We start from the raw sequence: 54,923 nt of genomic DNA on the forward strand, positions 1-54,923 counted from the left end.
CGCGGGCACGTCGGCATCGCCTGCTGCATGAAAAACGCGGGCACGGGCGTCGGTCTGGCCGACTGGGGCCGCTGCCGCCTGACAGTCGAGGACGGCAAAGTCTACATCCGTTCGGGTGCCAGCTGCATCGGGCAGGGACTCGGCACGATTCTGACCATGGTCGCCATCGAGTGCACACAGCTGGACGAAAGTCAGATTGTTTATGTCCCGGCGGAGACCATCAACGCTCCCGACTCCGGTGTGACCTCCGGCTCGCGCCAGACACTCGTCACCGGCGAAGCGCTGCGCCGCGCCTGTGAACTGCTCAATCGTGATCTCAAAAATTACCGCTCGCTGAAAGCACTGAACGGCAAGGAATACCTCGGCACGTATCTCGCCAAGACCGACAAGATGGGGTCAATCAAGAAAAACCCGGTTTCGCATGTCGGTTACGGCTACGCGACCCAGCTCGCTGTCGTCGACCCGGAAACGCGCCGTATTTCCCAGATTTATGCCGCACACGATGTCGGGCGCGCCATCAACCCGCTCAACGTCGAGGGGCAGATTGAAGGCGGTGTTTTGATGGGCATGGGCTACGCCATACAAGAGCGCTTTCCGCTGGAAAACGGCATTCCGAAGGTCAAATACGGTTCGCTGCGCGTACCGCGTGCGCTTGAAGCGCCGGAAATCATTCCGATCATCGTCGAACAGAACAAAGAAAAACTCGCGCTCGGCGCCGTCGGCTGCGGCGAAATCACATCCATTCCGACTGCCCCGGCCATTGCAGGCGCCTATTATGCGCTCGACAAACAGCTGCGCACCGCACTGCCGCTGGAAAACACGCCGTATGCGCCGAAGGAAAAGCTGCCATATACCGCACTTGTCCTGCAGAATGGTGATATCCTATTCGACCCGGAAACCTGTATCTTCTGCGGCATGTGCATGCGCGGCTGCCCGGCAGAAGCAATTTGCGTCAGCCGGTCGGACAAATCGTGGGCAATGGATCCGGATGCCTGCCTGCACTGCGGCATGTGCATCTCTCACTGCCCGAAGCACTCCCTTTCTTTTTTCCACAAATAGCCACGTCCAAAGGAGGCGTATCCATATGAGCATTGAAATGAAGCCAATCCCGTTTCGAGCGCTGCTCGACCAGGCATGGAAGGAATACCGGTTCAAGGGAACAATGTTCGGCGTGCCTGCCACTTCTATCATCGTATTCCGCAATTATGCACCGCTGTTTGGCAAGACGCTGAACAGCCCGGTCGGCCCGGCGGCAGGCCCGCACACCCAGCTCGCACAAAACCTGATTGCGGCCTATGCCGCAGGCGGACGATTTTTCGAGCTCAAGACGGTACAAAAGCTGTGGGGCGACCAGCTCGGCATCCAGCGCCCGTGCATCTATGTACGCGACGAAGCCTACAACACGGAATGGTCGACGGAGCTCAGTCCGGAGCAGGCCGCAGCGGAATACATCAAGGCATGGATTGCCATCAAGATTCTGCTGAAGGAATTCCGGCTCGGTGAACCGGATGCCTTTGTGTTCAACATGTCGGTCGGCTATGACCTCGAGGGCATCAAAAGCCCATCGGTCGATGCATTCATCGAAACCATGAAGGACGCCTCCTCCTCCCCGGTCTGGAAGGCATGCATTGCGGAGGCGAAGGATATGATCTTCGATGTGGTAGATGACGACTATATCGATTCCATCTCGCCGCACATCAGCAACAATGTCACGATTTCCACAATGCACGGCTGTCCGCCGGAGCAGATTCAGGCAATTGCCGAATACATGCTGCGGGAAAAGGGGCTGCACACCTATGTCAAATGCAATCCGACACTGATCGGCTACGACAAGGCGCGCGAACTGCTGGACAATCTGGGTTATACCGACGTGGAATTTGGCCGCGAGCACTTTGAGCACGACATGCAGCTGCCGGACGCAATCACCATGATTGGCCGCCTGCTGGAGGTCGCGGAATCGCTCGACCTGCGCTTCGGTGTCAAGCTGACCAACACCTTCCCTGTCAAAATTACGCACGGTGAACTGCCGGGCACGGACATGTACATGTCCGGCAAGGCGCTGTTCCCGCTGTCCATGCACACGGCGGCGCTGCTGTCTGAGGCGTTTGAAGGCTGTCTGCCGATTTCATATTCCGGCGGCGCAGACATCGACAACATCGACAAAATCTATTCGACCGGTATTTATCCGATTACCGTCGCCACTGTCCTGCTCAAGCCGCACGGCTATCAGAACCTGCGCAAGCTGGTGGAAAAGTGCGCAAACATCAAACCGGATTTTTACGGCATTGACACGGCGCGTGTCCGCGAGCTGGCAGAGCGCAGCACGGCCGACGACCATCTCCGCCGCAAGCCGCGCAAAATTGCCGCCGGACAGACACCGCCGTTCGCCTGCGGGTGCTGTACGACCTGCGTTGATGTCTGCCCGAACCGCGCAAATTATTTCATCGACGGTTTGCAGAAAAAGGTCATCCATCTGGACGGCCCGTGCAACGACTGCGGCAATTGTGCAAGCCTGTGCCCCTTCGGCTTCACGCCGTATGCCGATAAATTCGTGCTGTATCCCGACGTAGAAACACTGAAACAGAGCGAGCGCGATGGCTTTGCCATCACCGACAGCGGCTATTTTGTCCGCTATTCGGGCACGCTGGGCACCGATACCAGCAGCCTGCCTGCCGAGGTGATCGAACTGATGGACGCCGTCCGCACGATGCACCTCGCCACGTAATCCGCGCAAAAAAGCAGACGCCCAAAAGGGCGTTCAACACAGGGATTTTACAGAACAAGTAAAATATGAGTGCTGACAGCCCTCAAGCGGAGCAAAAAGAATGACCACAGCATTGGCAATCGCCTCTGTTGTGGTCATTTTCGTTATTATTGACTTACGAGTATCGTTACTATTGGGCCTGTAATCGCAGCAATCATAGCGACAGCTGCGATAATCATCATGATAGTATTGTATCTTCTACTGCTTTTCAAATCCTCTTGAGCAGCTTTGTATGACTCCGCCTGAGCATCATACATTTCCTTTAATTTATTATAATTATCAGCCAGCAGTTTATTCTGTTCAACAAGTATATTTATCTGCTGAGTTGTAAGATTATTTTGCTCCTCGATTTTCCTTTTAATATCACCCATTATAGTATCTTCCGGATCTATAATTGGAAGTTCAGGCATTTCAATTTTAGGATATATCGGTTCAGGCATAGCAATACGTGATATGTCAATAGGTTTGAAAGATGCTGATAAGTTTTTTAACGCATCAAAATCCATTCTTTAATCCTCCTTTTTTGCACCATACGGAGTTTTTCCATCCGCAACCATAAGCGGTGCCTGTGGAGCAAAATCGTATGTAATAACCTTTTTCTCTTACGGTTCATCGGAGAACTTAACAGAACCACCAATACCGAAGTATTTCTCAAAGAAAGCTTTCAGCTTGCTGATTACACCTTCTTTTTTCTTTGCTCTGTTACCGCCACCGAAACGGCTGACAGGAGGAAGGATTTTTTCGATGTCCGTACCGACAATCTTGATTTCACCTTCTCGGAAAGAGTTATCGAGGAACTTACGGGTTTCAGCCTCTTTCAGCTTTTCTTCCTTGATGATGGCAACCAGATCCTGTTCACGCTGTTCTGCAACGAAATCATGCCATTCGGTCATGACATCTTCAACATCATTGATACCTGCGATGAAGGTTTCAATAAGCGCCTTCTTGCTACGCAGCTCAGGGCTGGCATCGATAGCCTTTTTGATGGTGATAAGGACTTCCTTATCCTCACAATGGGTATCGTGATACTTCTTCACGAGCATGAGGATATAGTCGATGTTGATTTCAATCTGCTTGATGAGTTCAACTTCAAATACAATATCGTCTGTGATGTCGGTGCTATCACCGCCTTCTTCCTCACGTTTGCGTTTCCATTCATCACGAAGATCCTGGTATCTGCCGAGGTAGTCCTGAAGATCACGCTCACTGATGATTTCTTTTCCTGCAAACTCGTCGAAGGATGACAGCAGGTTTCTCATACGGAGAATTGCTCCAAACAAAGAAATGAAATCTTTCTGATTCTGTTCACCAACAATTTGTGGCTCGGTCAGAGGGAACTTGCCCTGCAAGTCTGCTACCAGATCCACGTATCCCGGCATCGGCTTATCATCGACAGATACATAACCATAGTAGTAGTCTTGGAACTTCTGCAAGAGAACGATACCTGATGCATTCTTATCTCCGAACAGGGAGATGGCGGAATCCACACGTTTCTGCAGGTTACGGAAACATACGATATTACCGAAAGTCTTGATGCTGTTTAAGATACGGTTGGTACGGGAGAATGCCTGAATCAGTCCATGCATCTTCAGGTTCTTATCTACCCAGAGCGTATTCAGCGTAGTGGCATCAAATCCGGTCAGGAACATATTTACTACGATAAGCAGATCCAGCTCCTTGTTCTTCATACGGAGAGATACATCCTTGTAGTAGTTCTGGAATTTCTCAGAGGAAGTATCGTAATTCGTATGGAAGGTCATGTTGTAATCCATGATGGCTTCATCAAGGAAGTCTCTGGAGCTTTTATCCAGAGCAGAAGTATCTTCCGGATTCTCTTCATCGATAATACCATCAGATTCTTCTTCGTTTGGTGCGAAGCTGTAAATGACAGCAATACGCAGTTTCTTTGTAGGGTCTGCCTCCATCTGCTTTTTGAACTCTGCATAGTAGAGTTTTGCCATTGGAACAGAGGCAACTGCAAAGATGGAGTTAGGTCATCTGGTGAATTTTAAAACCTATCGTAAATCCTACAAGAACAAGAAGATTCAGAAGAATGACCCGGAAAACTGGCAGATTTTCGAGAACTGCCACGAAGCCATTATCGACCAGGAAACCTTCGATATTGTTCAGAGAATCAGGGATGGTCGCAGAAGGCTCACACCGATGGGTGAGATGCCGATGCTCTCCGGTATGCTCTTTTGTGCCGATTGCGGAGCCAAGCTGTATCAGGTTAGGCACAGAGGCTGGGAACATGACAAGGAGCATTTCGTATGCGCCACTTACCGCAAGGTTAAAGGCGGTTGCAGTTCTCATCAGATCCGCAATGTGGTGGTGGAAGAAATCCTGCTGAGTGAACTTCAGCGAATTACTGCATTTGCAAGGGAACACGAGGATGAGTTCTTAGAAATGGTCACGAAGAAATCACTTGCGGAACTCAACAAGAGTCAGCGTGAAGGAAAGCGAGAACTGGAACAGGCCATGCAGCGTATCTCCAAACTGGATAAGATTATTCAGAGGCTTTACGAGGATAACGTGGAAGGTAAAATTTCCGATGAGCGTTTTGCGAAGATGAGTTCCAACTACGAAGCCGAGCAGGAACAGCTGGAGGCTCGCATCAAGGAACTGAAGCATCTGCTTTCTGCGGAAAAAGAAGAATCCCTGAATGCAAATCACTTCCTCGACTTGGTAAGAAGATACACCGACATTCGAGAATTGGATGCTGAGATCATCAGGGAATTCGTGGAGAAGATTTACGTTTACAAAGCAGAGCGTGTAGATGGGCACAGAGTCCAGCGCATCAAAATCATCTGGAACTGCATCGGGGAGTTCAATACCCCGGCAAATGAAAAATCGGCATAGCCCGGTAAAATACCAAACTATGCCGAATCTTTTTCAAGGAATTAAAATCCCTAAGTTGCACCGCCTAAAAAGCGTCTGCTTTTTATTCTCAGCAGTGGCCGCCGCAGGTTCCCCGGCTGCCGCACGAGCCACAGGAATGACCTTCGCCGTGGTCGTGGTGGTCACAGGTCACATCCGGGTTTGGTGCAAGCATACCCGCCAGCAATGCGCCGACCTGAAGATCTGCCTCGCCGCTGGCGCCTGCGAATACCGCAATGCCCGCATCCATCAGCGCGGTGCGCGCACCGCCGCCGATGCCGCCGCATACCAGGATGCCGACGCCCTGCTTTTTCAGGAACTCCGCCAGCGCGCCGTGGCCGCTGCCGTCCGTGCTGACGACCTCCATGTTGGTGATGTGGTCGTTCTCCACCGTGTAAATCTTAAACTGCTCAGTGTGACCGAAATGCTGGAAAATCTGTCCGTTTTCATAAGTTGCTGCAATCTTCATGCTGTTCTCTCCTTCGTCAGTGCGGAATACCGCCATGTGGTCAACGCGCCCGCGGCACGCGGCATTGTGACCGCAGCAGCCCGGTTCACTGCGGCGGCAGAGGGCATAATTTCCGCCCGCAACCACAAGCTGCCTGCCATTGACCAGAGCATCCGCCGTCTTGCGGCGCGCGCGCGTCCAGATGCCTGCGACCGTCGCGCGGGCAATGCCCATCTGCGCAGCGCATTCCTCCTGCGTCAGCCCTTCGAGGTCGATCAGGCGAATGGTCTCATATTCGTCCACCGTCATCGTGACCGCCGGTGTATGTGCCTGCCCCGCAGGGCCGAACACCGTATGCTCCGGCAGGCCGCACACGCGGCGGCATTTTGTTGGTCGCGGCATGGTTGCGCCTCCGTTTCTGACATATGTCATTTATTTCTCTTTCAGCATACGCCTTTTTGTGGGGGATGTCAATGCATTTTCGCCGCAAAAAGCGCAAAAAAATCCGCCCCACTGCTGGAAGGGCGGATACAGGCTTGTTACGCCGGCTGTGCAATCGGCGCCGATGCTCCAAAGGGAAGGTCTGCAAAGACATTGCAAGTAATACGGATCATCGACATCACTACAGTGGTGAGAATGCGGCAGATGTGGAAGACATCATCGCTGATGCTGTGTTCCGGCTGTGCGACATAGCTCCGATGCTGTTCAGAGATGGAAGCGATCAGGGCTTCCGGTGTCTGCGGGATGTCCGCCAACAGGGGCTTGACCCAGCCGTCAAACTTGGTCTCATCGATTCGTTTGGAAATCGTCAGGCTCGTGCGTTTTTCGTATACATAATGTGCGAACAGTCCATGTTCGTAAATATCGTCGTTGTGCGGAAAGCTAAAGAAATCTGTAATATAATGGCAGATTACACCGAGCTCCTCGCTGAGCTTGGCGTCGTTGGTTTCACTGATGCAAAATTTGGATGCAAAATCGCGGATGCGCTGCATCACTTCTTCAAACATGAGGGACGGATAGTGCCGTTTGGTCAGATATTCGCCCTTCAGGTCGGGTTTCAGGTTGCCAAAAACGAATGCTTTTCTATCGAACGAAATGCCGTCAGTCTTTTCCACGTAGTCCAGCAGGTAATGCGCTACCGTCGTATGGGACATTGAATCCATCGGCATCACTCCTCTCTTTTGTTGTCTTCAGTGTAACACACTCGGCGCACAATGAAAACGGCAAAACAGTGAATTGTTTGTAAAGTTTTTTGCCACGTTCTTCATTTTTTCACCAAAAAAGTCTCAGATCTCCATTTTTATGGATAAAATCTGAGACTTTTGAAAATATTACTGTTCTGTACACAAACCAGGCGTCACAGTGCGCGGTAATATTCGCTCTTGTAGCCGAGCTCACCGTCCAGCGCGCGGCGCAGCGTATTGCACAGCGCATCGCGGTCACGGTTGAGCGTGCCCTTGAGCGAGAGGTAATTGGACGCATGGTTGGAGCGGAAAATACTGCCCTCGCTGTCGATGTGCTCGAGCATCAGCAGCGTTTCCTGCGCTACCTGCGGCGCGGTCAGCAGCTGGAATTTGCCTGCCTCCCACTCCTTCTGCAATGGCGTGCCGCCCTCGAACATGAGCGTCAGCAGGCCGATATAGTCCGGCTTCATGCGGGAAAAGGCATCTGCCGTGCCCAGCGCATGCTCGCGCCACAGCTCCGTGCCGCCGAGTCCATTGATTGCCGTAACCGACAGCTTCATGCCTGCGTCCTTGACCATCTGTCCGGCGCGGACAATTTCATCCACCGTCACACCCTTGTTGACATGCGTCAGCACATCATCACAGCCAGATTCCAGGCCGAGATAAATCATCTTCAGGCCGAGCGAGCGCAGCAGCGCGAGCTGCTCCGGCGTCTTGGTCAGGATACTCTTAGGCGAGCCATAGCTGGTTACGCGCGTGCACTCCGGGATGGTGTCGCGGATATGCTGCAAAATAATTGCAAGATCCTCCGTGCGGCGCATCAGTGCGTCGCCATCGGCGAGGAAAATGCGTTCAATGTGGCTGTACGCGCGGCGCGCCAGAATGAAATCCTCCAGCACATCCTCCAGCTTGCGCAGATGGAACTGCTTTTCCTTGTACATATCACAGAACGTACAGCCGTTGTGGCTGCACCCGATGGTGACCTGTACGATCAGGCTGTAGGCTTCACTCGGCGGACGAAATACGCGGCCTTCATATCTCATAGGTATTCTTGCTCCTCAGGAAAAATATATTTTTGCACAAAAAGCAGGCGGAGCGCCGCGCACGCGTGCCCCGCCCGGATTGGTTTACGGGAATCAGTCCTCGTCAGAATCGGAAGCCTCAATCTCTTCCTCTGCTTCCTCAGCAGCTTCTTCTGCCGGAGCTTCCTCTGCCGTCTCGTCGGCAGCTTCTTCCGGCTCCTCGACAGCCTCCGGCTCTTCCATGGTCATCTGCTCCTCGGCAGCCTCGCAGGTCTCTTCGCTTGCCGCACACGCATCTGCGCACTCACAGGCTTCGCATGCATTCTCGTTCTCTGCGTTCATATCATCCAGCTCGCTCATTGCCTTGAGTTCCGCCTCATGATAAACCTGCTCGCTCTTGCTGTGACGGTATGCTGCAACGCCTGCTACAACGGCACCGGCGACGGCACCGGCAGCGGCAACGCCGATGCCAATCTTTTTCTTGTTATCAGTCTTCTTGGCTTTCATTGCGAAAAACTCCCTCTCGTCGCCGCGGTACTCCGCGGGTAGTCATATGATACTTTCCCCGCCGTCAAAGCACGGCAAGGTTGCGAACATATCTTTGTTCTATAATAGTTATATGTTACCACAGATTCTTTCAATCTGTCAATCTTTCCATGAAATATTCCCAATTCATCTTGCATTTTCTCCTATTTTCACAGCAAATACACCAAGATTTATCCGAATGGTACATTTGCCGATTGACGAACGCCGCGAATGTGCTATAATGAGCCAAGTTTGGAGTATGCTTCATGAGAATAACAGGTGACAAAAGATGATTGCAACCAAGAAAAAACTGCCCTTCCACATCGGCATGCGGACAGTTAAGACCGCACTTGCCGTCGGCCTTTCGCTGCTGACCGGTTATGCCATCAAAAGCGAATATCCGCCGTTTCTCGCCATCGGCGCACTCGGCGCAATGGAATCCTCCATCACCGCGTCGTTCAAAGGCGCGCGCGACCTGACGGTCGGCAACCTCGTCGGCGCACTGCTGGCCATGGGATTTTCCCTTGTCTTTTCCGGACATATGGCAATCGGCTGTGCACTGGGCGTCATCATTATGATTGTCGTGTGCAACATGCTGCATATGCGGGCTTCCACCACCAGTTTGGCCTGTGTCGTATTCTGCTGCTGCCTGACCGACCTGCTTGCGACAGGCAACCTGTTTTACGGCCTGCTGCGCTTCCGCGACACCGTCGTCGGCACCGCCATCGCGCTCGCCGTCAACATGCTCATCCGCCCGTACAGCGGTGCGGCGCACACAAAGGACAGCATTATCAAGGCGCAGAAGGCGATGCTTCCGCTGCTGGAACAACGCGTGCTGCGCGGACGCATCCCTGACCTGCGCGACCTGCGCGCGAGCATCAATGAGCTCGACCGCAATGTCAGTGTGCTGCTCGATGAGCGCATGAACAAATCACTCAAAAAATCCGAGGTTGCCCACCTGCGCGGCTGCCAGCAGCTGCTGTGGAAAATGCGCGACGCGCTCATCGGCATCTGCTGTATCGACACCATGCCGAGCCCGTCGCCGGAAAATCTTGCGCGCATCGAAGCACTCGGGCTGACGCGCGAGAACGTCAAAACCGAATGCATTCTGGACGGCGCCTGCGCGCCGGAGGACACCGTGGTTTTGAATTACTACCTCAAGGTGTTCCTCGATTCCAACGAATATCTGACCATGCTGCTCGAGCTGTGAGCAGTGCAGGCAGGCCGAACGGCCTGCCTGCTTTTTTTAGCTCAGTGCAGATTAAACCATGCATTGCGCCCGGCATACAGGCCCTGCCCGTCCAGTTCCTCCTCGATGCGCAGCAGGCGATTGTATTTTGCTACGCGGTCGGTGCGCGACGGTGCGCCCGTCTTGATCTGTCCGGCATTCAGCGCCACCGCGAGGTCTGCGATTGTCGTGTCCTCGGTTTCGCCCGAACGGTGCGAGATGACCGCCGTATACCCCGCGCGGTTTGCCATGGTCACCGCGTCGATGGTCTCCGTCAGCGTGCCGATCTGATTGACCTTAATCAGGATGGAGTTTGCCACACCGGTTTCAATGCCGTGGTGCAGGCGGCTGGTATTGGTCACAAACAGGTCGTCGCCGACCAGCTGCACGCGGCTGCCGACCAGGTCGGTGAGCTGCTTCCAGCCCTCCCAGTCCTCCTCTGCGAGACCGTCCTCCAGCGAGATAATCGGATACTTTTCCACCAGCTGCGCCCAGTATTCCACAAGCTGTGCACGGCTCATGTGCGTACCCGCCTTGGGCAGCTGATAATACCCGCCGTCCTCCGGATGATACCATTCGGACGATGCGGCATCCATTGCAATCAGGAAATCTGCGCCCGGCGTGTAGCCCGCCTGTTCGATGGCGCGCAGAATCACTTCAAGTGCCTGTTCATCACTCTTCAGATTGGGAGCAAAGCCGCCTTCATCGCCCACGCCCGCCGCAGGCGTTCCATTTTGCTTCAAAACGCCGCGCAGGGCATGAAATACCTCCGCACACTGGCGAAGCGCCTCGCGGAAATCTGACGCCCCCACGGGCATAATCATAAACTCCTGGATGTCCACATTGTTGGACGCATGTGCGCCGCCGTTCAGAATGTTCATCATCGGCACGGGCAGCGTCTTCGCGTTTACACCGCCGAGATATGCATACAGCGGCAGGCCGTATGCCTGTGCGGCCGCGCGCGCGGCCGCAAGGCTGACGCCGAGAATGGCATTCGCGCCGAGTCGCGACTTGTTCTCCGTGCCGTCCAGCTCCCGCATGGCACGGTCAAGCTCGGGCTGGTTTCCCGCATCCATGCCGATGACGGCATCGACAATTTCGCCGTTGACCGCATGCACGGCATGCAGCACGCCTTTGCCGCCATAACGCGTTTCCTCTCCATCGCGCAGCTCACATGCCTCATACTGCCCGGTAGACGCGCCGGACGGCACGGAGGCACGCCCTACAAACATGCCGTTGTCGCCGCATACGCACACCTCGACCTCCACAGTCGGATTGCCGCGCGAATCCAGAATTTCGCGCCCGTTTACATCCACAATTTCAATCGCCTGTTTCATGCTGTTCTCCTTTTCGTGTTTTCGGACAGCCCGGCGCGCAAAAAAAAAAGCGGCAGACCGCGAATTTGCCCGAAGGCAATCGCAATCTGCCGCAAATCGTCAATTCAAACGGGAATCAATCCATCAGAGACTTGCCGTCCATCTCAGCCGGCTGGGGCAGGCCGAGAACCTGAAGCATCGTCGGTGCGATATCCGCCAGACGACCCTCATGCAGGGTGCACGGATGGCCGACAACACAGAACGGAACCGGATTGCACGAATGCGCGGTGAACGGGGAAACACCGTCCTCCTCCAGCATCTGATCCGCATTGCCGTGGTCAGCGGTAATCATTGCAACGCCGCCCATCTCAAGGATAGCGTCTACCGTTCTGCCGACACAGGTATCAACAGCCTCAACTGCCTTGACTGCCGCGTCAAATACACCGGTGTGACCGACCATGTCGCAGTTCGCATAGTTCAGGATGATGACATCGAACTTACCGCTCTTGATCTCCTCAACCACCTTGTCGCATACTTTATATGCGCTCATCTCCGGCTGGAGATCATAGGTGGCAACCTTCGGGGAAGCGATCAGGTCGCGCTCCTCGTTCTTGTACGGTGTCTCGATGCCGCCGTTGAAGAAGAACGTGACATGTGCGTACTTTTCGGTCTCGGCGATGCGCAGCTGGGTCAGGCCATTGTCGGCGATATATTCGCCGAACGTGTTGGTCAGCGACTGCGGCTTGAACGCAACATGGACATTCGGCATCGTCGCGTCATACTGCGTCATGCAGACGTAGTAAACCGGGAAACAGCCGTTGCGGCGCTCAAAGCCGGAGAACTCCGGATCGACAAAGGTGCGGGTGATTTCACGCGCGCGGTCCGGGCGGAAGTTTGCGAAGATAATGGAGTCATTCTCCCTGATCTGTGCATCCTTTGCGGTGACAACCGGAACAACAAACTCATCGGTCACGCCTGCGTCATACGATGCCTGCATTGCAGCAACCGGATCCGGATTGTACTCGCCCTCGCCGTATACCATTGCAGCATATGCCTTGGAAACGCGCTCAAAGCGGTTGTCACGGTCCATCGCATAGTAACGACCCTCGATGGTAGCGATCTTGCCAACACCGACCTCGTCCAGCTTTGCCTTCATCTGGCGGACAAAATCGATGCCGGAGGTCGGCGGTACATCACGGCCGTCCATGAAGCAATGGACAAATACCTTGGTCAGGCCGCTCTTCTTTGCCAGGTCGACCAGGCCACAGATGTGCTCGATGTGAGAGTGTACGCCGCCATCGCTCATCAGGCCATAGATGTGCAGTGCACTGTCGTGCTTCTTGCAGTTCTCAACGGCACCGAGGAATGCCTCGTTCTCGAAGAACGTGCCCTCCTTGATCGCCTTAGAGATGCGGGTCAGCTCCTGATAGACGACACGGCCCGCGCCGATGTTGGTATGGCCGACCTCACTGTTGCCCATCTGGCCGTCCGGCAGACCGACATCCAGGCCGGAGGCTCCGAGCTGCGTGGTCGGATTTTCCGCAAACAGGCGGGTCAGGTTCGGATGATTTGCAGCATGGATTGCGTTGCCCATGTCGCTCGTGCGCAGGCCAAAGCCGTCCATAATAATGAGTATTAACGGTTTTTTCATAATTAACCTCGTTTCTGAAAATTCCGGTGCGCGGCGTGGGAAGGGGGACACTGTGCCGCGCGCAAAAGCACATCGGCGGACCGCTCAAACAGATGAAACAGCCCGCCGATGGAATGTGCAGTTAAATTACTGGTTTGCTGCTTCGATGATTGCGAAGAAATCGTTCGGCTTCAGGGAAGCGCCGCCAATCAGGCCGCCGTCAACGTCCGGCTTGGAAAGCAGCTCCGCTGCGTTCTTAGCGTTCATGGAGCCGCCGTACTGAATGGTGATTGCACGTGCAGCGCGCGCGCCGTACAGCTCTCTCAGGCAGTCGCGGATTGCGCCGCAAACTTCGTTTGCCTGGTCAGCGGTAGCGGTCTTGCCGGTGCCGATCGCCCAGATCGGCTCGTAAGCGATGACAACCTTCTTGACGTCGTCAACGGATACGCCCTGCATTGCGCACTTAACCTGCTTGCGGACGATTTCAGACCAGATGTCCTGCTCGCGCTCGTCCAGGGACTCGCCGACACAGACGATCGGGCGGAAGCCGTTCTCCAGAGCGACCTTGACCTTCTTGTTGACGGTCTCGTCGGTCTCTGCGAAGTACTGACGGCGCTCGGAATGGCCGATGATAACGTACTTGACACCGCATTCCTTCAGCATGTCAGCGGAAACCTCGCCGGTGTAAGCGCCCTTCGGCTCAAAGTGCATGTTCTCAGCGCCGATGGCAATCTTGGAGCCCTTTGCAGCCTTGACAGCGGTCGGGATGTCTACGTACGGTACGCACAGTACCATCTCACACCACTTGACCTTGCTGACCAGCGGCTTGAGCTCTTCGATCAGAGCCTTTGCCTGGCTCGGGGTCATGTTCATCTTCCAGTTACCAGCGATAATAGTCTTGCGATATCTGCGATTCATATTGGTTTTCCCCTTCCTAGAAAAATCCTTTTTTGATCGGCAACAGGTGCCGAAACGTTTTATATCTCAGCGTCCCTGCGGCGCGCAGCTGCAGGGACGGACTGAACGAAAACTTACTTGTCCTCGAGGCATGCGATGCCCGGGAGAACCTTGCCTTCCATGAACTCCAGCGAAGCGCCGCCGCCGGTGGAGATATGGGTCATCTTGTCCGCGTAGCCCAGCTGCTGAACGGCTGCTGCGGAGTCGCCGCCGCCGATGATGGTGATCGCATCGGTCTTGCTCAGAGCCTCTGCAACTGCCTTGGTGCCGACTGCGAACTTCTCGAACTCAAATACGCCCATCGGGCCATTCCAGATGACGGTGCCTGCGTCAGCAACTGCATCGCAGTATGCCTCAACGGTCTTCGGGCCGATGTCCAGGCCCTGCCAGCCGTCCGGGATTTCGCCGGCAGCGACAACCTTGCTGTCTGCGTCTGCTGCGAACTTGTCCGCAATCACGGTGTCAACCGGCAGCAGGAGCTTGACGCCCTTTGCGTTTGCCTTCTCGATCATCTCGAGCGCATAGCCCTTCCAGTCTTCCTCGAGCAGGGAATCGCCGATCTTGCCGCCCTGTGCTGCGGAGAAGGTGTATGCCATGCCGCCGCCGATGATAATGGTATCAGCGATTTCAAGCAGGTTGTTGATGACGCCGATCTTGGACGAAACCTTGGAGCCACCCAGGATTGCGACCAGCGGACGCTTCGGAGCTGCCAGTGCGCCGCCGATGATCTCCAGCTCCTTCTGGATCAGGAAGCCGGAAACTGCCGGCAGGTAAGCGGCAACGCCTGCGGTGGAAGCATGTGCGCGGTGTACGGTGCCGAACGCGTCGGAAACGTAAACGCCGCCCTCACCGGCCAGGTCAGCCAGTGCCTTTGCAAATGCCGGATCGTTCTTGGTCTCGCCGTTGTCATAGCGCAGGTTTTCGAGCAGCAGGATCTGTCCCGGCTGGAGAGCTGCAGCCTTTGCCTTTGCGTCCTCGCCGACGATGTCCTTCGCCAGGATGACTTCCTTGCCCAGCAGCTCGCTCAGGCGTGCTGCGACGGGAGCCATGGACAGCTCAGGCTTCCACTCGCCCTTCGGCTTGCCCATGTGCGAGCATGCGATAACTGCCGCATTGTTATCCAGCAGATACTGGATGGTCGGCAGGGCTGCACGGATGCGCTTGTCATCGGTGATGACGCCGCTTCCGTCCTTTGCCATCGGAACATTAAAGTCACAGCGCAGAAGTACCTTCTTGCCATTTACGTCGATGTCTACGACACTCTTCTTATTGTAGTCCATTGTATAACACTCCTTATTAACTGGAACAACGTACTGTCATACGTGGAAAGCAGCAAATATGCGCGTTTCCACCCAAAAATTATACCGTCTTGCGGCGTAGTTTTCAAGATGCTTTTGTTAAAAAATGCCCAATCCGGCGATTTTTTCAGCTGAGCTGCGGGTCAGTCGCGCGGTTTTCCGCGAAAAATGACTGCAATCGACTGCGGGCCGGCATTTGTCGTAACCGCCATACCAATCGGATAGCGCTCGACAGAGCCGAAGCCTGCCTCCAGCATCAGCTTCTCGGCAAGCGCAATCTGCTCCTCCGGCACAGCCGCATAGACCACATAGGCCGTCTGTCCTGCGGGATCGACCGCCTCCTTCTTCGCCAGCTCGACCAGCTTCGGCACGACATTTTTGTCGCCGCGCACCTTCGTGCACACATCAACCGAGCCTGCGCGCACGAGCGAAATCGGGCGCAGACCGAGCGCTTCGCCGACGAACGCCGTGCCGCCGGAAATGCGTCCGCTCTTCTTGAGGTGGCGCAGGCTGTACACGCCGAGATATGCCTCCATGCACTTGATGCTGTGGCGCATGGTGCGCACAATCTCGTCAAACGATGCGCCCGCCTCGCGCAGCTTTGCGCCCTCGATAACGACATTGCCGTACATATAGGTGTAGCTCTCGGAATCGATCAGCTCGATCACCATATCTTGCCCGCATTCCTCATAAAACATGTCGCGGACAATGTTCGCGGTCTGATAGGAGCCGGAGCCTGCACCGTTGATGATGACGCCGACACAGTGCGTGCAGCCCTCCGCCTTCGCCTTTTTGTACTGCGCCATCAGATCCTCCATTTTGATCTGCGACGTCTGCGGTATCTCGTCGCTCTCCAGCAGGAGCTTCCAATATTCCTCCGGCGTGATGTCATAATACTCGCGGTAGGTCTTCCCGTTCGCCTGAATCTGAATTGGGACGATATCAATATTCCAGCGTTCCGCCTGCTCGTGCGGCAGATCGGACGTCGAATCTGTGAAAATGCAAATTTTTTCCATTTTGTGCTACCTCTCAAATCTCCGGAAACGGTCCTGCGCTGACCAGCCCTTCAAAGTCATTCTGCCGCAACGCCTCATAGACCAACACAGCCGCGCTGTTGGACAGATTGAGGCACCGCGCACCCTCGCGCATCGGAATGCGCACACAGCGCTCCGGGTGCTCCGCCAGCATGGCCTCCGGCAGACCCTTCGTCTCCTTTCCGAACAGCAGATAGGCGTCCGGCGGATACGTGACGTCAGTATAACGCTGGGTTCCCTTGCTGGTGGCATAAAAATACGTGCCGTCGGGGTTTTTCTCCCAGAATTCGTCCAGTGAATCGTAATATCGCACATCGAGCAGATGCCAGTAATCCAGACCGGCGCGTTTGAGCTGTCTGTCCGTAATTTCAAAGCCGAGCGGCCCAACCAGATGCAGTGTGCAGCCGGTGACGGCACAGGTACGCGCAATATTGCCGGTATTCTGTGGGATCTCCGGCTCTACCAAAACAATGCCAAGCATATCCATTCCCCTTCTGTCTGATGCAGCGCACTGGTTGCGCGGCTGCCATATAATAATAATAGGCTATTTTCGCATCTATTTCAAGCAAGTTTTGCGGCAAAACGCGAAAAATCTGCGCATTCGCCCGCCTTTTTTGCGTTTTTTTATCGAAAAACGCAAAATGCCCCGCAGCCATCCGGCCGCAGAGCATACATTGCGATAACATTTGTATCATTTTCTGGCAGTTTCAAACCATGCGCGGGTCTGCGCAACATCGTCCGAAATGGCAGCTTTGAGCTGTTCACTGTCATCAAAGCGGCGCTCCGGGCGCAGGAAATGCAGCAGCTGTACCTGGACAAACGCCCCGTACAGATCACCGTCAAAGTCCAGAATGTGCGGCTCGACGCATGCGGCATCTCCCTCTCCGAAGGTCGGATGCACGCCGATGTTGGTCACGGCGATGTGTGATTGCCCGCCCGCGATGACGCGCGAGACATATACGCCGAACGGCGGCGCCTGCATCTCCTTCGGCAGCGCAAGATTGACTGTGCGGAAGCCAAGCGTGCGCCCGACGCGGCGGCCGTGCTGCACGGCGCCCGCAATGGTATACGGATGGCCGAGGAATTGTGCGGCGCGTTCCAGATTGCCCGCTGCAATCTGCTGGCGGATGTATGTCGAGCTGACAACGATGTTGTCGATCTTCACGCTCTCCACAATGTCGCAGCCGATGCCGAGGCGCACGCACTCCTCACGCAGGCGCTCCGGCGTGCCCTGCCCGCGATAGCCAAACCGATTGTTCTCGCCTGTGATAATCCAGCAGGCGTGGAACTGGCCGACCAGCACATCGTCGACAAAGCGGCGCCAGTCCATGTTGCGCATCTCGTCATTGAAATGCCCGAAGATGACCTCATCTACACCGCCCAGCTCACGGATTTCATCCCTGCGGCGCGCCTCCGACGTGATGAGCGGCACAGGCTGACCGGTAATCACGGTATCGGGATGCACGTCGAACGTGAACACCGAGGAAACCGCGCCGTTTTCCTGTGCGCGCTGCACGGCGAGGCGCATCAATGCCTGATGCCCGCAGTGTACCCCGTCAAAATATCCCAGCGCAATGGCGCGCTTTGCGTCTTTCTCTATCATGATTGGTTGATCCTCTTCCCCCGGCTCTGCTCAGGCATTACCGGAATCTTTTTTCATAAAACAGCGCGAGACCGCCGCGCTCCAGTCTGTCCACCCGGCCGAGCATCCAGAATTCGCCCTGATAATACACGCGGCACAGTGTGCCCGCCTGCATCGGCAGATCGGTGACATGCGGCGGCGCAATAAACGCGCCATTCTGTGCGCGCTCATAGCCGTAATCATCGATCTGCACCGCCGGATAAACGGCAAACAGGCTGTCGGTCGGCAGCAGCAGCGTTTCGATGGCATCCGCATCCGCAGCGCGCTGAATTTCCTCCAGCGTATGGCTCTGCTCCAGCGTATACCGTCCGGAGGTCGTGCGCTGCAAGGCAGTCATGACTGCACAAGTCCCCAGCCCTTCGCCGAGATCGTGGATCAGCGTGCGCACATAGGTGCCCTTGGAGCACACAAAGCGCAGCCGTCCGGCCTGCGCCTGTTCGTCAAATTCCAGCAGCTCCGCCTCGTGCACAGTGATCGGACGCGGCGTGCGCTCGACCTCCACGCCTTTGCGCGCAAGATCATACAGCCGCTTGCCGTCCACCTTGACCGCCGAATACATCGGCGGCAGCTGCATCTGTTCGCCGCGCATGGCGTCTACTGCCGCCTGTACCGCAGGCAGTGATGCGCGCCTGTCCGAACGCGCGGTCTCTGTGCCCGTGCTGTCCTGCGTATCGGTCGCATAGCCCAGCGCGAAGCCCGCAACATATTCCTTTGCCTGCGCCGCCGCCATATCAGCCGCTTTGGTCGCACCGCCGACAAACACCGGCAGTACACCGGTCGCCATCGGGTCGAGCGTGCCGCCGTGCCCGATGCGGCGTTCATGCAGCATGCCGCGCAGCTTGGCGACGACGTCAAACGACGTAAAATCCTGCGGCTTGTTGACAATCAGCACGCCGTTGTAGCGCGATTCACGCCGTTTCACCGGCATACACCCTTTCTGTCACCTCGAGCATGCGCCGGATGGCTTCCTCCGAACCGCAGTGCAGTGTTGCGCCCGCCGCACGGATGTGCCCGCCGCCGCCGACCTGCGTGCAGATGGCAGAGGCATCGACCTCCTTTGTCGTGCGGACAGACACCTTCGTGTCGCCATTGTCCAGCTCGGTCAGCGTCAGTCCGACCTCTACGCCCTCAATCTGGCGCGGGATCCCCGCAATTGCATCCAGGTCATCCCAGTCCGCGCCGGTTTTCTGCTTTGCCTCGCGCGTAATCAGTGCGACGGCAATCTTCCCGTCGTGGTAAAAACGCATGCCGGAAAACAGCATACCTTCGATTTCATAGCGTGCGCGCGATTTGGTCTCAAACAGCGCGCGGTTGATTTCTCCGCCGTCCACACCCGCGTCGAGGCACTTCGCTGCGACCCGATGGGTGTTGGACGTCGTATTAGAAAACTTAAAACAGCCGGTGTCGGTGGATGCACCGACATAAATACCCTCGGCAATGCTGCTGTCGAGCGAGATTCCCATCTCCTCGATGACGGCGCAGACAATCTCTGCGCACGCGGCGCAGTGACCCATGACGAGGTTGTCCGTGCCGAAGCCGTCATTGGAACGGTGGTGATCGATGACCAGATCGACGCGCTGTGCGTACTGTGCCATTTCTGCCGGGATCATGCCCCGGTCAGCGCAGTCGACCGACACGACAAACGCCGGCTCAAAGCCGTCATACGGCGCATACGGCACAATCAGACCGGCATAACGGCGCGTGATCTCACGGTTGGGCGCGACAAATGCCTTTTTGCCCAGCTTACGCAGTGCCAGGCACAGCGCGCCCGCACTGCCCGCTGTATCGCCATCCGGACGGCGGTGGGTCAGGATGATGATGTTATCCGCCGCCTTCAGCACCTCGGCGGCGCGGGATACTGTTCCGATCACAGCTTCCCCTCCTCCTCCAGCTCATGCAGGACGGCGTTGATGTGCGCGCCATGCGTAATCGACTCGTCCAGCGTGAACAGGATTTCCGGCGCATAACGCAGCTGGATCTTTGCCGCCACATTGCGGCGCAGGAAGCCGGATGCCGACTTCAGACCGCGCATAACGTCCTTTTTCTGCTGGTCGGAACCATATACGCTGATATATGCCTTGGCATAGCGCAGATCTCCGGTCACCTCGCAGCGGGTGACAGAAACCATCGCCTCATGGACGCGCGGGTCCTTCAGGGTACGAATGCACTCTGACAGTGCTTTCTGGAACTCTTCGCTGATGCGTTCGCTCCTCTGAGACATAAATTCTTCTCCTTTTTTGAATCGAAAAAACCGCGGGCGGGCGGCGACATGCGGCGCACCCCACCCGCGGTTCGGATTGCTTACTGCTTGATCTGCTCCATGACGAACGACTCGATGATGTCGCCCTCCTTCAGATCGTTGTAATTTTCAATGCCCATGCCGCATTCAAAGCCGTGTGCAACTTCCTTGACATCGTCCTTAAAGCGCTTGAGCGAATTCAAATGGCCCTCGTGGATGACAATACCGTCGCGGACAATGCGCACCTCGCAGGAACGAACAATCTTGCCGTCCAGAACGTATGCGCCCGCGATGGTGCCGACACCGGAGACCTTGAAGGTCTGACGGATCTCGGCATGGCCGACGACGACTTCCTTGAACTTCGGATCGAGCATGCCCTTCATCGCCTGCTCCATCTCCTCGATGCAGTCGTAGATGACGCGGTACAGGCGGATTTCGACATCCTGCTGATGTGCGGAATCGGTCGCAACGCGATCCGGGCGGACATTGAAGCCGACAATAATCGCATTGGATGCCGCTGCCAGCATGACATCCGATTCGTTGATCGCGCCAACTGCGCCATGGATGACATTGACGCGAACCTCTTCGTTGGACAGCTTGAGCAGCGAAGAGCGAACCGCTTCGACAGAACCCTGAACATCCGCCTTGATGATGATGTTGAGCTCCTTCATGTTGCCCTGCTGGATGGTATCGAACAGATTCTCCAGCGTGACCTTCTGCATTGCCTTGTTGCGCTCTTCCTTTTCCTTCTCCTTGCGCTGCTCGACCAGCTCACGCGCCATGCGCTCGTTGTCGACGGCGTAGAAGACATCACCTGCATCCGGTACCTCGCCGAGGCCGATGATCTCAACCGGCACGGACGGACCTGCATTCTCCAGCTTACGTCCGCGCTCGTCGGTCATGACACGGACACGGCCGACTGCCTTGCCCGCGATGACGGTATCACCGGAATGCAGCGTACCGTTCTGTACGAGGACGGTTGCAACCGGGCCGCGGCCGCGATCCAGCTTGGCCTCGATGACGGTGCCCTTTGCCTGACGATTCGGGTTCGCGCGCAGCTCCTGCATATCCGCAGTCAGCAGTACCATTTCCAGCAGGTTGTCGATGCCCTTGCCATACTTTGCAGAAATCTTGCAGACAATGGTATCACCGCCCCAGTCCTCCGGAACCAGTTCGTACTCTGTCAGCTGCTGGAGCACGCGGTCGGGATCTGCGTTTTCCTTATCGATCTTGTTGACAGCGACAATAATCGGAATGCCTGCTGCCTTGGCGTGGTTGATCGCCTCGATGGTCTGCGGCATGATGCCGTCATCGGCCGCGACAACCAGAATCGCAATATCGGTGACCTGTGCGCCGCGGGCACGCATGGACGTAAATGCCGCATGGCCCGGGGTGTCGAGGAAAGTAATCGGACGGCCGTCGACCTTGACGCGGTATGCACCGATGTGCTGCGTAATGCCGCCGGCTTCTCCTGCGGCGACGTCGGTCTTACGGATGGAGTCGAGCAGGGAGGTCTTGCCGTGGTCGACATGACCCATGACAACGACAACCGGGCTTCTCGGCTCGAGGTTCTCTTCCTTGTCCTCACTCTCGTCAAACAGCTTTTCTTCGATGGTGACGAAGACTTCCTTCTCAACCTTCGCGCCCATCTCTTCTGCGACGATGGCAGCGGTGTCGAAGTCGATGGTCTGGGAAATGTTCGCCATAACACCCAGCTTGAGCAGCTCCTTGATGACGTCTGCTGCCGTGCGCTTCAGGCGGGAAGCCAGCTCGCCGACATTGATCTCATCCGGGATCATGACCTTGAGCTGAACCTTCTTGATCTGCTGCTGCTGGCGCTGTAAGCGCTTGAACTTCTCCTGCTCCTCTTGACGGCGTTTGCTGGAGAACTGCTTGCGGGAGTCCGCCTTGCGGGTGATCTTCTGCTTACCCTGCTTCATGCGGTCCGCCTTCTGCGGCACGAGCGCATCGATGCGCTCATCGTAGCGCGCAAGGTTGACATTGCCGCTGCCGCGTGTATCGACGCGGTGAATCTGCTTGCCTTTGCCCTGCTGCTTGTTCTCGTCGGTCGTGACCGTAGAGGTCGCTTCCTCATTGGAGCCCTGCGGGCGCAGGATCTGGCGCTGTTCATGCGGCTTTGCCGGCTGATGGCGCTTCTTGTTGTTGTCGCGCTTCTTCTGCGGCTCGGCAGATGCCTGCTTTGCCTCTTCCTTTGCGGGCTGCGGCGCAGCCTTTTTCTGCGGCTCGGCCTTCTTTGCCTCTGCCTTTTTTCCCTCGCCCTTCGCGGCCTTCTTTGCCGGCTGCTGGCGGACGACCTGCGTCGTCGGTGCCTTGCGCTCAGCTGCCTGCTTGCTCAGGACCTCTTCCATATTGTCCACCGGATGGTGCTTGGTCATATAATCAAATATCAGGTTCAGTTCCTGCGGTTCCAGAACCTGCATATGGTTTTTCGGGGTCTGGGAGTATTCTGTCAGCACATCGGTGATTTCCTTTGTGCTCGCGCCAAAATCCTTGGCTACTTCATGTACACGGTATTTATTGTCAATACTCATGCGCGTTCACCTCCACGTTTCGTATGGGTTGACTGGTTCACACCGCCGGTGGACTGTCCTCCGGCGGACTTTCTGCGCGGCTTTTTCCTGCCGCGCCGCGACTGGATGCGCGTTTTCTTTTCACTCAGCTGCTGTGCGAGTGCGGCATACTGCGCGTCCGCTTCCGCCGCCTTCTGCGCGGCGGAGGCTGCAAAACCGATATCCGTAATGCAGCAGATAGCAGTTGCCCTGCGGCCGATTGCCCAGCCCATCTGCGCCGCGTCCTCCGTGATGCGGAGAACGGGCACGCCTGCCGTTTCGGTATGGCGGGCGGCACGGCGGCTGATGTTCGCGCCCGCATCAGCCGCGAGCACGAGCAACCGGGCATCCCCTGCGGCGACGGTATCCGCCACCGCGTCATCGCCGTACACGAGCTTGCCCGCCCGCAGGCACAATCCCAGCAGGCTCAGCACGTCATTCATCGGCATGCTCCTCCAGCTGCCGGGACAGCTGGTCATACACCTCATCCGGCACAGAGATGCCGAAGGCACGCTCCAGCGCATGGCTTTTCTTTGCGCGCGCAAGGCAGGCCGCGTCCGGGCAGACATACGCGCCGCGCCCGGGGGTCCTGCCGCGGAAATCCAGGGCAATTTCGCCCTCTGGCGAGCGAACCACGCGCAGCAGCTCGCGCTTGGGCTTCATTTCCCGGCAGCCGACGCACTGGCGCATCGGAATTTTCTTTTTCTGCACTGTGCCGGCCTCCTTTTTAGCCCTCGTCTGCGATCAGGTCATCATCTTCCTCGGCTTCCTGCTGCTTTGCAGCGCTCTCAGAGCCGATATCGATCTTACAGCCGGTCAGCTTGGCAGCAAGGCGTGCATTCTGGCCTTCCTTGCCGATGGCGAGCGAAAGCTGGTCATCCGGCACGGTGACACGGCAGCTCTTGCCATCCGGCAGCATAACAGCACTGATGACATCTGCCGGGCTGAGTGCCTCGGAGACAAACGTCGCGGTGTCCTCAGAATACTTGATGATGTCAATCTTCTCGCCGGACAGCTCATTGACAATGCTGCCGACACGCGAGCCGCGCGGGCCGACACAGGCACCAATCGGATCAACCTTTTCGTCATGCGTCATGACAGCAATCTTGGTGCGGTTTCCCGCTTCGCGCGCAATCGATTTGATCTCAACGATGCCGTCGTGGATTTCCGGAACCTCCAGCTCAAACAGGCGCTTGACCAGACCCGGATGGGTGCGGGAAATCAGAACCTGCGGGCCGTGGTTGCCGCGGCGTACCTCTACGACAAAGACCTTGATGCGCTGACCCTCATGCAGCTCCTCGCCCGGAACCTGCTCATTCTGTGCCAGAACAGCCTCCGTCTTCTCGCCGTCGCTGATCATTTCCAGAATGATGTTGCCGTTGCGCGGATCGATGCGGCTGACAACAGCGCTCAGAATCTCGTGCTCACGCGAGCTGTACTCGTTGTATACCATGCCGCGCTCAGATTCGCGGATACCCTGAATGATGACCTGCTTGGCTGCCTGTGCAGCGATACGGCCAAACTTGCGGGTCTGCACATCGACGCGCACGGTGTCGCCCAGCGATACACGCGGGCTGATTTTCTTTGCATCCTCGAGGGAAATCTCAGTCAACGGATCCTCCGCCTCATCGACTACCTCTTTGGCCACATACATATGAATGGTTTTTTCGTCCATATCCGGCTCGACATAGACATTATCGCACTTCAGACCGTCGTTGTCCTTTTTATACGCGGTCAGCAGGGCCTGACATACGCGATCCAGCATGTAATCTACCGGAATCCCCTTTTCCTTTTCCAGCTGCTCCAGAGCTGCAAAAAATTCTGCGTTCATGTTTTTGGTATTCACTCCTTATTGTGTGCGGCATGGCGCGGCGCCATACCCGATTGAGGACAAATTTAAATGGTTACAGACAGGCGCACCGCTGCGATGTCCTTTGGCTCATAGACCGTCACGCGGCCATCCGCCTCGAGCGTAACAAAGCCGTCTTCATAGGTGCGCAGCGTGCCGACGGCAATTTTGCTGCCATCGATTGGGCGATAGAATTTTACCTCCACCTCGCTGCCGAGGAAGGCGGCAAAGTGCTCCGGACGCTTGAGCCTGCGCGTCAGGCCTGCCGAGGATACGCACAGCGTATATGGCGGAAGCGACGCAAATTCCTTTTCGTCGAGCAGCGGATCCACCGCGCGCGACAGCTTTTCGCAGTCATCGATATCGGTATGCCCGTCGCGGTCAATTGTGATGGTCAGCATATACTGTCCGCCCTCTTTTTCAAAGGTGACATCCCACAGCGTCACGCCCATCTCGCGCGCAAACGGCTCGCTGATTTCCCAAACGCGTTTGCAGACTTCTTTTGCCGTCATTTTTACCTCCGTAACAAAAGCAATAAGAAAGAGTGGGTTGCCCCACTCTCCTTGGATCGAAATTCTTACACTATTAAATAGTATAGCACGCCAACGCCGCATATGCAAGCAAAACTTTGCCATTGGCGCATAAATTTGCGAAGTTATCCGCGGCGCAGCAGCTTGTTGACTGACAGCAGAATTTCTCTTGCGTTGATGACAAACAGCAGGACAAACAGTGCCGGAACAATGACAACCCAGAGCGGTGCCTGGAGCGACATATACAGCGCCTGAACGAACAGGATCAGCACACTGGTAACGGTTTTGCCGATATTCCAACGGATTTTCAGATAACGCTGTGTGTTGATGGCGCGGATGAGGAACAGCACAAAATAGCTGATGAACGTCGCAATGCCTGCGCCGAGCGCGCCGTAAAACGGATCGATGCCGCCGAGCAGCGGAATCAGGATGGCATTGAGCGACAGGTTGACGACAGCGCAGATGACAGTTGTAATCATCGAATTCTTGCTCCGCAGCTTGAGCATGTAAACACTGGCGAGGAAGGTGGACAGCAGGCCGAAGGTCGTCGCCAGCGTCAGGATCGGGATGAAGCGCCATGAAATAAAGAAGTCATCGCCGACCATGAAGGTCATGACAAATTTGGATACCATAATCAGGCCGGAGCTGCCGATGAAGGCAATCGATGAATACGCGCCGAGTACCTTGCTGAAGAAATTCACCTGTTCCTTTGGATCGCTCTCCTTGACGGCAGAAATCTGCCAGGCGTCCGCGAACAGGTTCGCAACAATCAGCAAAATGTTCGGGATTTTGTTCGCCGCAGCATACAGACCGTTCGCCTCGGTATTGATGAAGAAAATAATCATATACCGGTCAGACATGTTGATGATCCACTGGCATACGGTCTGCGGCACAAGCGGCAGCGCATACTGGCGCATGCGCTTTGCGAGCGGCCGGTCATATGTTTTGCTCAGCGGCGAACGCAGATAGCGGTACTCCTTTGCCATAAAGAAGCACAGCAGACCCATAACCAAATCAGAGATAATATTCGCCAGGACATAGCCCATGACGCGCAGGCGCGGCAGCAGCAGAATGTTGAGCGTAATATTCAGGAACGTGTTCAAAATACCGTTGGCCGCATACATCTTGCTGTAGCCAAGGCTGAGCGCAAACTGAATACACAGCGTGCGCAGACTGGACGCGAGCACGAACGCGAGCACCGCAATGGTATACCCCGACATGAAGTCCATCAGATGTGGCAAAATCGGCGAGATGACCGCCAACACCGCAAAGCCTGCCAGAATAGTATACAATCCATTGCTGAACACGGTTTTCTTATCCGATTCGTTTTCCAGTCCGAAGCGGATGACAGCGTTGTTAATGCCGACCGATGCGATCGGGATCATCAGCTGTCCGACGTTGATGAGCGCGTCCACCGTGCCGTATTCACCCGTACTGAGGATGTTTGTATAATACGGCAGCATAAGGAACACGAGCACCTTGGAGGAAAATGTGCCGATGGCGAATACCAGTGTATTCGACAGCAGCTTTTTATAACGATTTTGTGCCATGAAGCTACTTCCTTACTGTATAAATTGATGATGTATTGATTATAGCACTGACATTTTGCCGTTTCAATACGCGATATCGCACAAATGAGCCGGTATTCCCCCTGATTTTCTGTTTTTTACATAACGTACACAAAAGCCTGCGCAAACCGACACAGAAAAAAGGGATTGTTCCGATAGCATGCGCTCGAAACAATCCCTTTTGGATGTCAGATCAGTTCAATCAGACAAGCTCAATGATAGCCATTTCAGCTGCGTCGCCGCGGCGCGGGCCGATCTTTACGATACGGGTGTAGCCGCCGTTGCGGTCAGCGTACTTCTCGGACAGCTCGCCGAAGGTCTTTGCAACAACTTCCTTCTTGGTGATGAAAGCAGCTGCCTGACGGCGGGATGCGAGGGTGTTCTTCTTACCGAGCGTGATCATCTTCTCAGCGAGAGGACGAACTTCTCTGGCTCTTGCAACAGTGGTCTCAATGCTGCCGTTTTCCAGCAGGTAGGTTACCATTGCTCTGAGCATTGCCATTCTATGGTCAGTGGTTCTGCCGAGTTTACGGTTTCCGGCCATGAGAAAATACCTCCTTTGGGTTCAGGTCTGTCTATTCCCTGCGGGGCGCCCGGCAAAAAACGCCGGGTTCCGCGGATGTGGTTTAAGTGAAAAATCAGTCTTCGCTCTTGGCAAGGGACAGACCCATTGCCTCCAGCTTGAAGATAACTTCCTCCAGCGACTTCTTGCCGAGGTTGCGCACCTTCATCATGTCGTCTTCGGAAGTGTTGATGAGGTCTTCTACCGTGTTGATGCCGGCGCGCTTGAGGCAGTTGAACGAACGGACGGACAGGTCCAGCTCTTCGATGGTCATCTCAAGCACCTTATCATGCTGTGTCTCCGCCTTCTCAACAACGGTGGAATGGGAACCGATTTCCTCAGAGAGGTCGACAAACAGAGACAGGTGGTCAGTCAGTACCTTTGCGCCGAGCGATACTGCATCCTTTGCGGTGATCGTGCGGTCGGTCCAGACCTCCAGCGTCAGCTTGTCGTAATCGGTCATGTTGCCGACACGAGTATTTTCAACTGTGTAGTTTACCTTATAGACCGGCGTATAGATCGAGTCTACCGGGATCACGCCGATAGCGGTCTGATACTGCTTGTTGCGCTCTGCGGAGACATAGCCGCGGCCATTGGTCAGAGTGATCTCCATGGACAGGCGCGCGTCGCTCATGAGCGTCGCAATGTGCAGGTCCGGGTTGAGGATCTCGACCTCACCATCGGAATGGATGTCGCCAGCGGTGACAGTGCCTTCCCCGCTTGCCTCAATATAGACGGTCTTCGGGCCGTCACAGTAGAGCTTTGCAATAATGCCCTTGACATTCAGCACGATTTCCGTAACGTCTTCCTTTACGCCGGGAATGGTGGAGAACTCATGCTGTACGCCGGCGATCTTGATGCTGCTGGCCGCCGTGCCAGGCAGGGACGACAGCAGGATGCGGCGAAGGGAGTTGCCGAGAGTGGTTCCGTAGCCGCGTTCCAGCGGTTCAACGACAAACTTGCCGTAGGACCCATCTTCTGCAAGGTTTTCGCAGTCTATACGGGGCTTTTCAATTTCGATCATTTAATGATACCCTCCTTATCAGTCGGCGAAATAATGAAACAAACAAATGAGGGCAATTCTTACTTGGAATACAGCTCGACGATGAGGTGTTCAGCAACTTCGTAGTCGATGTCGTCGCGCTGCGGCAGTGCAACAACCTTACCTTCGAAGCTGTCCTTCTCGCGCTCCAGCCACTTCGGGGTGGAAGCAGAGCCCAGCTCCTCGATCAGAGCCTTGAACTTAGCGGAAGAGCGGCTCTTCTCGCAGACAGCGACAACGTCGCCCGGCTTGACGAGGTAAGATGGGATGTTTACCTTCTGGCCGTTTACAGTAAAATGGCCATGGGAGGTCAGCTGACGAGCCTCACGGCGGGTCTTAGCGAAGCCCAGACGGAATACGACGTTGTCCAGGCGGCGCTCCAGCTGCTGGAGCAGCATTTCGCCGGTCTTGCCCTCCATCTTCTCAGCCTTTTCGTAATATCTTCTGAACGGGGTCTCCAGGACGCCGTAAATGAACTTAACCTTCTGCTTCTCATTCAGCTGCAGAGCGTATTCAGACTGCTTTCTTCTCGACTGCTTCGGGTTTCTCTTGGTTTCCTTGGAAACGCCCAGAACGGCCGGAGAAATGCCCAGGGTCTTGCATCTCTTGAGAATCGGCTGTGTGTTCTTTGCCATAGGTCTGTGTCCTCCTTATTAAACTCTTCTTCTCTTCGGCGGGCGGCAGCCATTGTGCGGGATGGGGGTAACATCCTTAATCATGGTTACTTCCAGACCGGTTGCCTGAAGTGCGCGGATTGCAGCCTCACGGCCGGAACCCGGGCCCTTTACGTAGACTTCAACAGTCTTCAGGCCGTGCTCCATTGCAGCCTTTGCAGCGGTCTCCGCAGCGGTCTGAGCCGCAAACGGGGTGGACTTTCTGGAACCGCGGAAGCCCATTTCGCCGGCGGATGCCCACGAAATCGCGTTGCCGTTCAGGTCGCTGATGGTGACAATGGTATTGTTAAAGGAGGAACGGATATGAGCCGCACCCTTTTCGATGTTCTTGCTTACGCGGCGCTTACGAGAAACGGCGCCCTTCTTCTGTGCCTTTGCCATTTTTCAGTACGCCTCCTTACTTCTTCTTGTTCGCAATGGTCTTCTTCGGACCCTTGCGCGTACGAGCGTTGGTCTTGGTGCGCTGACCGCGAACCGGCAGGCCACGTCTGTGGCGAACGCCACGGTACGAGCCGATTTCTACCAGGCGCTTGATGTTCAGCGCAACTTCACGGCGCAGGTCGCCCTCTACAGTATAATCATGAATGATCTCACGCAGCTTGATTTCGTCTGCTTCGGTCAGATCCTTAACACGGGTATCCGGATTGATTCCGGCCTTTGCTAAAATTTCGTTGGACAGCTTCCGTCCGATGCCGTAGACATAGGTCAGGCCAATTTCTACGCGCTTTTCTCTCGGAAGGTCTACACCGGCAATTCTTGCCATATTATTAACGCACCTCCTGTGTGGTTGACTGGGAATTAGCCCTGCTTCTGCTTATGCTTCGGGTTCGTGCAGATTACCATGACACGACCCTTGCGGCGAATGATCTTGCACTTTTCGCAAATCGGTTTTACCGACGGTCTTACTTTCATTAGAATAACCTCCATAGTAAGGTTGTGTCGAAGCCCGGACGCAGGAAAACCCCTTGTCCGGGAGTGAATAATCTGGAATTTATTTGGATCTCCAGGTGATTCTGCCCTTTGTCAGGTCATACGGGGAGACCTGAACGGTTACTTTATCGCCGGGCAGGATGCGGATATAGTTCATTCTAAGCTTACCGGAGATGTGAGCCTGAATGACCGGCTTGGCCGGATTGTTCAGTTCTACCTTAAAGGTAGCGTTTGGCAGCGCCTCTATGACGGTACCTTCCAGTTCAATTAAGTCCTCTTTCGGCATCTCAATTCCTCCCTTTGTCAATGAAGTCTACAGCCCTGCATTATTTGCCTGGGCCCCGCGCAAAAAAGACAGGATTCAGCATCTCCTGTCCGCAGCCGCACGCGGGAATTCTCAAATCATGTGGGTTCGGTGCTCTGTGTCACCATTCTTCTCCGTTTTCCAGGAGAGTCAGAATATACGGCTCCCCTTCGGTGATCGCAACCGAATTTTCGTAGTGCGCAGACAGCTTTCCATCCTTCGTCTTGACGGTCCAGCCGTCAGACAGGCATTTGACTGCATACGTTCCTACATTTACCATAGGCTCAATGGCGAGGGTCATTCCCGGCAGAAGCCGCACGCCGTGTCCGGGCTGCCCGAAGTTCGGTACTTCGGGATCTTCATGCAGCTTTGCACCTACACCATGTCCGACATAATCGCGCACCAGCGAAAAGCCATGCGCCTCAACATATGTCTGAATGGCATGGGAAATGTCTGATATTCGATTGCCCTTGCGGGCAAACTTGATGCCCTCATAGAAACTCTGTCGGGTCACTTCGATGAGCTTTCTTGCCTCTTCCGACACCTCTCCGCAGGGGATGGTGGCGGCACAGTCGCCGTGGAAGCCGTTGATATACGCGCCGACGTCCACCTTGACAATATCACCCTCGTGAATGACACGGGAACGCGAGGGGATGCCATGGATTACTTCATCGTTGATCGAAACACAGGCGCTTCCCGGGAACCCCCCATAACCGAGGAAAGACGGGGTTGCCCCTGCCTGCTCAATGGTTCTCCGTACAATTTTATCGATTTCACCTGTGGTGACCCCTGGCCGGACAGCACGAGCCGCAGCGGCGCGTGCCGCTGCGGTGATTCGTCCTGCCTGACGCATAAATTCCAGCTCTTTGCTGGATTTTAATCTGATCATCTCGTTTAAATCCCCAGTGCTTCGCAGGCCAGCTTCTTGGTGCGCTCGAAATCGTTGTCGATTTCAATGCTCTTCAGCTTGCCGAGATCAGCATAGAAGCCCTTGACCGGCTCGGTCTGCTTGTGGTAGGTATCCAGGCGAGCGAGTACGGTTTCCGGCGCGTCGTCCTTGCGGATAACGAGCGCATCGCCGCATACGTCGCAGATCCCCTCCTGCTTCGGAGCCATCGCTTCGCTGTTGACATTGTAGGTTGCGCCGCACTTGAGGCATACGCGTCTGCCGCTCATGCGAGCTACAATGGTCTCATCCGGGATTTCGATGGACAGTGCGCAGTCCATCGGTACAACCTTCTCCAGAGCTTCCGCCTGGGGGATGTTGCGCGGGAAGCCGTCAAGGATACAGCCGTTTGCGCAGTCGTCCTTTGCAAGGCGCTCCTTAATCATGCCGATGACAACCTCATCCGGAACGAGATCGCCGGCATCCATGTACTTCTTCGCGCTCAGACCGAGCTCGGTCTGATTTTTGATTGCTTCTCTGAGCATGTTGCCGGTAGAGATCGACGGAATGCCCATCTTCTCGATGAGGTAAGCCGCCAGTGTGCCCTTACCGGCGCCCGGAGCGCCTAATAAAACGAGTTTCATTTTCTCGATCTCCTCTATTATAGCCGCTTATTCCTGGAATTGCAACATTTTTATTCAAGGAATCCCTTATAATTTCTCATCATGAGCTGGCTCTCCAGCTGACGGACGGTTTCCAGTGCGACGCCGACGACGATCAGTACCGAAGTACCACCCAGCGCGACGCTGCTCAGGCTGGAATTGAGTGCACCGACGATCAGCGGAATACCCGCGACGATGCTCAGGAAAATGGCTCCGAGGAACGTCACCTTGCCAAGTGCCTTGGTGATGAAGTCGGAGGTCGGGCGGCCCGGACGGAAGCCCGGAATAAATCCGCCGTTCTTCTTGAGGTTGTTCGCAATTTCAATCGGATTAAACTGAATCGCTGCATAGAAGTAGCTGAACATAAAGATCAGCAGGATATACAGCACAATGTAAACCGGATGATTGGACGAAAACCAGTTGAAGATGGTATCGCTCAGCGAGCCCGCCTGCGGATTGACCATCATCTTGATGGTTGCCGGCAGCGACATGATCGAAGCGGCAAAGATGATCGGCATAACGCCGGAGGCATTGACCTTGATCGGCAGGTGTGTCGACTGGCCGCCGTACATCTTGCGTCCGACGACGCGCTTTGCATACTGGATCGGAATGCGGCGCTCGGCGTCCGAAATGAAGACGACAAACACAATGATTGCAAGCGAAACCAGAACAACCAGCGCTGCGACAACCCAGCTCAGGCCACCGCGGATCATTTCAACCAGGGAGGAAACCATTGCCGGTCCTCTGGAAACAATGCCCGCGAACAGCAGGATGCTGATGCCGTTGCCGACGCCGTTCTTGGTGATGAGCTCGCCCATCCACATAATCAGCGCGGTGCCGGCGGTGAAAGTCAGAACAATGACCAGTCCATGCCAGAAGTCGGTGTACTCAATGAGGCTGTTGCTTCTGAGCAGAACATAATAGGAATAGCCCTGGAGAAGACCCAGCGCCACGCCGAGGTAACGGGTGATCGCTGAGAGCTTCTTGCGGCCTTCCTCGCCGCCATCGCGGACCATGCGCTCCAGTGCCGGAATGGCAACCGTGAGCAGCTGGATGATGATGGAGGCGTTGATATACGGCGTGACGGACATGGCGAAAATCGTCGCATTCGACAGGCCGCCGCCGGCAAATACGTTCATGAAGCCGAGCATGGTGTTTGATACGGAATCAAAGTACTGTGCCAGTGCCGTAATATCAATATAAGGTACGGGGATAGAGGAGCCTATGCGGAACAGGAGGATAATGAAAGCTGTGTAAATCAGCTTCTTTCTCAGTTCCGGCACATGCCAGGCGGATTTTAAGGTCTCAAACACCTTATACCACCTCGGCCTTTCCTCCTGCTGCCTCGATTTTCTCCTTTGCGGAAGCAGAGAAAGCAGCTGCCTGGACAGTCAGCTTCTTGGTGATTTCACCATTGCCCAGAACCTTGACACCATCGAGCGTCTTCTTGACAAGACCTGCTTCGACCATGTCAGCGACAGTGACAACTGCACCGTCTTCGAACTTATTCAGATCGGAAACATTGACCACTGCATTCTCAGTGCCGAAAATGTTGTGGAAACCGCGCTTCGGCAGGCGGCGTGCGAGCGGCATCTGGCCGCCTTCAAATCCCGGACGGACACCGCCGCCGGAACGAGCCCACTGACCCTTGTGTCCACGGCCGGCAGTCTTGCCGTTGCCGGAACCAGCGCCGCGGCCCTTGCGGTATGCAGGCTGGGTAGAACCTTCCGCCGGCTTGAGATCCTGTAACTTCATGTTCTACACCTCCTTATGCGTTAGCCTCGACCTTGAGCAGGTAGCTGATCTGAGCGATCTTGCCACGGGTCTGCGCATTGTCGGGCTGAATGGTTACATCGTTAATCGTCTTGAGTCCCAGGGAATGAGCCGTGGCAATATGCTTCTGCTTTCTGCCGGACAGGCTCTTAACCAGGGTAATCTTCAGGTTTTCCATGATGAACTACCCCTCCTTATTAAAGTTCGTCAACCGACTTGCCGCGAACAGCAGCAACCTGGGATGCGTCGCGCAGTTCCTTCAGACCCTCGATGGTTGCCGAAACAACGTTCTGCGGGTTGTTGGAACGCAGGCACTTGGTACGGATGTCCTGGATGCCTGCCATTTCTACGACTGCACGGACTGCGCCGCCGGCGATAACGCCGGTACCGGGAGCAGCCGGCTTCAGCAGGACGCGGCCCGCGCCAAACTCGCCGATTACCTCGTGCGGGATGGTGGTGCCCTTCAGGCTGACCTTAACCAGGTTCTTCTTTGCGTCCTCGATGCCCTTGCGGATAGCGTCCGGAACTTCGGAAGCCTTACCAAGGCCGAAACCGACAGTACCCTTCTGGTCGCCGACTACTACGAGAGCCGCGAACTTGAAGATACGGCCGCCCTTGACGGTCTTCGATACTCGATTTAATGCGACGACTCTTTCCTGAAATTCGGATTCGCCGCGATCATACTTACCAGCCATGTAATAACCTCCTTCCGATTAAAACTTCAGGCCGCCCTCGCGGGCGCCTTCTGCGAGTTCCTTGACACGGCCATGGTAAACGTAGCCGCCGCGGTCAAACACGACTTCTTCGATACCCTTAGCCTTTGCACGCTCAGCGATCATCATGCCGACCTTGCGTGCAGCTTCCTTGTTGCCGCCGTACTCGCTGAAGTCCTTCTCGGTGGAGGATGCAGCTGCAAGCGTTACGCCCTGAACATCGTCGATCACCTGAGCGAAAATGTTCTTGGAGCTTCTGAATACATTGAGACGCGGGCGCTGAGCAGTACCGGAAACTGCGCCGCGTACTCTCTTATGGCGTCTAAGACGCTGCTTGTTAGAGTCTTTCTTTGAAACCATTTAGGCACACCTTCCTTTACTTCTTCTTCGCGCCGGTCTTGCCTTCCTTGCGGCGGATAACTTCGTCTGCGTACTTGATGCCCTTGCCCTTGTACGGCTCCGGCGGTCTCTTCTCGCGGACTTCTGCTGCAAACTGGCCGACCTTCTGCTTGTCCGGACCGGAGATGATGATCTTGTTGGTGCCCTCGACATCAATCTTGATACCATCGATCTCTTCGACGATGACCGGATGGGAGTAGCCCAGGTTCATGGTCAGCGTCTTGCCCTGCTTCTGTACACGGTAGCCGACGCCGTTGACTTCCAGAACCTTCTTGAAGCCCTCGGTTACGCCGATCACCATGTTGTTAATCAGGGTGCGGGACAGGCCGTGCAGCGCACGGTTCTGCTTTTCGTCGTTCGGACGGGTTACGGTGATGGTGTTGCCCTCAACAGCAACAGTCATAGCCGGATGGATATCACGGGTCAGGGTGCCGTTCTTGCCCTTGACGGTGATGGTATTGCCGTCGAGCTTTACGTCGACGCCTTCCGGTACTGTGATCGGCATTCTACCAATTCTAGACATAGTCAGTACCTCCTTACCATACGAACGCCAGGACTTCGCCGCCGACGTTCAGCTCGCGAGCCTTCTTGTCGGTCATGACGCCCTTAGACGTGGAAATGATGGCAATACCGAGGCCGCGCAGTACCTTCGGCAGCTCCTGTGCGCCAGCGTAGACGCGGAGGCCCGGCTTGGAAACGCGCTTGAGGCCGGTGATTGCCTTCTCATTGTTTGCGGTGTACTTCAGGGTGATGCGGATGGTGCCCTGGCCGCCTTCGATAACCTTGAAGTCCTTGATGTAGCCTTCGTCCAGAAGAATCTGAGCAATAGACTTCTTCATGCCGGAAGCCGGGACGTCAACAGTCGCGTGGCGCGCAGTGCCCGCATTTCTGATGCGGGTTAACATATCCGCAATCGGGTCTGTGATCTGCATTACTTTGTCCTCCTTACAGAAGTTAGAGAGAGTCTCTCTCCACTTTTCCGAACCGGTTCGGCAAAACCTGCCTGACCGGCTGCGGGATGATACTTACAGAAATGAATGATATAGAGAAACAGTCAACAGACGGCGTCAGACGCCTTCTGTCAGCTGTTTTTCACGGGTTAAATTACCAGGATGCCTTCTTTACGCCCGGGATCTGGCCCTTGTAAGCCAGCTCACGGAAGCAGATACGGCAGATACCGTAGTTGCGCAGGTAAGCGTGCGGGCGGCCGCAGATCTTGCAGCGGTTGTACGCACGGGTAGAGAACTTCGGCTTTGCCTGCTGCTTGAGAACCATTGCCTTCTTAGCCATTTTCTACGCCTCCTTACTTCGCAAACGGTGCGCCCAGAGCTGCGAGCAGCTCACGAGCTTCTTCATCGGTCTTTGCGGTGGTGCACATTACGATGTCCATGCCGCGGATCTTGTCGATCTTATCGTACTCGATTTCCGGGAAGATCAGCTGTTCCTTCAGGCCGATTGCGTAGTTGCCGCGGCCGTCGAAGGAATTCGGGTTGATGCCGCGGAAGTCGCGGACACGCGGAAGTGCGATGTTGAAGAAACGATCGAGGAACTCCCACATACGGTTGCCGCGCAGGGTAACCTTTACGCCAACCGGCATGCCCTCACGCAGCTTGAAGTTTGCGATGGACTTCTTTGCGTAGGTTACGATAGCCTTCTGGCCGGTGATCGCGGTGATGTCGCGAACGATTGCGTCGAGTACCTTGGCGTTGCCGTTTGCCTCGGTGCCGCAGCCGACGTTGATGACGATCTTGTCGAGGGTCGGGATCTGCATCGGGCTCTTGTACTCGAACTTCTTCATCAGAGCAGGAGCAACCTCTGCCTGATATTTATCCTTTAATACTGGCATTTGTTACAACCTCCTCTTAGTATACTTCGCCGCAATGCTTGCAGACGCGAACCTTGGTGCCGTCCTCCAGGAACTTGTGAGCCGGACGGGTCGGCTTGTTGCACTTCGGGCAGACAGCCATTACCTTGCAGGCACGGATGGCACCCTCGCGCTTTACGATGCCGCCGGTCTCGCCCTGGCGGCGCGGCTTGACGTGGGTGGTCAGCATGTTAACGCCCTCGATGACAACCTGTGCCTTCTTCGGGGAAACAGCGATGATCTTGCCACTCTTGCCCTTTTCCTTACCGGAAAGAACGACTGCGGTGTCGCCCTTCTTTACATGCAGAGTATTCATTACCGGACGACCTCCTTACAGTACTTCCGGAGCCAGCGACAGGATCTTCATGTAGTCCTTATCGCGCAGCTCTCTTGCAACAGGCCCGAAAATACGGGTACCCTGCGGGTTTTTGTCTTCTCTGATGATGACAGCCGCGTTCTCGTCGAAACGGATGTAGCTGCCGTCAGCACGGCGTACGCCCTTGCGGGAGCGGACGATAACGGCCTTGACGACCTGTCCCTTCTTTACGCCTCCGCCCGGGGTGCACTTGCGAACCGAGCAGACGACAACATCGCCGATGTTGCCATATTTGCGTGCGGAGCCGCCCAGAACACGGATGCACTTCAGCTCCTTGGCGCCGGAGTTATCGGCTGCGCGGAGAAATGTTTCCTGCTGAATCATGTGCGCTCCTCCTTACTTCGCCTTTTCGATGACTTCTACAAGTCTCCAGCGCTTGTCCTTGGACAGCGGGCGGGTCTCCATAACGCGAACGGTGTCGCCTACGCGGCATTCGTTGTTCTCGTCATGAGCCTTGAGCTTGTAGGTTCTCTTGATGATCTTCTTGTACAGCGGATGCTGAACGCTGTCCGCGATCGCAACGACAATCGTCTTGTCCATTTTGTCAGAAACGACCTTGCCGACTCTTGTCTTGCGGAAAGCTCTATCAGACATTAGTAGTTACCTCCCTTACGCCTTTTCCGCAAGCTGACGCTCACGGAGAATAGTGTTGACTCTGGCAATATCGCGCTTGACATCTGCAATTCTCGTCGGATTGTCGAGCTGGTTGGTTGCGTGCTGGAGACGCAGGTTGAAGAGGTCCTTCTTCAGCTCTACGAGCTTGACTTCGAGCTCTTCTGCGCTCAGCTCTCTGATCTCTTTCGCCTTCATTATTCTTCACCAACCTTTTCTTCACGCTTGACGAACTTCGTCTTCAGCGGCAGCTTGTGGGATGCCAGACGGAGTGCCTCGCGGGCCTGCTCTTCCGATACGCCTGCGATCTCAAACATGACGCGGCCCGGCTTAACAACTGCTACCCAGTACTCCGGTGCGCCCTTACCGGAACCCATTCGAGTGCCGGCCGGCTTCTTCGATACCGGCTTATCCGGGAAAATCTTGATCCAAACCTGACCGCCACGCTTGGTGTAACGGGTCATTGCGATACGGGCTGCCTCGATCTGGTTCGAGGTTACCCATGCCGGCTCAGTTGCCTGAAGGCCGTACTCGCCATGGGATACGAAATTGCCGCGCTGAGCCTTGCCCTTCATGCGGCCTCTGTGTACTCTGCGGTACTTAACTCTCTTCGGGAGAAGCATTAGCGGTTGCCTCCTTCCTGTCTCTGGCGACGGAAACCACCGCCGCGGCGGTCGCGGCGATCACGGCGATCACGGCGGTCGCGGCGATCAAATGCCGGCTTCGGTGCCTCGATGTTGCGGTTCAGACGCGGGCCGCCCTGGAGGACTTCGCCCTTGTAGATCCAAACCTTGACGCCGATTCTGCCGTAGGTGGTGTTTGCCTCGGCAAAGCCGTAGTCGATGTCTGCGCGCAGGGTCTGCAGCGGGATGGTGCCCTCATGGTAGGACTCGCTGCGTGCGATTTCGGCGCCGTTCAGACGGCCGCCGCACTTGATCTTGATGCCCTTGGCGCCCATGCGCATTGCACGGCCCATGCACTGCTTCATTGCGCGGCGGAATGCGATGCGCTTTTCCAGCTGGGAAGCAATGTTCTCGGCAACCAGCTGTGCGTTGGTGTCCGGGTTCTTGATTTCGATGATGTTGAGAGATACCGGCTTGCCCAGCATCTTCTCCATTTCCTTGCGGAGCTTTTCGATGTCCTCGCCGCCCTTGCCGATGACGATGCCCGGGCGAGCGCAGGAGATGAAGATCTTGACTCTGCCGTTGCTGCGCTCGATCTCGATGGTCGGAACGCCTGCTGCGTACAGGGTCTTCTTCAGATACTTACGGATGTTGTAGTCTTCCACGAGAAGGTCGCCGAACTCATTGTCCTTGGCGAACCAGCGGGAATCCCAATCTTTAATTACGCCGACACGAAGACCGTGCGGATTAACTTTCTGGCCCATAACCTACCTCCTCGTCTTATTCTTTCTCTTTGAGTACCAGAGTGATGTGCGATGTTCTCTTCAGGATGCGGAACGCACGGCCGTGATCACGCAGACGGATGCGCTTGAGAACCGGACCAGGAGAGACAGACACTTCAGCAACGTAGAGCTTTTCCGGATCCATATTGTGGTTGTTCTCTGCGTTTGCTACAGCACTCTTTAAGAGCTTGACTAAGAGCTCGGATGCAGCCTTGGGAGTATTCATCATGATCGCATTTGCCTCTGCTGCGGACTTGCCGCGGATCAGGTCACATACAACCTTTACCTTGCGCGGAGCGATGCGAACATTTCTCAAATATGCTCTTGCTTCCATTTTCTAATTATCCTCCTTCAGCCTTACTTGCCGTTATTGGAGGTCTTGCTGCCAGCATGACCCTTGTAGGTGCGGGTCGGGACGAACTCGCCCAGCTTATGACCTACCATGTCCTCGGTGATGTAAACCGGGACGTGCTTGCGGCCGTCATGCACGGCAATGGTATGACCAACGAATTCCGGGAAAATAGTGGATGCACGGGACCAGGTCTTCAGAACCTTCTTTTCACCGGCCTCATTGAGTGCGATAACCCTTTTGATAAGCTCAGGAGCCACAAAAGGGCCCTTCTTAATGCTTCTGCCCATTCTTTATGTTCTCCTTTCTCACTTACCGTTGCGGCGTCTGACAATCTGCTTGTCAGTACGATTCTTGGTCTTTCTGGTCTTGTAGCCCAGAGCCGGCTTGCCCCACGGGGTTACCGGTCCCGGACGACCTACCGGGCTCTTGCCTTCGCCGCCGCCGTGCGGATGGTCACACGGGTTCATGACGGAACCACGGACGGTCGGGCGGATGCCCAGGTGACGGGTCTTGCCGGCCTTGCCCAGCTTTCTGTTGCTGTAGTCGACGTTGCCGACCTGGCCGATGGTTGCCTTGCAGTTCAGGCGGATATAGCGGTACTCGCCGGACGGCAGACGTACCTGAGCAACGCCGTTCTCCTTTGCCATCAGCTGTGCAGCGCCGCCTGCGGAGCGAACCAGCTGCGCACCCTTGCCCGGGTACAGCTCGATGTTGTGGATGATGGTACCAACCGGGATGTTCTCGATCGGCAGGCAGTTGCCCGGCTTGATGTCAGCCTCTGCGGAAGATGTGACGGTGTCGCCTACGGACAGGCCCTGCGGCGCGATGATATATCTCTTCTCGCCGTCTTCATACTGAACCAGCGCAATGTTTGCGGAGCGGTTCGGATCGTACTCGATGGTCAGGACGGTAGCGTTCATGTCCATCTTGTCGCGCTTGAAGTCAATGATTCTGTACTTCTGCTTGTTGCCGCCGCCCTGGTGGCGTACGGTGATTCTGCCATAGCTGTTTCGGCCTGCGTTCTTCTTCTTCGGTGCGAGAAGGCTCTTTTCAGGCTTGACCTTGGAAAGACCGCTGTAATCGACGACGGTCATGTTGCGTCTCGACGGAGTGGACGCAGTATAGGTCTTTATCGGCATGTTATTCAACTCCTTTAAGTGATATCAAACGTGTGCCGGTTTCGGCACGGTTCGGGTTCCCGCTGACCGGGACTTAGAGCATACCCTCGAAGATCTCGATCGGCTTGGAATCGGCCTTCAGGGTTACGATGGCCTTTTTCATTGCCGGAGTCTTACCGGTGTGAACACCCATTCTCTTCCACTTGCCCGGAAGCTTGACGGTGTTGACGGAAGCGACCTGGACGCCGAAGATCTCTTCGATCGCCTTCTTGATCTCAACCTTGTTTGCGCTCACCAGCACTTCAAAAACGTACTTGTTCTCGCCGATGCCGGACATGGAACGCTCGGTGATGACCGGCTTCTTAATGATGTCGTAAGCCGTCTTCATTATGCGTACACCTCCTCAAGCTTTGCAACCGCTGCCTTGTCGATGATGAACTTGTCAGCGTTCAGGATGTCGTATACATTCAGCGTTGCAACCGGGGTCGTGCGTACGCCCGGGATGTTCGCTGCGGACTTGACAACGTTCTTGCGAACCTCCGGGGTGACAACCAGGCTCTTGCCGGTGCTGTCAACAGCCTTCAGGAAAGCTGCGAACGTCTTGGTCTTGATCTCGCTCATGTCCAGACCGTCGACAACGATGATTTCGCCGGCAGCTGCCTTAGCGGACAGTGCGGAGATCAGCGCCAGGCGGCGGGTCTTCTTATTCAGCGAGTAGTTGTAGGATCTCGGCTTCGGGCCGAGTGCGATGCCACCGTGCGTCCACTGCGGAGCGCGGATGGAACCCTGACGGGCACGGCCGGTGCCCTTCTGGCGCCACGGCTTGATGCCGCCGCCGCGAACCTCGGTACGGGTCAGGGTGGACTGGGTGCCCTGTCTCTGGTTTGCAAGATAATTCTTGACAGCAGCATGAAGGACAACTTCGTTCGGCTCAATGCCGAATACGGAAGCGCTCAGCTCCATCTCGCCGGTCTTTGCACCGGTCATATCATATACTGCTACATTAGGCATGATGTATCCTCCTTTCCCTTTCCTCAGGCGTTCTTAACGGTATTCTTGAGGAACACGATTCCGCCCTTCGGGCCCGGAACAGCGCCGCGGACTGCGATCATGTTCATCTCAGCGTCAACCTTAACAACGTCCAGATTCTGTACGGTAACCTGCTCGTTGCCCATCTGGCCAGGCATCATTTTGCCCTTGAAGATACGGGACGGATCGGAGCAGGAACCCATGGAGCCCTGATGTCTGTGCATCGGGCCAGCACCGTGGCTCATCGGGGAACGATGTGCGCCATAGCGCTTGATGACACCTGCGTAGCCCTTACCCTTGCTGATGCCGGTGATGTCTACGCTGTCGCCCTCGGCGAATACGTCAGCCTTGAGTACATCGCCCAGCTTGTAGGACGACATGTCGTCAAGACGGAATTCCTTGAGGTACTTCTTAACCGCCTCGCCGGCCTTCTTCAGGTGGCCGAGCTGCGGCTTGTTGAGCTTGCGCTCCTGAACGTCGGCGAAACCGAGCTGTACTGCGTTGTAGCCTTCCTTCTCCTCCGTCTTGATCTGGGTGACGGAGCACGGGCCAGCTTCGATCACGGTAACCGGAATTACCTTGCCGTCAGCGTCGAAAATCTGGGTCATGCCAATTTTCTTGCCGATGATTGCCTTTTGCATTTGTTTTTCCTCCTTGTAGGTTATTGGTTGATGCGCGGTTTCCGCCCACCAACTTGACCTTGCCGCTCTGATGCGGCGCAGGCATTAAAGCTTAATCTCGATCTCAACGCCAGCCGGCAGGTCGAGGGTCATGAGGGTCTCAACCGTGTTCTTGCCTGCGTTCATGATGTCGATGAGTCTCTTGTGGGTACGGCGCTCGAACTGCTCGCGGCTGTCCTTATACTTGTGTACCGCACGAAGAATGGTAACAACCTCGCGCTCGGTCGGCAGCGGGATCGGGCCGGATACCTTTGCGCCGGTGCGCTTGGCAGCCTCTACGATCTTCTCAGATGCCTGATCGATCAGCGAATGGTCATAAGCTTTCAGTCTGATTCTGATTTTCTCTGCATTAGCCATTGTGTGTTTTCCTCCTCGAACACTACATTATTAAAATGTGTCCTTGCGTTCGGAGAGATACTGCAACCCGTCCGTGTGTATCACGTCAGGGCATAAGAAAAACCGGGCAAAACGATAGTGTTGTTCAGCGATCCGGCTTGTTTTTGCACCGCAGTGGTTCCGGCTGTCGGCTTTCCAGCGCACGCGCTGGCAGTCCCGAGCTTACGTGGGAACATTCCAGTGATAGGTTAGCAGTTGTCTCAACCGCCCGATTGTCGGACTTACTCCGCCGAAGTTACCTGCGCCTGGCAGCAATCTCCGGCATCATCGCTCACCCGCTCTCGCGAGTGCTTCTATATTCTATACTAGTTTCTCTGTGATGTCAAGAAAATATTTGCTGATTTTTACGAAATTTACGCGGTTCTTTTGTGATTTCAGCACAACGGGCGCGAGCACGCAAGAATCCTCCTCAAAGGCGCACAAAACAGGGCGCCAAAGCGCCCTGTTCCACCTGTCACGAATCCCTGTGGATGACGATAACCAGCCCCTGTGTGGCGCCGGACGAAATGACCAGCTGGTTGTTGTTCACTGTCTCCATTTCATACCCGACCGATTCCATGCCATCGGTCAGCTTCTGCACCAGATTCAGGTCGTTGTCCACCATATAATACTCCACGCCGTCGCCCACATCGCCCGAAAGCAGTGTCGCCGAGGCAGACAGCTCCGGCAGATCGGTGTTGCCCTCTGCGGCAATGACAAACGCATAGCTGTTAGACGCCACCAAATCCGGAATCATAATCTCCTCCTGAAGCACAGGGGCAAGCTGGTCGCTCCGGTCTTCTCCATCGGCTCCCTCCTGCGGGACAGTTGCTCCGCGGTAGGAATTGACAAACAGCCCGCCGAGCGCACCGCTGCTGAGCAGCACAAGCATGATCGCTGTAACGGAAAAAACGAGGATCAGCGGCCAGTGTGCTGCGCGCCTGCGGCGCTGCTGCACGTGCTCAGCCTGTCTGCGCGCCGCAGTGATGATCTTTTCCCGCAGCTCCTGCGGCGGTGCCTCCTCTTCCATATGGGTCAGCGAACGGCCGATCCGCGTGAGGTCTGCCAGATACGCCGCGCATACGGGACACTCCTGAATATGGTCGAGCAGTGCCGCCTTGTCCGAATCGGAAATATATTCATCGACATACTGGCTGCACAGCTCGCGGTAATCCAGACACTCGGCTTTGGGTGCGCTGTTCTCTTCCGGCTGCTCGAGAATTCCCTGCCGCAGCAGCAGCTCGCGCAGATTCTTGCGCGCGCGTGACAGGCGTTGCCGTACGCCGTTTTCATCCAGACCGAGCACCTGCCCGGTCTCCTCATCGTTCAGCCCGCACAGATCGCGCAGCAGCAGTACCTCGCGCTGCTGCCGGGTCAGCCGGAGCAGAATGACCTGAATGCCTTCATTGAGGTCCTGTTCTCCCCGCTCGGAGCTGTCACGCAGGTGGAACATATCTGACAGAACCGAGTTTTTGGAACCACGCCTGCGGTGCGGGTATTCCGCACATACATTCGCCGCGATGCGGAACACCCAGGTTGACAGCTTGGTATCCGTACACGTCTGGATCTTGCGGTAGATCTGGTAAAAAATCTCCTCCGTCGCAATGCAGGCGTCCTCCTGCCGACCGAGAAAGCGCAGGGCATACTGATAAACCCGGTGCTCATACCGGTCAATCAGGCGTTCAAATGCCGAGTCGTCACCACTCAGGATGCGGTCGACAATGCTGTTTTCGTCAAACATGTCACGCCTCCAGTCCGGACGCCTCTGCGAGCAGTGCGTCCAGCTCCGCAAACGACGTCAGCGAGGAAATACGCGCCTTGAGCTTCTTCGTGCCGCGCACACCCTTGAGATACCATGCGAAGTGCTTGCGCGCCTCCAGCAGGGCGATGCGCTCGCCCTTGTGCTCCGCTGCCAGCGTGATCTGGCGGCGCACGGTCTGCATGCGCTCTGCCAGCGGCGGCAGCGGCGGAATCTCGCACCCCTCATCCAGCGCCGCGCACTGTGCAAACAGCCACGGGTTGCCGAGTGCGCCGCGTCCGATCATAACTGCGTCCGCACCCGTCGCCTGTAAAATATCCTGTGCATCCTGCGCGCTGGCCACATCGCCATTTGCAATAACCGGGATAGACACCGCGCGTTTCACTGCCGCAATCGCCTCCCAGTCTGCCTTTCCGGCGTACATCTGCGTGCGGGTGCGCCCATGCAGGGTAACCGCCGCCGCGCCGCATTCCTCCGCCATCTTTGCAAAATCGAGATAGTTCTGATGTTCCTCATCCCAGCCCTTGCGGAACTTGACCGTCACCGGCACGTCAACCGCATCGACCACCGCGCGGATGATCTGCGCCGCCAGCTTCGGATTGTTCATCAGCGCACTGCCGTCGCCGCCTTTGACGATCTTGGGCGCGGGACAGCCCATATTGATATCGACCAGCGCCGCGCCGGAAATGTCCAGCGCCTTCTGTGCGCCCGCCGCCATATACGCCGGATTGCTGCCGAAAATCTGAATCCAGCCCGGCTTTTCATTGGGCGCGAGCGACAGCAGCTCCCGCGTCTTTTTATCCTGGAACAGCAGCGCCTGTGTCGAGATCATCTCGCTGACGGTCATCGCCGCGCCGCACTCACGGCAGATCTGCCGGAATGCACGATCGGTTACGCCTGCCATCGGCGCCATGATAAAGCGCCCCGCTATATTCACATTTCCAATTGTAAAGCCAGACATAAAGTCACTCCTGTGAAAGATAAAATCACTGTTAGTGTAGCATTGTTTGGCGCAAGTTGCAAGATCATGCGGTTTTCTCCGCCCAAACAAAAAGCGGCGGAGCTGTCTGCTCCGCCGCAATTTCCATTTGAACGATATCTTACAGGAACGCATGTCCGAAGTAATACCCCGCACCTACGCACACAATATTATAGCACGCGATGCCGAGTGCGCTGGCCGTCAGGAACGGACAGACCGCCACGCGGAATGCGCCCGCCGGCAGGGGGAAAATCGTGCGCACCACCGGCACAATGCGTCCGACAAATACGGTCAGAAATCCACCCTTTTCCAAAAACTCTTCACAGCGTTCGGAGGCACGCTGCGCGTGCTTGCTGTGTTTTTTCAGCCAGTCCAGCAACGGCTGTCCGCCAATCCGTCCGATGATATACAGAACGACGCTGCCAACCATACCGCCCAGCACGGTCAGGCCGATAATTTCAACTATCGACACGCTGTTGTGCGCAGCGTATATGCCCGCCGCAGGCAAAATAATGCCCGCCGGCATGCCCGGACAGTTCAGCGCCTCCAGAAAGGTGACAACCAGCAGAACCAGCACGCCATATTGAGACAGCAGCCCCAGAACAGTGCCTAATTCCATGCTTCTTTTTCCTCACTTCCTGTCGTATCCGTCTGCGGCGTCGGTCTGTTCGCCCTGCACCGGCTCCGCCGCAGCCTGTTCCGATGCATCGGCGTTCCGTTCTTCGTCCTTCTGATCTTCGTTGTCATCCCAGGTTTCGTTCAGGATCTCATCGAGCATGGAGCCAGGCTTGCGCGGCATATGCCGGATGATACCCCCGCCCAGGCTGAATACAACGAAAAACATGCCAAAGAACAGCACAATCGGCAAAATCTCATCTTTGATCTGTGCGCTCAACTCCAGCGGGAGCAGAGTCGCGGTCAGCAGCTTCATCGGTTTTGTGTCTCCCTGTTATGGTTTCCCTCTTTTGTTTATCATATCGCCTTTCCCTCTGTGTTTCAAGCGAAATCTTAACATTTTACATTCTATTCATGTTGCATTCAAATTTCAGCACAAAAGAAGGCATACCGCAGGCGGACGCTCCGCCCCGGCATGCCTTCCGCTATGTAAACCGCCCGGATTCAGCTGTCCCGGCGGGTCAGATACACCACCGCCGCACTCATGTCGTCCGGTGCCCCGCGCGCGGAACCCTCGAGCACGATGCGCGCCGCAAGCTCACGCGCACTCAGGTGCATGCTGCCAGCAAGCAGCTCCTCCACCCAGCCGGCATTGGAACCGTCTGCATCGACAATGCCGTCGCTGAGCAGCAGCAGCGCGTCGCCGTCTCCCATGCGGAACTGTGTGACATCCATCTCGCCGGATTCCTCCAGCCCGGCAGGTAATGTCGAGGACAGAATTCGCCGCACGCGCACCGTGCCGTCGCCATCCACCGCGCGCACAAAGCTCGGTGCCGCGCCGCACTTGACCGAATCCGCTGCGCCGGTGAACAGATCGATGGTGCTGACATCCAGCGTCACGAACTGCCTGCCCTGTGTGCGCAGCTTGAGCGCAGGCCCGATGGTACGCACGCTGTCCGCTGCGGAAATGCCTGCGCGCAGGAATTGCTCTGCCATGCGAACCGTGCTCTCTGCATCCTCACGCGCCTGTTCCCCCGAACCCATGCCGTCGGACAACAGCACACACGCGATGCCCTCCTCTGTCGTAAAATAGCGGATGCAGTCGCCGGACACCTTCTGCCCCTCGCGCGTGCGCGTCCCGACGCCGACTGTAATGCAATACGGTTCGCGCTCGCGGAACAGCAGGCTCAGTCCGCCCGGCCCGTGTACGCTCTCCGGCCCGACCAACCGGACATTCATCAGCGCACTCAGCCCGGACAGAAACCCCTCCCGGTTGCGTATGATGCGCGTCACACATTCGCCGGACAGCTCAAAATGCAACCGTCCACGCCGGTCTTTCCACGCTGCCGCTGTGCGTACACGGCCAAATGCCTCCGCATAGGTGCGCAGCTCGCGCTCCCGTGACGGCAGCGCCTCCGGCCCCGCGCCCATGCTCTCTCCCACCTGCTTCAGAATCCCGGTCACACCCGCATACTGCTGGGCGATCAGCCTGCGCCCGGCTTCATTCCGGCGCTGCGCCTGCCGCCGCTGATAGAGCGCGTCCATCCCCTCATTGACCGCCACGACAAAATCGGAAAACCGCAGGCACTGTGCGGCAAAATGCCCCGGGAAATCGCTCGCCACGACATGCCCGCTGCGAAGAAGCGGCCCGGAAATGGAATCCAATGTACGCAGTGTCGCCAGCTTGTCCCGTTCCCAGCACGACTGCCGCGCGCTGCACCGGCGGCATACACGGTCTGCTGCACGATCAAATACCGCGCCGAGATCATTTTCCTCCTTGTGGCGGCTCCCGCCTGCCAACGCCTGGTACATCTCGGAAAAGGCATCGGATACCACCGATGCATAATGGTTGGCAATGCGGCATACGCGTGCTGCATAATCGGTCGGTTCCGGATTGGGCGGCAGCAGCCTGTCCTGCACGGTGCGCCAGGTCCGGTCAGGCACAAGCACAAAGCAGACCGATGCGACAAAGCATTCATACAGGCCGGACAGATAGGCCTCCTGCCCGCCAAACAGATTGACTGCCGCATGGGTCAGCACAAACACAATCGCATACACCACACGCCCGGAGCGCTGAAAAAAGCCCGCAATCATGCCGGCAATCGCATAAATTCCCGCGTAATACAGCCCTGCGCCGCCAGCCGCGTCCATCGCAATGCCGATGCCGACGCCGCACGCCGCACCATACGAAAAGCCGCCCATATAGCCGACCGCCATGACGGACAGCAGCGCCGCGATGCGTGCCGGACAGATCAGGTCGACCACCTGAAACGGATAGGCCGCCATGAGCACCGTTGCCGCAAGGACCAGCATACCGCCGAATCGGATAACCTGCGGCCGCCCGCGCACGGTGTCCAGTGCCGCCTCGTAAAAATACGCCGCTCCTGCCGCCAGTGCAATGCGGCAGGCAAACAGAACAACCGCCTGCCAGTCCCACGCCTCACCGATGAGGAAGATACAGCCGGTCACACCCACCGCGCCCGCCGCACACGCCGGGAAAAACCATCGGCTCGCCGCCACGCCGACGCCGGAAAACACCGTCGCCGCTGTCAGCACAATGAGCGCTGCACCCGCATACTGCACGCCCTCCGCGCCAGGATGTGACAGCAGATATCCTGCAAATGTACCGAGCACGGCAGCAAAGCCGTTCCCCGTGCGGCAGGCCGCCGCTGCAAATGCCACACCAAAGGGCGAGCCGACGCCTGCCGCCTCCGCACACGACAGTACACCTGCCGCCGCAAAATATAGAAAGGGCAGTCCGGCTCGGCGCGCACGCGCACCTCCCGCCGTTTTCTGCCGCTGTATGTTCCGCTTTTCCAACATATATCTCTGCGCCTCCTGTTCCATACCTATAGTATAGAGAACCGCAGATAAAAAATTTGCCGAAACCGTAAGGGCAGAAAAGGGGATTTCCTGACGTAAAAAAGAATTCCGCCAAAACGCCTGCTGTGCGTTTTGACGGAATCCCATCCCCCTGTTATTTCCTGCCGTGTTCGTCTTTCCACGCCTTGATCTGCTGCAGCCGTGCCTTGTATTTCGCCTCCACGCCCTGCTCCGTCGGGCGGTAATATTCCCGGCCCAACAGCGAATCCGGCAGGCACTGCATATCGGTCAGCCTGTCCGCGGCATTGTGGGCATACTGATAGCCCTTGCCATATTCCAGTTCTTTCATCAGCTTCGTGGGCGCATTGCGAATGACCAGCGGTACCGGCTCCGCCAGTTGGGTCAGCGCATCCCTTTTGGCCGTTTCATACGCCAGATACAGCGCATTGGACTTGGGCGCCATGGACATGTATACCACGGCCTGTGTCAGATTGACCGAGCACTCCGGCATGCCGATAAAATGGCACGCCTGATATGCCGCCACCGCAATTTCCAGTGCGCGCGGATCCGCCATGCCGATGTCTTCGCTGGCAAACCGAATCACACGCCGCGCGACATACAGCGGATCTTCGCCCGCCTCCAGCATGCGTGCCAGCCAGTACACCGCCGCGTCCGGGTCGGAATTGCGCATGGACTTGTGCAGAGCAGAAATCAAATTGTAATGCTCCTCGCCCTTTTTGTCATACAACAGCGACTTTTTGGACAGGCACTGCGCCAACGTGTCCTCTGTCACCGTGACTGTATCGCCGTCCGTATCGCCGTTGAGCACGACCATCTCCAGCGTGGACAGCGCGCTGCGCGCATCTCCATTCGCAAAATTTGCAATCAGCTCCAGCATATCGGTGGAAATGGCAATCTTCTGCCCGCCGAAACCGCGCGGGTCGCGCAGCGCACGCGACAGCAGTGACATCAGGTCTTCTGCCGTCAATGCCTGCAAGACAAATACCTTGCAGCGGGACAACAGTGCACCGTTGACCTCAAACGATGGATTTTCCGTCGTCGCACCGATGAGCACAATGCTGCCCTTCTCCACAAACGGCAGAAAGGCATCCTGCTGCGCCTTATTGAAGCGGTGAATCTCGTCCACAAAAACAATCGTGCGGTCACCAAAACGGCGGTTGTCCTCCGCACGCTGCATAACCTGCCGAATCTCTTTGATTCCGCTGGTCACGGCGGAAAAGTCAATGAATGCGGCGCGCGTGCGCTGTGCGATAATGCGCGCGAGCGTCGTTTTGCCCACACCCGGCGGTCCCCAGAAAATCATAGAGGAAATGCGGTCGCTTTCAATCAGGCGGCGCAGCACCTTGCCTTCGCCGAGCAAATGTGTCTGCCCAACAAATTCCTCCAGCGTGCGCGGGCGCAGACGCGCCGCCAGCGGCTGCAAATCGTCCCCGCCGAATAACGTCTGCTGCTCCATGGCACTCTCCTCCGTTCTCTGAAATCCCGGCTGTGGAAAAACAGCTGCATGAAAAACAAAAAAGCTGTGGAAAACCCACAGCTTTTTTCTGGTGGAAGTTACAGGGCTCGAACCTGTGACCCTCTGCTTGTAAGGCAGATGCTCTCCCAGCTGAGCTAAACTTCCATTGGTGACCCGTACGAGAATCGAACTCGTGTTACCGCCGTGAAAGGGCGGTGTCTTAACCGCTTGACCAACGGGCCAAAATGGTAGCGGTAATTGGACTTGAACCAATGACCTTCCGGGTATGAACCGGACGCTCTAGCCAACTAAGCTATACCGCCATATCATCGCCGCCCTCTCACGAGGCTTCCGTTTTTCGTCCCTCGTCAGATGACGATGATTATTATATCTTCTAAAGCGCCAAATGTCAACACTTTTTTCAAAAAACTTTTTTGTTTTTTTCCGTATCATCTTTTTGCACGAATTGCGGCTCAAAACCCCATCTTCCGTGCCGGAAACGGCGGAACCACATACGCGTCGATCAGACCTTCAATGCGGCGGCGGCCGTCGACTTCGTCCCAGAGCGCTTCATAGCCGCGACGATACAGCTCCCCGCGCGTCATCGTGATGACATTCCCGTCCTCATCCTCGCTCGTGACCGATTTGGCCAGCGTCGTGCCCAGCTTCTCATTCAGCGCATCCAGCTCCTCCTGTTCCGCAGGGCTGTCGGTATCCGCCGCGCGCAGCGCAGGGTCTGCCAGCATGAGATCCTGCATGCGCTGAATGTATGCAAAATCCTCCGGATAGCGGCTGTCAAGGAATTGCTCATACAGCGCTTCATCCCAGCTGCGTTCCGCACGCATTTCGTCTGCTGTCAACATAAAATACTCCCGGCCGACGCGCTGCCCCTGGTCGGGCACCGGGTCATCATAGGTACAGTCGATAAAATAGGTCTCCCCGTACAGGCGGACAGCGTTCCAGGCATGTGTCATGTCGTCATCTTCGACATAATATACATCGATACCTGCACCGTCGCACATCGCCTGAAACGCGCGCGCATAGCCCGCGCACACGGCACGCCCATCCTCCGCCACACCCGCTGCCATCTGCACGCGGTCGCTGTCATCTTCCGCATAGACGCAGCTGCGAATGAGCGCATCGTGAATCGCTTTGAGCTTGCCTGTAATGCTCTTTTCTCCGGCGGCAGCCTCCGCACCTGCGGCGCGCGCGGCTGCCAGCCCCGCATCCTGTTCGTCCTTTTTCTCGATTTCATAGGTCAGCGACAGGCTGCCGTTTTCATACGCCGCTGTGGACAGCGTGGACAGATACGGATTCTGCGCCTGAAGCAAATGGTACACCTGTTTTTCCTGGATGTCCTGGCTATGGAACAGCAGCGTATCGCGCCCGTCGGCATAGGCCGCCGCCAGCTCGTCCGCTGCTTCCACGCTTGTCTTCGCCAGGGAAACATCCTCCTGTTCCGGCGCCTTGAGCTTCCACATACCCAAAAAGGCCGCGACAATCAGGACAACCAGTATAATCTTTTTGTCTATCGCCTTCATTGCCGCCCCTTTCTTCTGTTGACCCGCTTACGCCTGATGCAGCGTCATCGCCACCCAGTCGCCCGACTGGTCGCGACGGTCGAGCACAAAGCCCGCATCCAGCAGCGATTGCTGTACCTCGTCAGCGCGCGGCGCGATAATGCCGGATACAATCAGCGTGCCTTCCGGCTTCAGCTTGTCCTTTAAAATATACTGCATGCCCATGATGACGTCCGCGACGATGTTCGCCACAATGATGTCATAGCTGCCGCCGATTTCCTCGGACAGCGCCGCGTCACCGATGACATCGCCGACATGGGTGCGCAGCGAAAATTCGTTTTTCTCCGCATTTTCCGCCGCGATTTTGACCGCATTGGGGTCGATATCCACTGCCGCGATGTCCGACGCGCCCAGCATATGTGCCGCGACAGACAAAATACCGCTGCCGCAGCCCATGTCGAGCAGGCGGTCGCCCGGACGCACCAGCCGCTCCAGCTCACAGATGCACAGCTGGGTGGTGTTGTGCGTGCCCGTGCCAAAGCTGGACGACGGGTCGATTTCCAGAATGCGGCGGCCCTCCTCCGGTTCACAGGTCTCCCATGACGGCTTGATGAGGAACGTCTGACCGACGCGGAACGGCTTAAAATACTGCTTCCAGTTGTTTTCCCAGTCCTCCTGCCGAATGGATGCCAGCTCGGTCACGCAACGGCCAAAGGCATGTGCCTCATCGCGTGCGCGCAGCCCTGCCAAACCCGCATTGACCTGCGCGAGCAGCTCCGCTCCCGCCGGGCTGTCCTCGACATAGATTTTCACGTTGGTCTCCGTGTCCTTCTTCTCCTTCGCCAAACTCTCGTCCACATAATCCCAGTATATCTCCGTGTCCTGTAAAAAATCCGCAAAATCCTGCGCATCCTCAATGACAAAGCCATCAATGCCGAGATCCATCAGCATACCGGTTACGGCATCGATGCCTGTGGTCGATGTCCAGATGGTCACTTCTGTCCAGTTGTTCACAAACGTCCTCCTTTGCAAAAAAGAGCGCAGACAGGAGACAAGCCCTCCCCCGCCTGCGCTTTTCCTTCTATCGCGATTACAACGCCACCATGCCATAATGGCGGCGGAAATAATCAATTGTATCTTCGTCCAGCTCCCATGTCCCGTCATATAGTGCTATGCCGTCAAACACGCACAGTGCCTCCTCCAGCAGGTCGGGATTTTCCGCCGCAAGACAGACCGGGCGGTTAATCATATACTGCCCTTCCGCAAGAAGGTGCACATCCTCCGGCGTGTTGATCTCCAGCTTGAGTGCGCCCGACCACTGGTCTTCCAGCTCGAGCAGTGTCTCGCCAAAATGATCCTCCAGATCAATCGGATCGGAAATATCAATGGTGACATCCACAAAATGCGCATGCATGCCAACCGGTGCAAGGATGTAATCGTCGTCTGCATCCGGCTCATTTTTGCTGCTGCTCGGCGGTGCCAGCTTCAGCAGGCGGCGCGCATCATCCGGTTCCGTCGTGTGGTAAAATTCCACGCTCTCCAGCTCACGCATGCCGCCCAGCTCGCCCGGCTCAACCGAAACACCGAGCGCAATGCTCGCGTGCGGCGCCAGCTCCTCAATCGTGTCGTCGAGGTCCTCCGGCTCACCGGTCAGGATAATGCCCGCAACGCCTATGCGCTGTAAAATACCCATGACCGCCATCGCAGACGAACCGTCCACTGTGCGTCCGTCCTCATCCACCGGCATTTCTACGAAAACACCCAGCCCATCCAGCTCCGTCGCCGCCAGCACGGCGGCGCGCAGGACGTGCAGGTTTTGCCGCATGCGGATGTAGACAAAGTCTGCCTCTTCATGCATCGCGCGGCGTGCAATGTTGCGGAACCGCCCGATCAGGCGTTCCGACGGCCATTTTGCGCCGATGTCCTCCTCTGCATTCCAGCCGTCCGCATTGACCAGCATGCCGACCAGCCGGTCTCCGACACAGCTCTTTGCCGTTTCAATGCTCATCGCGTCCGGCACGACGACCGCAGATGCCCGGCAGCTTTTCCAGTCCACCGACATCATCTGCTGCGGCCGTTCCATTGTCAAAATAACTTCCCCTCTGCATAAAGGAACGGGTTCCATAGCTCTCCTTCCGCCTTCGACAGGCTGTTCAATCTTACATATGTTCGGGTGCTTCCACACCGATAATGGTCAGTACATTATAGATGGTCTGACGCGCCGCGCAGCACAGGACAAGGCGTGCATCGCGCACGGCATCCTCCGCCTCCTTGATGCGGCACGCATTGTAGAAACGGTGGAACTGTGCACACAGTGCAACTGCATACTTGTTCAGGCGAGACGGGTCGCGCTCTGCCGCTGCCATGCTGATTTCCTCCGGCAGCAGGCTGATCTGCTTGACCAGTGCCAGCTCTTCTGCCTCGCCCAGGACGGTCAGATCGGCGCTCTCCGGCACGCGGATGCCTTCCTCCTCCATCTTGCGCAGCAGGCTGCAAATACGCGCATGCGCATACTGGCAGTAATACAGCGGGTTCTCGCTGTCCTGCTTGACCGCAAGGTCGAGATCAAATTCCATCTGCGTTTCTGCCGCGCGCGAATTGAAGAAATAACGCGCTGCATCGACCGGAATCTCGTCCAGCAGATCGGACAGTGTCAGCGACTTGCCGGTGCGCTTGGACATGCGGACAACCTCGCCGCCCTGCATCATGCGGACCAGCTGCATGAGCACGATTTCCAGGCGGTTCGAGCCGTCCAGACCGAGCGCGTCCAGCGCGCTCTTGAGGCGCAGCACGTGGCCATGGTGGTCGGCGCCCCAGATATTGATGACACGGTCAAAGCCGCGCACCTCGAACTTGTTGCGGTGATACGCGATATCTGCCGCAAAGTAGGTGTAGAAGCCGTTTGCGCGGCGCAGGACGTCATCCTTGTCGCAACCGAAGTCGGTCGAGCGCAGCCACAGCGCGCCCTCCTTTTCGTAGGTCGCGCCCTTTGCGGTCAGCATATCAACAGTCTCCTTGACGAAGCCGGAGTCATGCAGGCCGCTCTCACGGAACCACACATCATAGTGAATTTTATAGCGCTCCAGATCGCGCTGCATGCGCGCGATGTTGGTCGGCAGGCCGTATTCGACGATGATTTTGCGGCGCTCCTCGCCGTCCATGTCGAGCAGCTTGTCACCGTGGATCTTGACCAGATCAGCTGCCAGCTCGCGGATGTCCGCACCCTGATACCAGCTCTCGTCAAATACAATCGCGTCCTCGCCCTTCAGCTGCTGGATATAGCGGCCCTCGACCGAGTGTGCGAACTTATCAA

66 protein-coding genes, 3 tRNA genes and 1 pseudogene (1 of these 70 running past the window's edge) are annotated in these 54,923 nt (G+C 56.3%); 4 read left to right on the forward strand and 66 right to left on the reverse strand.

The window, feature by feature from the left end; translation table 11 throughout:
- Together CBW42_RS13090 and CBW42_RS13095 are read left to right on the forward strand one after the other, a co-directional pair.
- The coding region (locus tag CBW42_RS13090; protein WP_108721068.1) for a molybdopterin cofactor-binding domain-containing protein at nt 1-1,059 on the forward strand (1,059 nt) is incomplete at its 5' end.
- A gap of 25 nt (nt 1,060-1,084) precedes the next feature.
- Nucleotides 1,085-2,725 carry a hypothetical protein gene (locus CBW42_RS13095; protein WP_087022131.1) on the forward strand — a complete coding sequence of 547 codons (1,641 nt, stop codon included), beginning with the start codon at nt 1,085-1,087 and terminating at the stop codon, nt 2,723-2,725.
- 146 nt (nt 2,726-2,871) lie between these two features.
- On the opposite strand, the gene CBW42_RS13100 is transcribed toward CBW42_RS13095, so the two are convergent.
- Together CBW42_RS13100 and CBW42_RS13105 are read right to left on the reverse strand one after the other, a co-directional pair.
- The gene (locus CBW42_RS13100; protein ID WP_087018644.1) at nt 2,872-3,270 is read right to left on the reverse strand and encodes a hypothetical protein; all 399 of its coding nucleotides are present in this window, start codon (nt 3,268-3,270) and stop codon (nt 2,872-2,874) included.
- Nucleotides 3,271-3,273: 3 nt separating this feature from the next.
- Nucleotides 3,274-4,755 (reverse strand): annotated as a pseudogene (locus tag CBW42_RS13105) (type I restriction endonuclease subunit R, EcoR124 family); the annotation flags it as partial.
- On the opposite strand from CBW42_RS13105, the gene CBW42_RS13110 reads away from it, so the two are divergent.
- Nucleotides 4,748-5,623, forward strand: a complete 876-nt coding sequence (locus tag CBW42_RS13110; RefSeq protein ID WP_087022411.1) for a DUF4368 domain-containing protein — start codon at nt 4,748-4,750, stop codon at nt 5,621-5,623. The pseudogene CBW42_RS13105 and the gene CBW42_RS13110 sit on opposite strands and share 8 nt — an antisense overlap.
- Before the next feature lie 88 nt (nt 5,624-5,711).
- On the opposite strand, the gene CBW42_RS13115 is transcribed toward CBW42_RS13110, so the two are convergent.
- From CBW42_RS13115 to CBW42_RS13130, 4 genes are all read right to left on the reverse strand, one after another.
- Complete coding sequence (locus CBW42_RS13115; RefSeq protein ID WP_087022614.1) at nt 5,712-6,491, reverse strand: DUF134 domain-containing protein; 780 nt, start codon at nt 6,489-6,491, stop codon at nt 5,712-5,714.
- 137 nt (nt 6,492-6,628) lie between these two features.
- Complete coding sequence (locus CBW42_RS13120; protein WP_165761193.1) at nt 6,629-7,252, reverse strand: zinc dependent phospholipase C family protein; 624 nt, start codon at nt 7,250-7,252, stop codon at nt 6,629-6,631.
- A 194-nt stretch (nt 7,253-7,446) separates the two neighbouring features.
- On the reverse strand, nt 7,447-8,316 hold the full coding sequence (locus CBW42_RS13125) for a radical SAM protein (RefSeq protein ID WP_087022417.1): 870 nt from the start codon (nt 8,314-8,316) through the stop codon (nt 7,447-7,449).
- 93 nt (nt 8,317-8,409) lie between these two features.
- Nucleotides 8,410-8,802 carry a hypothetical protein gene (locus CBW42_RS13130; RefSeq protein WP_087022420.1) on the reverse strand — a complete coding sequence of 131 codons (393 nt, stop codon included), beginning with the start codon at nt 8,800-8,802 and terminating at the stop codon, nt 8,410-8,412.
- A gap of 307 nt (nt 8,803-9,109) precedes the next feature.
- On the opposite strand from CBW42_RS13130, the gene CBW42_RS13135 reads away from it, so the two are divergent.
- Nucleotides 9,110-10,030 carry an FUSC family protein gene (locus tag CBW42_RS13135; protein ID WP_087022423.1) on the forward strand — a complete coding sequence of 307 codons (921 nt, stop codon included), beginning with the start codon at nt 9,110-9,112 and terminating at the stop codon, nt 10,028-10,030.
- A gap of 41 nt (nt 10,031-10,071) precedes the next feature.
- Here the strand turns inward: CBW42_RS13135 and eno are convergent, their stop codons facing one another.
- The 60 genes from eno to argS form a co-directional block, all read right to left on the reverse strand.
- Complete coding sequence (gene eno / locus CBW42_RS13140) at nt 10,072-11,385, reverse strand: phosphopyruvate hydratase (RefSeq protein ID WP_087022426.1); 1,314 nt, start codon at nt 11,383-11,385, stop codon at nt 10,072-10,074.
- Between the two features lie 115 nt (nt 11,386-11,500).
- Nucleotides 11,501-13,015 carry a 2,3-bisphosphoglycerate-independent phosphoglycerate mutase gene (gene gpmI, locus CBW42_RS13145; RefSeq protein WP_087022429.1) on the reverse strand — a complete coding sequence of 505 codons (1,515 nt, stop codon included), beginning with the start codon at nt 13,013-13,015 and terminating at the stop codon, nt 11,501-11,503.
- A gap of 126 nt (nt 13,016-13,141) precedes the next feature.
- Entirely contained in the window at nt 13,142-13,912 is a 771-nt protein-coding gene (tpiA, locus tag CBW42_RS13150; RefSeq protein WP_087022433.1) for a triose-phosphate isomerase, read from the reverse strand.
- A 113-nt stretch (nt 13,913-14,025) separates the two neighbouring features.
- Nucleotides 14,026-15,231 carry a phosphoglycerate kinase gene (locus tag CBW42_RS13155; RefSeq protein ID WP_087022436.1) on the reverse strand — a complete coding sequence of 402 codons (1,206 nt, stop codon included), beginning with the start codon at nt 15,229-15,231 and terminating at the stop codon, nt 14,026-14,028.
- A 161-nt stretch (nt 15,232-15,392) separates the two neighbouring features.
- On the reverse strand, nt 15,393-16,265 hold the full coding sequence (locus CBW42_RS13160; protein ID WP_087022439.1) for a DegV family protein: 873 nt from the start codon (nt 16,263-16,265) through the stop codon (nt 15,393-15,395).
- A 13-nt stretch (nt 16,266-16,278) separates the two neighbouring features.
- Nucleotides 16,279-16,764, reverse strand: coding sequence for a tRNA (uridine(34)/cytosine(34)/5-carboxymethylaminomethyluridine(34)-2'-O)-methyltransferase TrmL (gene trmL / locus CBW42_RS13165; RefSeq protein ID WP_087022442.1), 486 nt, complete (start codon nt 16,762-16,764; stop codon nt 16,279-16,281).
- A gap of 210 nt (nt 16,765-16,974) precedes the next feature.
- Complete coding sequence (gene ribF, locus CBW42_RS13170) at nt 16,975-17,886, reverse strand: riboflavin biosynthesis protein RibF (protein WP_087022445.1); 912 nt, start codon at nt 17,884-17,886, stop codon at nt 16,975-16,977.
- 37 nt (nt 17,887-17,923) lie between these two features.
- Nucleotides 17,924-18,847: a tRNA pseudouridine(55) synthase TruB gene (truB, locus tag CBW42_RS13175; protein ID WP_242969890.1), complete on the reverse strand. Its 924-nt coding sequence runs from the start codon at nt 18,845-18,847 to the stop codon at nt 17,924-17,926.
- Entirely contained in the window at nt 18,834-19,796 is a 963-nt protein-coding gene (locus CBW42_RS13180; RefSeq protein WP_087022451.1) for a DHH family phosphoesterase, read from the reverse strand. Before CBW42_RS13180 ends, truB begins: the two co-directional genes overlap by 14 nt.
- The gene (gene rbfA, locus CBW42_RS13185; RefSeq protein WP_087022454.1) at nt 19,793-20,146 is read right to left on the reverse strand and encodes a 30S ribosome-binding factor RbfA; all 354 of its coding nucleotides are present in this window, start codon (nt 20,144-20,146) and stop codon (nt 19,793-19,795) included. The genes CBW42_RS13180 and rbfA overlap by 4 nt, the downstream gene beginning before the upstream one ends.
- Nucleotides 20,147-20,226: 80 nt before the next feature.
- Nucleotides 20,227-22,716 (reverse strand): translation initiation factor IF-2, encoded by a 2,490-nt coding sequence (gene infB, locus CBW42_RS13190; protein WP_087022457.1) that lies wholly within the window; start codon nt 22,714-22,716, stop codon nt 20,227-20,229.
- Nucleotides 22,713-23,177, reverse strand: coding sequence for a L7Ae/L30e/S12e/Gadd45 family ribosomal protein (locus tag CBW42_RS13195; RefSeq protein WP_087022459.1), 465 nt, complete (start codon nt 23,175-23,177; stop codon nt 22,713-22,715). The genes infB and CBW42_RS13195 overlap by 4 nt, the downstream gene beginning before the upstream one ends.
- Complete coding sequence (gene rnpM / locus CBW42_RS13200) at nt 23,170-23,445, reverse strand: RNase P modulator RnpM (RefSeq protein ID WP_087022462.1); 276 nt, start codon at nt 23,443-23,445, stop codon at nt 23,170-23,172. The genes CBW42_RS13195 and rnpM overlap by 8 nt, the downstream gene beginning before the upstream one ends.
- 16 nt (nt 23,446-23,461) lie before the next feature.
- Entirely contained in the window at nt 23,462-24,565 is a 1,104-nt protein-coding gene (gene nusA / locus CBW42_RS13205) for a transcription termination factor NusA (protein ID WP_087022465.1), read from the reverse strand.
- 65 nt (nt 24,566-24,630) lie between these two features.
- Nucleotides 24,631-25,095 (reverse strand): ribosome maturation factor RimP, encoded by a 465-nt coding sequence (locus tag CBW42_RS13210; RefSeq protein WP_165761194.1) that lies wholly within the window; start codon nt 25,093-25,095, stop codon nt 24,631-24,633.
- 143 nt (nt 25,096-25,238) lie between these two features.
- Nucleotides 25,239-26,663 carry a lipopolysaccharide biosynthesis protein gene (locus CBW42_RS13215; protein ID WP_087022472.1) on the reverse strand — a complete coding sequence of 475 codons (1,425 nt, stop codon included), beginning with the start codon at nt 26,661-26,663 and terminating at the stop codon, nt 25,239-25,241.
- Nucleotides 26,664-26,883: 220 nt separating this feature from the next.
- The gene (rplQ, locus tag CBW42_RS13220; protein WP_087022475.1) at nt 26,884-27,225 is read right to left on the reverse strand and encodes a 50S ribosomal protein L17; all 342 of its coding nucleotides are present in this window, start codon (nt 27,223-27,225) and stop codon (nt 26,884-26,886) included.
- Nucleotides 27,226-27,319: 94 nt separating this feature from the next.
- Nucleotides 27,320-28,267, reverse strand: coding sequence for a DNA-directed RNA polymerase subunit alpha (locus CBW42_RS13225; RefSeq protein ID WP_087022478.1), 948 nt, complete (start codon nt 28,265-28,267; stop codon nt 27,320-27,322).
- A 59-nt stretch (nt 28,268-28,326) separates the two neighbouring features.
- Nucleotides 28,327-28,920: a 30S ribosomal protein S4 gene (rpsD, locus tag CBW42_RS13230; RefSeq protein WP_087022483.1), complete on the reverse strand. Its 594-nt coding sequence runs from the start codon at nt 28,918-28,920 to the stop codon at nt 28,327-28,329.
- A gap of 18 nt (nt 28,921-28,938) precedes the next feature.
- Nucleotides 28,939-29,340 carry a 30S ribosomal protein S11 gene (gene rpsK, locus CBW42_RS13235; protein WP_087022487.1) on the reverse strand — a complete coding sequence of 134 codons (402 nt, stop codon included), beginning with the start codon at nt 29,338-29,340 and terminating at the stop codon, nt 28,939-28,941.
- A 16-nt stretch (nt 29,341-29,356) separates the two neighbouring features.
- The gene (gene rpsM / locus CBW42_RS13240; RefSeq protein WP_087022490.1) at nt 29,357-29,722 is read right to left on the reverse strand and encodes a 30S ribosomal protein S13; all 366 of its coding nucleotides are present in this window, start codon (nt 29,720-29,722) and stop codon (nt 29,357-29,359) included.
- A gap of 35 nt (nt 29,723-29,757) precedes the next feature.
- On the reverse strand, nt 29,758-29,871 hold the full coding sequence (gene rpmJ, locus CBW42_RS13245) for a 50S ribosomal protein L36 (RefSeq protein WP_087022493.1): 114 nt from the start codon (nt 29,869-29,871) through the stop codon (nt 29,758-29,760).
- Between the two features lie 79 nt (nt 29,872-29,950).
- A complete protein-coding gene (gene infA, locus CBW42_RS13250) occupies nt 29,951-30,175 on the reverse strand; it encodes a translation initiation factor IF-1 (RefSeq protein ID WP_087022496.1) in 225 nt (74 codons plus the stop codon).
- Between the two features lie 139 nt (nt 30,176-30,314).
- Nucleotides 30,315-31,082 (reverse strand): type I methionyl aminopeptidase, encoded by a 768-nt coding sequence (map, locus tag CBW42_RS13255; protein WP_087022499.1) that lies wholly within the window; start codon nt 31,080-31,082, stop codon nt 30,315-30,317.
- Nucleotides 31,083-31,087: 5 nt separating this feature from the next.
- A complete protein-coding gene (locus CBW42_RS13260) occupies nt 31,088-31,723 on the reverse strand; it encodes an adenylate kinase (protein WP_087022501.1) in 636 nt (211 codons plus the stop codon).
- Nucleotides 31,724-31,773: 50 nt separating this feature from the next.
- A complete protein-coding gene (gene secY / locus CBW42_RS13265; RefSeq protein ID WP_087022504.1) occupies nt 31,774-33,054 on the reverse strand; it encodes a preprotein translocase subunit SecY in 1,281 nt (426 codons plus the stop codon).
- A gap of 1 nt (nt 33,055) precedes the next feature.
- Nucleotides 33,056-33,496, reverse strand: a complete 441-nt coding sequence (rplO, locus tag CBW42_RS13270) for a 50S ribosomal protein L15 (RefSeq protein ID WP_087022507.1) — start codon at nt 33,494-33,496, stop codon at nt 33,056-33,058.
- A 13-nt stretch (nt 33,497-33,509) separates the two neighbouring features.
- A complete protein-coding gene (gene rpmD / locus CBW42_RS13275; protein WP_087022510.1) occupies nt 33,510-33,692 on the reverse strand; it encodes a 50S ribosomal protein L30 in 183 nt (60 codons plus the stop codon).
- Nucleotides 33,693-33,711: 19 nt separating this feature from the next.
- Nucleotides 33,712-34,209 carry a 30S ribosomal protein S5 gene (gene rpsE / locus CBW42_RS13280; protein WP_087022513.1) on the reverse strand — a complete coding sequence of 166 codons (498 nt, stop codon included), beginning with the start codon at nt 34,207-34,209 and terminating at the stop codon, nt 33,712-33,714.
- An 18-nt stretch (nt 34,210-34,227) separates the two neighbouring features.
- Entirely contained in the window at nt 34,228-34,587 is a 360-nt protein-coding gene (gene rplR, locus CBW42_RS13285; RefSeq protein WP_087022516.1) for a 50S ribosomal protein L18, read from the reverse strand.
- A gap of 16 nt (nt 34,588-34,603) precedes the next feature.
- A complete protein-coding gene (rplF, locus tag CBW42_RS13290; protein ID WP_087022520.1) occupies nt 34,604-35,149 on the reverse strand; it encodes a 50S ribosomal protein L6 in 546 nt (181 codons plus the stop codon).
- A 13-nt stretch (nt 35,150-35,162) separates the two neighbouring features.
- Nucleotides 35,163-35,558: a 30S ribosomal protein S8 gene (gene rpsH / locus CBW42_RS13295; RefSeq protein ID WP_087022524.1), complete on the reverse strand. Its 396-nt coding sequence runs from the start codon at nt 35,556-35,558 to the stop codon at nt 35,163-35,165.
- 172 nt (nt 35,559-35,730) lie between these two features.
- A complete protein-coding gene (locus CBW42_RS13300; protein ID WP_087022530.1) occupies nt 35,731-35,916 on the reverse strand; it encodes a type Z 30S ribosomal protein S14 in 186 nt (61 codons plus the stop codon).
- A gap of 13 nt (nt 35,917-35,929) precedes the next feature.
- A complete protein-coding gene (gene rplE, locus CBW42_RS13305) occupies nt 35,930-36,472 on the reverse strand; it encodes a 50S ribosomal protein L5 (protein WP_087022533.1) in 543 nt (180 codons plus the stop codon).
- Between the two features lie 16 nt (nt 36,473-36,488).
- The gene (gene rplX / locus CBW42_RS13310) at nt 36,489-36,806 is read right to left on the reverse strand and encodes a 50S ribosomal protein L24 (RefSeq protein ID WP_087022536.1); all 318 of its coding nucleotides are present in this window, start codon (nt 36,804-36,806) and stop codon (nt 36,489-36,491) included.
- Between the two features lie 15 nt (nt 36,807-36,821).
- Nucleotides 36,822-37,190 (reverse strand): 50S ribosomal protein L14, encoded by a 369-nt coding sequence (gene rplN / locus CBW42_RS13315; RefSeq protein ID WP_087022538.1) that lies wholly within the window; start codon nt 37,188-37,190, stop codon nt 36,822-36,824.
- 12 nt (nt 37,191-37,202) lie between these two features.
- Nucleotides 37,203-37,460: a 30S ribosomal protein S17 gene (rpsQ, locus tag CBW42_RS13320; protein WP_087022541.1), complete on the reverse strand. Its 258-nt coding sequence runs from the start codon at nt 37,458-37,460 to the stop codon at nt 37,203-37,205.
- 15 nt (nt 37,461-37,475) lie between these two features.
- Nucleotides 37,476-37,676, reverse strand: a complete 201-nt coding sequence (gene rpmC, locus CBW42_RS13325; RefSeq protein WP_087022544.1) for a 50S ribosomal protein L29 — start codon at nt 37,674-37,676, stop codon at nt 37,476-37,478.
- Nucleotides 37,676-38,101 (reverse strand): 50S ribosomal protein L16, encoded by a 426-nt coding sequence (gene rplP, locus CBW42_RS13330; RefSeq protein WP_087022547.1) that lies wholly within the window; start codon nt 38,099-38,101, stop codon nt 37,676-37,678. Before rplP ends, rpmC begins: the two co-directional genes overlap by 1 nt.
- On the reverse strand, nt 38,101-38,865 hold the full coding sequence (gene rpsC, locus CBW42_RS13335) for a 30S ribosomal protein S3 (RefSeq protein WP_087022550.1): 765 nt from the start codon (nt 38,863-38,865) through the stop codon (nt 38,101-38,103). Before rpsC ends, rplP begins: the two co-directional genes overlap by 1 nt.
- Before the next feature lie 16 nt (nt 38,866-38,881).
- Nucleotides 38,882-39,217 (reverse strand): 50S ribosomal protein L22, encoded by a 336-nt coding sequence (gene rplV / locus CBW42_RS13340; protein ID WP_087022553.1) that lies wholly within the window; start codon nt 39,215-39,217, stop codon nt 38,882-38,884.
- A 23-nt stretch (nt 39,218-39,240) separates the two neighbouring features.
- Nucleotides 39,241-39,522, reverse strand: coding sequence for a 30S ribosomal protein S19 (gene rpsS / locus CBW42_RS13345; RefSeq protein WP_087022556.1), 282 nt, complete (start codon nt 39,520-39,522; stop codon nt 39,241-39,243).
- An 18-nt stretch (nt 39,523-39,540) separates the two neighbouring features.
- Nucleotides 39,541-40,374, reverse strand: a complete 834-nt coding sequence (rplB, locus tag CBW42_RS13350) for a 50S ribosomal protein L2 (protein WP_087022559.1) — start codon at nt 40,372-40,374, stop codon at nt 39,541-39,543.
- Nucleotides 40,375-40,447: 73 nt separating this feature from the next.
- The gene (gene rplW / locus CBW42_RS13355) at nt 40,448-40,741 is read right to left on the reverse strand and encodes a 50S ribosomal protein L23 (RefSeq protein WP_087022562.1); all 294 of its coding nucleotides are present in this window, start codon (nt 40,739-40,741) and stop codon (nt 40,448-40,450) included.
- Nucleotides 40,741-41,364 (reverse strand): 50S ribosomal protein L4, encoded by a 624-nt coding sequence (gene rplD, locus CBW42_RS13360; protein WP_087022565.1) that lies wholly within the window; start codon nt 41,362-41,364, stop codon nt 40,741-40,743. Before rplD ends, rplW begins: the two co-directional genes overlap by 1 nt.
- A gap of 23 nt (nt 41,365-41,387) precedes the next feature.
- Complete coding sequence (rplC, locus tag CBW42_RS13365) at nt 41,388-42,023, reverse strand: 50S ribosomal protein L3 (protein ID WP_087022568.1); 636 nt, start codon at nt 42,021-42,023, stop codon at nt 41,388-41,390.
- 84 nt (nt 42,024-42,107) lie between these two features.
- Nucleotides 42,108-42,419 carry a 30S ribosomal protein S10 gene (gene rpsJ, locus CBW42_RS13370; RefSeq protein ID WP_087022573.1) on the reverse strand — a complete coding sequence of 104 codons (312 nt, stop codon included), beginning with the start codon at nt 42,417-42,419 and terminating at the stop codon, nt 42,108-42,110.
- Nucleotides 42,420-42,912: 493 nt separating this feature from the next.
- Complete coding sequence (locus CBW42_RS13375) at nt 42,913-44,178, reverse strand: sigma-70 family RNA polymerase sigma factor (RefSeq protein ID WP_087022577.1); 1,266 nt, start codon at nt 44,176-44,178, stop codon at nt 42,913-42,915.
- A 1-nt stretch (nt 44,179) separates the two neighbouring features.
- Complete coding sequence (gene dusB, locus CBW42_RS13380) at nt 44,180-45,157, reverse strand: tRNA dihydrouridine synthase DusB (RefSeq protein WP_087022580.1); 978 nt, start codon at nt 45,155-45,157, stop codon at nt 44,180-44,182.
- 139 nt (nt 45,158-45,296) lie between these two features.
- Nucleotides 45,297-45,794 (reverse strand): DedA family protein, encoded by a 498-nt coding sequence (locus tag CBW42_RS13385; protein WP_087022583.1) that lies wholly within the window; start codon nt 45,792-45,794, stop codon nt 45,297-45,299.
- Between the two features lie 12 nt (nt 45,795-45,806).
- A complete protein-coding gene (locus CBW42_RS13390; protein ID WP_087022586.1) occupies nt 45,807-46,106 on the reverse strand; it encodes a hypothetical protein in 300 nt (99 codons plus the stop codon).
- A gap of 188 nt (nt 46,107-46,294) precedes the next feature.
- Entirely contained in the window at nt 46,295-48,613 is a 2,319-nt protein-coding gene (locus CBW42_RS13395; protein WP_165761195.1) for a SpoIIE family protein phosphatase, read from the reverse strand.
- Between the two features lie 154 nt (nt 48,614-48,767).
- The gene (locus CBW42_RS13400) at nt 48,768-50,090 is read right to left on the reverse strand and encodes a replication-associated recombination protein A (RefSeq protein WP_087022592.1); all 1,323 of its coding nucleotides are present in this window, start codon (nt 50,088-50,090) and stop codon (nt 48,768-48,770) included.
- 89 nt (nt 50,091-50,179) lie between these two features.
- Nucleotides 50,180-50,255 (reverse strand) — tRNA-Val (locus tag CBW42_RS13405).
- 2 nt (nt 50,256-50,257) lie between these two features.
- Nucleotides 50,258-50,332: transfer RNA gene (locus tag CBW42_RS13410), tRNA-Glu, on the reverse strand.
- Between the two features lie 4 nt (nt 50,333-50,336).
- A tRNA-Met gene (locus CBW42_RS13415) sits at nt 50,337-50,413 on the reverse strand.
- Between the two features lie 150 nt (nt 50,414-50,563).
- Nucleotides 50,564-51,631, reverse strand: a complete 1,068-nt coding sequence (locus tag CBW42_RS13420; RefSeq protein WP_087022595.1) for a transglutaminase domain-containing protein — start codon at nt 51,629-51,631, stop codon at nt 50,564-50,566.
- A gap of 27 nt (nt 51,632-51,658) precedes the next feature.
- A complete protein-coding gene (gene prmA, locus CBW42_RS13425) occupies nt 51,659-52,624 on the reverse strand; it encodes a 50S ribosomal protein L11 methyltransferase (RefSeq protein ID WP_242969891.1) in 966 nt (321 codons plus the stop codon).
- Between the two features lie 76 nt (nt 52,625-52,700).
- A complete protein-coding gene (locus CBW42_RS13430) occupies nt 52,701-53,693 on the reverse strand; it encodes a hypothetical protein (RefSeq protein WP_087022601.1) in 993 nt (330 codons plus the stop codon).
- 76 nt (nt 53,694-53,769) lie between these two features.
- On the reverse strand, nt 53,770-54,923 hold the 3' portion of the coding sequence (gene argS, locus CBW42_RS13435) for an arginine--tRNA ligase (RefSeq protein WP_087022604.1). Its footprint extends 535 nt past the window's final position; 1,154 of the gene's 1,689 nt are visible here — the last part of the coding sequence; its start codon lies beyond the right edge, outside the window — the gene reads right to left on this strand; the stop codon is at nt 53,770-53,772.

Source organism: Butyricicoccus porcorum (assembly GCF_002157465.1).
GTDB classification, from domain to species: domain Bacteria; phylum Bacillota; class Clostridia; order Oscillospirales; family Butyricicoccaceae; genus Butyricicoccus_A; species Butyricicoccus_A porcorum.

Excerpts from the sequence above, each read along its gene's own strand:
- CBW42_RS13260 (WP_087022501.1), bottom strand. The coding sequence starts at position 31,723 with ATGAAACTCGTTTTATTAGGCGCTCCGGGCGCCGGTAAGGGCACACTG.
- rplB (WP_087022559.1), bottom strand. The coding sequence starts at position 40,374 with ATGCCGATAAAGACCTATACTGCGTCCACTCCGTCGAGACGCAACATG.
- rbfA (WP_087022454.1), bottom strand. The coding sequence starts at position 20,146 with ATGTCTCAGAGGAGCGAACGCATCAGCGAAGAGTTCCAGAAAGCACTG.
- CBW42_RS13160 (WP_087022439.1), bottom strand. The coding sequence starts at position 16,265 with ATGGAAAAAATTTGCATTTTCACAGATTCGACGTCCGATCTGCCGCAC.
- rplF (WP_087022520.1), bottom strand. The coding sequence starts at position 35,149 with ATGTCTAGAATTGGTAGAATGCCGATCACAGTACCGGAAGGCGTCGAC.
- rpsE (WP_087022513.1), bottom strand. The coding sequence starts at position 34,209 with ATGGCTGGTAAGTATGATCGCGGCGAATCCGAATTTCAGGAAAGAGTC.
- CBW42_RS13385 (WP_087022583.1), bottom strand. The coding sequence starts at position 45,794 with ATGGAATTAGGCACTGTTCTGGGGCTGCTGTCTCAATATGGCGTGCTG.
- CBW42_RS13110 (WP_087022411.1), top strand. The coding sequence starts at position 4,748 with ATGGAGTTAGGTCATCTGGTGAATTTTAAAACCTATCGTAAATCCTAC.
- CBW42_RS13420 (WP_087022595.1), bottom strand. The coding sequence starts at position 51,631 with ATGAAGGCGATAGACAAAAAGATTATACTGGTTGTCCTGATTGTCGCG.
- rplP (WP_087022547.1), bottom strand. The coding sequence starts at position 38,101 with ATGCTTCTCCCGAAGAGAGTTAAGTACCGCAGAGTACACAGAGGCCGC.
- gpmI (WP_087022429.1), bottom strand. The coding sequence starts at position 13,015 with ATGAAAAAACCGTTAATACTCATTATTATGGACGGCTTTGGCCTGCGC.
- rplW (WP_087022562.1), bottom strand. The coding sequence starts at position 40,741 with ATGAAGACGGCTTACGACATCATTAAGAAGCCGGTCATCACCGAGCGT.
- CBW42_RS13390 (WP_087022586.1), bottom strand. The coding sequence starts at position 46,106 with ATGAAGCTGCTGACCGCGACTCTGCTCCCGCTGGAGTTGAGCGCACAG.
- rplE (WP_087022533.1), bottom strand. The coding sequence starts at position 36,472 with ATGCCAGTATTAAAGGATAAATATCAGGCAGAGGTTGCTCCTGCTCTG.
- map (WP_087022499.1), bottom strand. The coding sequence starts at position 31,082 with ATGATCAGATTAAAATCCAGCAAAGAGCTGGAATTTATGCGTCAGGCA.
- rpmD (WP_087022510.1), bottom strand. The coding sequence starts at position 33,692 with ATGGAAAACCTGAAGATTACCCTGGTTAAGAGCCTGTCCGGCAGAAAG.
- CBW42_RS13195 (WP_087022459.1), bottom strand. The coding sequence starts at position 23,177 with ATGAATGACGTGCTGAGCCTGCTGGGATTGTGCCTGCGGGCGGGCAAG.
- rplN (WP_087022538.1), bottom strand. The coding sequence starts at position 37,190 with ATGATTCAGCAGGAAACATTTCTCCGCGCAGCCGATAACTCCGGCGCC.
- rpsQ (WP_087022541.1), bottom strand. The coding sequence starts at position 37,460 with ATGTCTGATAGAGCTTTCCGCAAGACAAGAGTCGGCAAGGTCGTTTCT.
- rpsD (WP_087022483.1), bottom strand. The coding sequence starts at position 28,920 with ATGGCAAAGAACACACAGCCGATTCTCAAGAGATGCAAGACCCTGGGC.
- CBW42_RS13300 (WP_087022530.1), bottom strand. The coding sequence starts at position 35,916 with ATGGCTAAGAAGGCAATGGTTCTCAAGCAGCAGGCAAAGCCGAAGTTC.
- rplR (WP_087022516.1), bottom strand. The coding sequence starts at position 34,587 with ATGGTTTCAAAGAAAGACTCTAACAAGCAGCGTCTTAGACGCCATAAG.
- rplO (WP_087022507.1), bottom strand. The coding sequence starts at position 33,496 with ATGAAGTTACAGGATCTCAAGCCGGCGGAAGGTTCTACCCAGCCTGCA.
- rpsJ (WP_087022573.1), bottom strand. The coding sequence starts at position 42,419 with ATGGCTAATGCAGAGAAAATCAGAATCAGACTGAAAGCTTATGACCAT.
- rpsC (WP_087022550.1), bottom strand. The coding sequence starts at position 38,865 with ATGGGCCAGAAAGTTAATCCGCACGGTCTTCGTGTCGGCGTAATTAAA.
- CBW42_RS13120 (WP_165761193.1), bottom strand. The coding sequence starts at position 7,252 with ATGGATTCAATGTCCCATACGACGGTAGCGCATTACCTGCTGGACTAC.
- rplC (WP_087022568.1), bottom strand. The coding sequence starts at position 42,023 with ATGCAAAAGGCAATCATCGGCAAGAAAATTGGCATGACCCAGATTTTC.
- trmL (WP_087022442.1), bottom strand. The coding sequence starts at position 16,764 with ATGCTTGGCATTGTTTTGGTAGAGCCGGAGATCCCACAGAATACCGGC.
- rplV (WP_087022553.1), bottom strand. The coding sequence starts at position 39,217 with ATGGAAGCAAGAGCATATTTGAGAAATGTTCGCATCGCTCCGCGCAAG.
- CBW42_RS13395 (WP_165761195.1), bottom strand. The coding sequence starts at position 48,613 with ATGTTGGAAAAGCGGAACATACAGCGGCAGAAAACGGCGGGAGGTGCG.
- nusA (WP_087022465.1), bottom strand. The coding sequence starts at position 24,565 with ATGAACGCAGAATTTTTTGCAGCTCTGGAGCAGCTGGAAAAGGAAAAG.
- infA (WP_087022496.1), bottom strand. The coding sequence starts at position 30,175 with ATGCCGAAAGAGGACTTAATTGAACTGGAAGGTACCGTCATAGAGGCG.
- infB (WP_087022457.1), bottom strand. The coding sequence starts at position 22,716 with ATGAGTATTGACAATAAATACCGTGTACATGAAGTAGCCAAGGATTTT.
- CBW42_RS13100 (WP_087018644.1), bottom strand. The coding sequence starts at position 3,270 with ATGGATTTTGATGCGTTAAAAAACTTATCAGCATCTTTCAAACCTATT.
- rpsS (WP_087022556.1), bottom strand. The coding sequence starts at position 39,522 with ATGGGCAGAAGCATTAAGAAGGGCCCTTTTGTGGCTCCTGAGCTTATC.
- CBW42_RS13135 (WP_087022423.1), top strand. The coding sequence starts at position 9,110 with ATGATTGCAACCAAGAAAAAACTGCCCTTCCACATCGGCATGCGGACA.
- rpsK (WP_087022487.1), bottom strand. The coding sequence starts at position 29,340 with ATGGCAAAGGCACAGAAGAAGGGCGCCGTTTCTCGTAAGCGCCGCGTA.
- CBW42_RS13430 (WP_087022601.1), bottom strand. The coding sequence starts at position 53,693 with ATGGAACGGCCGCAGCAGATGATGTCGGTGGACTGGAAAAGCTGCCGG.
- rplX (WP_087022536.1), bottom strand. The coding sequence starts at position 36,806 with ATGAATACTCTGCATGTAAAGAAGGGCGACACCGCAGTCGTTCTTTCC.
- CBW42_RS13225 (WP_087022478.1), bottom strand. The coding sequence starts at position 28,267 with ATGATCGAAATTGAAAAGCCCCGTATAGACTGCGAAAACCTTGCAGAA.
- rpmC (WP_087022544.1), bottom strand. The coding sequence starts at position 37,676 with ATGAAGGCGAAAGAGATCAGAGAGCTGAGCGCAGAAGAGCTCGAAGTC.
- rplD (WP_087022565.1), bottom strand. The coding sequence starts at position 41,364 with ATGCCTAATGTAGCAGTATATGATATGACCGGTGCAAAGACCGGCGAG.
- ribF (WP_087022445.1), bottom strand. The coding sequence starts at position 17,886 with ATGATAGAGAAAGACGCAAAGCGCGCCATTGCGCTGGGATATTTTGAC.
- CBW42_RS13130 (WP_087022420.1), bottom strand. The coding sequence starts at position 8,802 with ATGAAAGCCAAGAAGACTGATAACAAGAAAAAGATTGGCATCGGCGTT.
- CBW42_RS13155 (WP_087022436.1), bottom strand. The coding sequence starts at position 15,231 with ATGGACTACAATAAGAAGAGTGTCGTAGACATCGACGTAAATGGCAAG.
- CBW42_RS13375 (WP_087022577.1), bottom strand. The coding sequence starts at position 44,178 with ATGTTTGACGAAAACAGCATTGTCGACCGCATCCTGAGTGGTGACGAC.
- CBW42_RS13400 (WP_087022592.1), bottom strand. The coding sequence starts at position 50,090 with ATGGAGCAGCAGACGTTATTCGGCGGGGACGATTTGCAGCCGCTGGCG.
- rpsH (WP_087022524.1), bottom strand. The coding sequence starts at position 35,558 with ATGCAGATCACAGACCCGATTGCGGATATGTTAACCCGCATCAGAAAT.
- CBW42_RS13210 (WP_165761194.1), bottom strand. The coding sequence starts at position 25,095 with ATGACGGCAAAAGAAGTCTGCAAACGCGTTTGGGAAATCAGCGAGCCG.
- CBW42_RS13115 (WP_087022614.1), bottom strand. The coding sequence starts at position 6,491 with ATGCCGCGACCAACAAAATGCCGCCGCGTGTGCGGCCTGCCGGAGCAT.
- eno (WP_087022426.1), bottom strand. The coding sequence starts at position 11,385 with ATGAAACAGGCGATTGAAATTGTGGATGTAAACGGGCGCGAAATTCTG.
- rpsM (WP_087022490.1), bottom strand. The coding sequence starts at position 29,722 with ATGGCAAGAATTGCCGGTGTAGACCTTCCGAGAGAAAAGCGCGTAGAA.
- dusB (WP_087022580.1), bottom strand. The coding sequence starts at position 45,157 with ATGTCTGGCTTTACAATTGGAAATGTGAATATAGCGGGGCGCTTTATC.
- rpmJ (WP_087022493.1), bottom strand. The coding sequence starts at position 29,871 with ATGAAAGTAAGACCGTCGGTAAAACCGATTTGCGAAAAGTGCAAGATC.
- CBW42_RS13215 (WP_087022472.1), bottom strand. The coding sequence starts at position 26,663 with ATGGCACAAAATCGTTATAAAAAGCTGCTGTCGAATACACTGGTATTC.
- CBW42_RS13095 (WP_087022131.1), top strand. The coding sequence starts at position 1,085 with ATGAGCATTGAAATGAAGCCAATCCCGTTTCGAGCGCTGCTCGACCAG.
- CBW42_RS13125 (WP_087022417.1), bottom strand. The coding sequence starts at position 8,316 with ATGAGATATGAAGGCCGCGTATTTCGTCCGCCGAGTGAAGCCTACAGC.
- tpiA (WP_087022433.1), bottom strand. The coding sequence starts at position 13,912 with ATGAATCGCAGATATCGCAAGACTATTATCGCTGGTAACTGGAAGATG.
- rplQ (WP_087022475.1), bottom strand. The coding sequence starts at position 27,225 with ATGGCCGGAAACCGTAAACTCGGCAGAACCACTGACCATAGAATGGCA.